The sequence below is a fragment of the Terribacillus saccharophilus genome (assembly GCF_046592595.1).
Classification (GTDB): Bacteria; Bacillota; Bacilli; order Bacillales; family Amphibacillaceae; genus Terribacillus; species Terribacillus saccharophilus_C.
In genome coordinates this window covers 1-54,530 of sequence record NZ_JAWVPF010000010.1, presented here as the reverse complement: position 1 = coordinate 54,530, position 54,530 = coordinate 1, and the positions used below count along the sequence as shown (strand labels likewise).

Annotated in this window: 74 protein-coding genes, 1 pseudogene and 1 other annotated feature (1 of these 76 running past the window's edge); of the genes and pseudogenes, 62 read left to right on the top strand and 13 right to left on the bottom strand. The window is 44.9% G+C overall.

From position 1 onward, the window contains the following. The 58 genes and pseudogenes from rlmB to SFC25_RS16475 all read left to right on the top strand — a co-directional run. Positions 1-316 carry the 3' portion of a 23S rRNA (guanosine(2251)-2'-O)-methyltransferase RlmB gene (rlmB, locus tag SFC25_RS16760; RefSeq protein WP_411216361.1) on the top strand. Its footprint begins 428 nt before the window's first position, so the window shows 316 of its 744 coding nt (coding positions 429-744); the start codon falls outside the window, past its left edge; it ends in the stop codon at positions 314-316. A 2-nt stretch (positions 317-318) separates the two neighbouring features. Then, positions 319-828, top strand: coding sequence for an NYN domain-containing protein (locus SFC25_RS16755; protein WP_411216360.1), 510 nt, complete (start codon positions 319-321; stop codon positions 826-828). A gap of 92 nt (positions 829-920) precedes the next feature. Beyond that, the gene (gene sigH, locus SFC25_RS16750) at positions 921-1,565 is read left to right on the top strand and encodes an RNA polymerase sporulation sigma factor SigH (protein ID WP_411216377.1); all 645 of its coding nucleotides are present in this window, start codon (positions 921-923) and stop codon (positions 1,563-1,565) included. Positions 1,566-1,636: 71 nt separating this feature from the next. Then, positions 1,637-1,783 (top strand): 50S ribosomal protein L33, encoded by a 147-nt coding sequence (rpmG, locus tag SFC25_RS16745; protein ID WP_093728594.1) that lies wholly within the window; start codon positions 1,637-1,639, stop codon positions 1,781-1,783. Positions 1,784-1,821: 38 nt separating this feature from the next. Next, positions 1,822-1,998, top strand: a complete 177-nt coding sequence (gene secE / locus SFC25_RS16740) for a preprotein translocase subunit SecE (RefSeq protein ID WP_038565135.1) — start codon at positions 1,822-1,824, stop codon at positions 1,996-1,998. Between the two features lie 150 nt (positions 1,999-2,148). Then, complete coding sequence (gene nusG, locus SFC25_RS16735; protein WP_411216359.1) at positions 2,149-2,682, top strand: transcription termination/antitermination protein NusG; 534 nt, start codon at positions 2,149-2,151, stop codon at positions 2,680-2,682. A gap of 164 nt (positions 2,683-2,846) precedes the next feature. Further along, entirely contained in the window at positions 2,847-3,272 is a 426-nt protein-coding gene (rplK, locus tag SFC25_RS16730; RefSeq protein ID WP_141234182.1) for a 50S ribosomal protein L11, read from the top strand. A 163-nt stretch (positions 3,273-3,435) separates the two neighbouring features. Continuing rightward, positions 3,436-4,128, top strand: a complete 693-nt coding sequence (rplA, locus tag SFC25_RS16725; protein WP_411216358.1) for a 50S ribosomal protein L1 — start codon at positions 3,436-3,438, stop codon at positions 4,126-4,128. Between the two features lie 49 nt (positions 4,129-4,177). Then, positions 4,178-4,322: a sequence feature (ribosomal protein L10 leader region), on the top strand. 39 nt (positions 4,323-4,361) lie between these two features. Beyond that, entirely contained in the window at positions 4,362-4,862 is a 501-nt protein-coding gene (rplJ, locus tag SFC25_RS16720) for a 50S ribosomal protein L10 (RefSeq protein WP_038565146.1), read from the top strand. Positions 4,863-4,914: 52 nt separating this feature from the next. Next, positions 4,915-5,277: a 50S ribosomal protein L7/L12 gene (gene rplL / locus SFC25_RS16715; RefSeq protein ID WP_095224634.1), complete on the top strand. Its 363-nt coding sequence runs from the start codon at positions 4,915-4,917 to the stop codon at positions 5,275-5,277. Between the two features lie 92 nt (positions 5,278-5,369). Next, positions 5,370-5,972, top strand: a complete 603-nt coding sequence (locus SFC25_RS16710; protein ID WP_411216357.1) for a class I SAM-dependent methyltransferase — start codon at positions 5,370-5,372, stop codon at positions 5,970-5,972. Between the two features lie 430 nt (positions 5,973-6,402). Further along, positions 6,403-6,564 (top strand): hypothetical protein, encoded by a 162-nt coding sequence (locus SFC25_RS16705; RefSeq protein ID WP_411216356.1) that lies wholly within the window; start codon positions 6,403-6,405, stop codon positions 6,562-6,564. 36 nt (positions 6,565-6,600) lie between these two features. Further along, positions 6,601-10,140, top strand: a complete 3,540-nt coding sequence (gene rpoB, locus SFC25_RS16700; RefSeq protein WP_411216355.1) for a DNA-directed RNA polymerase subunit beta — start codon at positions 6,601-6,603, stop codon at positions 10,138-10,140. A gap of 57 nt (positions 10,141-10,197) precedes the next feature. After that, entirely contained in the window at positions 10,198-13,809 is a 3,612-nt protein-coding gene (rpoC, locus tag SFC25_RS16695) for a DNA-directed RNA polymerase subunit beta' (protein WP_411216354.1), read from the top strand. A gap of 143 nt (positions 13,810-13,952) precedes the next feature. Further along, the gene (locus SFC25_RS16690; protein WP_411216353.1) at positions 13,953-14,204 is read left to right on the top strand and encodes a 50S ribosomal protein L7ae-like protein; all 252 of its coding nucleotides are present in this window, start codon (positions 13,953-13,955) and stop codon (positions 14,202-14,204) included. 108 nt (positions 14,205-14,312) lie between these two features. Continuing rightward, positions 14,313-14,726: a 30S ribosomal protein S12 gene (rpsL, locus tag SFC25_RS16685; RefSeq protein WP_038565163.1), complete on the top strand. Its 414-nt coding sequence runs from the start codon at positions 14,313-14,315 to the stop codon at positions 14,724-14,726. A gap of 41 nt (positions 14,727-14,767) precedes the next feature. After that, positions 14,768-15,238: a 30S ribosomal protein S7 gene (rpsG, locus tag SFC25_RS16680; protein WP_093728583.1), complete on the top strand. Its 471-nt coding sequence runs from the start codon at positions 14,768-14,770 to the stop codon at positions 15,236-15,238. Between the two features lie 39 nt (positions 15,239-15,277). After that, positions 15,278-17,356, top strand: coding sequence for an elongation factor G (gene fusA, locus SFC25_RS16675; protein WP_411216352.1), 2,079 nt, complete (start codon positions 15,278-15,280; stop codon positions 17,354-17,356). 124 nt (positions 17,357-17,480) lie between these two features. Further along, positions 17,481-18,671 carry an elongation factor Tu gene (tuf, locus tag SFC25_RS16670; protein WP_095224641.1) on the top strand — a complete coding sequence of 397 codons (1,191 nt, stop codon included), beginning with the start codon at positions 17,481-17,483 and terminating at the stop codon, positions 18,669-18,671. 363 nt (positions 18,672-19,034) lie between these two features. After that, a complete protein-coding gene (gene rpsJ, locus SFC25_RS16665) occupies positions 19,035-19,343 on the top strand; it encodes a 30S ribosomal protein S10 (RefSeq protein WP_038565171.1) in 309 nt (102 codons plus the stop codon). A gap of 27 nt (positions 19,344-19,370) precedes the next feature. Then, complete coding sequence (gene rplC, locus SFC25_RS16660; RefSeq protein WP_411216351.1) at positions 19,371-20,000, top strand: 50S ribosomal protein L3; 630 nt, start codon at positions 19,371-19,373, stop codon at positions 19,998-20,000. A 26-nt stretch (positions 20,001-20,026) separates the two neighbouring features. After that, positions 20,027-20,650, top strand: a complete 624-nt coding sequence (rplD, locus tag SFC25_RS16655) for a 50S ribosomal protein L4 (protein ID WP_411216350.1) — start codon at positions 20,027-20,029, stop codon at positions 20,648-20,650. Beyond that, positions 20,650-20,940 (top strand): 50S ribosomal protein L23, encoded by a 291-nt coding sequence (gene rplW, locus SFC25_RS16650; RefSeq protein ID WP_038565180.1) that lies wholly within the window; start codon positions 20,650-20,652, stop codon positions 20,938-20,940. The genes rplD and rplW overlap by 1 nt, the downstream gene beginning before the upstream one ends. Before the next feature lie 28 nt (positions 20,941-20,968). Next, entirely contained in the window at positions 20,969-21,799 is an 831-nt protein-coding gene (gene rplB / locus SFC25_RS16645) for a 50S ribosomal protein L2 (RefSeq protein ID WP_411216349.1), read from the top strand. A gap of 57 nt (positions 21,800-21,856) precedes the next feature. Then, positions 21,857-22,135 carry a 30S ribosomal protein S19 gene (rpsS, locus tag SFC25_RS16640; RefSeq protein WP_038565186.1) on the top strand — a complete coding sequence of 93 codons (279 nt, stop codon included), beginning with the start codon at positions 21,857-21,859 and terminating at the stop codon, positions 22,133-22,135. A gap of 18 nt (positions 22,136-22,153) precedes the next feature. Continuing rightward, entirely contained in the window at positions 22,154-22,495 is a 342-nt protein-coding gene (gene rplV / locus SFC25_RS16635; protein WP_411216348.1) for a 50S ribosomal protein L22, read from the top strand. A gap of 3 nt (positions 22,496-22,498) precedes the next feature. Next, positions 22,499-23,165: pseudogene (gene rpsC / locus SFC25_RS16630) on the top strand (30S ribosomal protein S3). Next, positions 23,159-23,593, top strand: coding sequence for a 50S ribosomal protein L16 (rplP, locus tag SFC25_RS16625; RefSeq protein WP_093728574.1), 435 nt, complete (start codon positions 23,159-23,161; stop codon positions 23,591-23,593). The pseudogene rpsC and the gene rplP overlap by 7 nt, the downstream one beginning before the upstream one ends. Continuing rightward, positions 23,583-23,783, top strand: coding sequence for a 50S ribosomal protein L29 (gene rpmC, locus SFC25_RS16620; RefSeq protein ID WP_038565198.1), 201 nt, complete (start codon positions 23,583-23,585; stop codon positions 23,781-23,783). Before rplP ends, rpmC begins: the two co-directional genes overlap by 11 nt. Positions 23,784-23,805: 22 nt before the next feature. After that, positions 23,806-24,069 (top strand): 30S ribosomal protein S17, encoded by a 264-nt coding sequence (gene rpsQ, locus SFC25_RS16615; RefSeq protein ID WP_411216347.1) that lies wholly within the window; start codon positions 23,806-23,808, stop codon positions 24,067-24,069. 43 nt (positions 24,070-24,112) lie between these two features. After that, a complete protein-coding gene (gene rplN, locus SFC25_RS16610; RefSeq protein WP_093728572.1) occupies positions 24,113-24,481 on the top strand; it encodes a 50S ribosomal protein L14 in 369 nt (122 codons plus the stop codon). Positions 24,482-24,516: 35 nt separating this feature from the next. Beyond that, positions 24,517-24,828, top strand: coding sequence for a 50S ribosomal protein L24 (rplX, locus tag SFC25_RS16605; RefSeq protein WP_093728571.1), 312 nt, complete (start codon positions 24,517-24,519; stop codon positions 24,826-24,828). A 25-nt stretch (positions 24,829-24,853) separates the two neighbouring features. After that, positions 24,854-25,393, top strand: coding sequence for a 50S ribosomal protein L5 (gene rplE / locus SFC25_RS16600; protein ID WP_095224645.1), 540 nt, complete (start codon positions 24,854-24,856; stop codon positions 25,391-25,393). 21 nt (positions 25,394-25,414) lie between these two features. Next, positions 25,415-25,600: a type Z 30S ribosomal protein S14 gene (locus SFC25_RS16595; protein ID WP_038565213.1), complete on the top strand. Its 186-nt coding sequence runs from the start codon at positions 25,415-25,417 to the stop codon at positions 25,598-25,600. Between the two features lie 31 nt (positions 25,601-25,631). Continuing rightward, a complete protein-coding gene (gene rpsH / locus SFC25_RS16590; protein ID WP_038565217.1) occupies positions 25,632-26,030 on the top strand; it encodes a 30S ribosomal protein S8 in 399 nt (132 codons plus the stop codon). A gap of 29 nt (positions 26,031-26,059) precedes the next feature. Next, on the top strand, positions 26,060-26,596 hold the full coding sequence (gene rplF, locus SFC25_RS16585) for a 50S ribosomal protein L6 (RefSeq protein ID WP_411216346.1): 537 nt from the start codon (positions 26,060-26,062) through the stop codon (positions 26,594-26,596). Positions 26,597-26,628: 32 nt separating this feature from the next. Further along, the gene (rplR, locus tag SFC25_RS16580; protein ID WP_038565223.1) at positions 26,629-26,991 is read left to right on the top strand and encodes a 50S ribosomal protein L18; all 363 of its coding nucleotides are present in this window, start codon (positions 26,629-26,631) and stop codon (positions 26,989-26,991) included. A gap of 21 nt (positions 26,992-27,012) precedes the next feature. After that, positions 27,013-27,516, top strand: coding sequence for a 30S ribosomal protein S5 (rpsE, locus tag SFC25_RS16575; protein ID WP_095224647.1), 504 nt, complete (start codon positions 27,013-27,015; stop codon positions 27,514-27,516). 13 nt (positions 27,517-27,529) lie between these two features. After that, positions 27,530-27,712, top strand: coding sequence for a 50S ribosomal protein L30 (gene rpmD / locus SFC25_RS16570; protein WP_038565229.1), 183 nt, complete (start codon positions 27,530-27,532; stop codon positions 27,710-27,712). Between the two features lie 30 nt (positions 27,713-27,742). Further along, positions 27,743-28,183: a 50S ribosomal protein L15 gene (rplO, locus tag SFC25_RS16565; RefSeq protein WP_038565232.1), complete on the top strand. Its 441-nt coding sequence runs from the start codon at positions 27,743-27,745 to the stop codon at positions 28,181-28,183. After that, positions 28,183-29,472, top strand: a complete 1,290-nt coding sequence (gene secY, locus SFC25_RS16560; protein ID WP_095224648.1) for a preprotein translocase subunit SecY — start codon at positions 28,183-28,185, stop codon at positions 29,470-29,472. Before rplO ends, secY begins: the two co-directional genes overlap by 1 nt. Before the next feature lie 39 nt (positions 29,473-29,511). After that, entirely contained in the window at positions 29,512-30,162 is a 651-nt protein-coding gene (locus tag SFC25_RS16555) for an adenylate kinase (RefSeq protein ID WP_411216345.1), read from the top strand. A 381-nt stretch (positions 30,163-30,543) separates the two neighbouring features. After that, positions 30,544-30,852, top strand: coding sequence for an RNA-binding protein (locus tag SFC25_RS16550; RefSeq protein ID WP_411216344.1), 309 nt, complete (start codon positions 30,544-30,546; stop codon positions 30,850-30,852). Between the two features lie 4 nt (positions 30,853-30,856). After that, positions 30,857-31,075, top strand: a complete 219-nt coding sequence (infA, locus tag SFC25_RS16545) for a translation initiation factor IF-1 (protein ID WP_038565240.1) — start codon at positions 30,857-30,859, stop codon at positions 31,073-31,075. Positions 31,076-31,110: 35 nt separating this feature from the next. Then, positions 31,111-31,224: a 50S ribosomal protein L36 gene (gene rpmJ / locus SFC25_RS16540; protein WP_003156543.1), complete on the top strand. Its 114-nt coding sequence runs from the start codon at positions 31,111-31,113 to the stop codon at positions 31,222-31,224. A 22-nt stretch (positions 31,225-31,246) separates the two neighbouring features. After that, the gene (gene rpsM, locus SFC25_RS16535; protein ID WP_095224651.1) at positions 31,247-31,612 is read left to right on the top strand and encodes a 30S ribosomal protein S13; all 366 of its coding nucleotides are present in this window, start codon (positions 31,247-31,249) and stop codon (positions 31,610-31,612) included. A gap of 18 nt (positions 31,613-31,630) precedes the next feature. Beyond that, positions 31,631-32,020 (top strand): 30S ribosomal protein S11, encoded by a 390-nt coding sequence (gene rpsK / locus SFC25_RS16530; protein WP_095224652.1) that lies wholly within the window; start codon positions 31,631-31,633, stop codon positions 32,018-32,020. A 185-nt stretch (positions 32,021-32,205) separates the two neighbouring features. Continuing rightward, a complete protein-coding gene (locus SFC25_RS16525; protein ID WP_038565251.1) occupies positions 32,206-33,150 on the top strand; it encodes a DNA-directed RNA polymerase subunit alpha in 945 nt (314 codons plus the stop codon). 46 nt (positions 33,151-33,196) lie between these two features. Further along, positions 33,197-33,550, top strand: a complete 354-nt coding sequence (gene rplQ, locus SFC25_RS16520; protein WP_411216343.1) for a 50S ribosomal protein L17 — start codon at positions 33,197-33,199, stop codon at positions 33,548-33,550. Between the two features lie 204 nt (positions 33,551-33,754). Then, a complete protein-coding gene (locus tag SFC25_RS16515; protein WP_411216342.1) occupies positions 33,755-34,588 on the top strand; it encodes an energy-coupling factor ABC transporter ATP-binding protein in 834 nt (277 codons plus the stop codon). After that, positions 34,564-35,430 carry an energy-coupling factor ABC transporter ATP-binding protein gene (locus SFC25_RS16510; protein ID WP_411216341.1) on the top strand — a complete coding sequence of 289 codons (867 nt, stop codon included), beginning with the start codon at positions 34,564-34,566 and terminating at the stop codon, positions 35,428-35,430. The genes SFC25_RS16515 and SFC25_RS16510 overlap by 25 nt, the downstream gene beginning before the upstream one ends. After that, entirely contained in the window at positions 35,423-36,226 is an 804-nt protein-coding gene (locus tag SFC25_RS16505; protein WP_411216340.1) for an energy-coupling factor transporter transmembrane component T family protein, read from the top strand. Before SFC25_RS16510 ends, SFC25_RS16505 begins: the two co-directional genes overlap by 8 nt. 11 nt (positions 36,227-36,237) lie before the next feature. Then, positions 36,238-36,981: a tRNA pseudouridine(38-40) synthase TruA gene (truA, locus tag SFC25_RS16500; protein ID WP_411216339.1), complete on the top strand. Its 744-nt coding sequence runs from the start codon at positions 36,238-36,240 to the stop codon at positions 36,979-36,981. A gap of 170 nt (positions 36,982-37,151) precedes the next feature. Then, positions 37,152-37,589: a 50S ribosomal protein L13 gene (rplM, locus tag SFC25_RS16495; RefSeq protein WP_095220661.1), complete on the top strand. Its 438-nt coding sequence runs from the start codon at positions 37,152-37,154 to the stop codon at positions 37,587-37,589. A 21-nt stretch (positions 37,590-37,610) separates the two neighbouring features. After that, positions 37,611-38,003: a 30S ribosomal protein S9 gene (rpsI, locus tag SFC25_RS16490; protein ID WP_038565267.1), complete on the top strand. Its 393-nt coding sequence runs from the start codon at positions 37,611-37,613 to the stop codon at positions 38,001-38,003. Positions 38,004-38,173: 170 nt separating this feature from the next. Continuing rightward, entirely contained in the window at positions 38,174-39,145 is a 972-nt protein-coding gene (locus tag SFC25_RS16485; RefSeq protein WP_411216338.1) for an NAD(P)-dependent alcohol dehydrogenase, read from the top strand. A 231-nt stretch (positions 39,146-39,376) separates the two neighbouring features. After that, positions 39,377-40,183, top strand: coding sequence for a glycerophosphodiester phosphodiesterase family protein (locus tag SFC25_RS16480; protein WP_411216337.1), 807 nt, complete (start codon positions 39,377-39,379; stop codon positions 40,181-40,183). 108 nt (positions 40,184-40,291) lie between these two features. Then, on the top strand, positions 40,292-40,594 hold the full coding sequence (locus SFC25_RS16475; RefSeq protein WP_411216336.1) for a hypothetical protein: 303 nt from the start codon (positions 40,292-40,294) through the stop codon (positions 40,592-40,594). 44 nt (positions 40,595-40,638) lie between these two features. Here SFC25_RS16475 and SFC25_RS16470 read toward each other — a convergent pair whose 3' ends face one another. The 4 genes from SFC25_RS16470 to SFC25_RS16455 form a co-directional block, all read right to left on the bottom strand. Then, the gene (locus SFC25_RS16470; RefSeq protein ID WP_411216335.1) at positions 40,639-41,139 is read right to left on the bottom strand and encodes a pyrophosphohydrolase domain-containing protein; all 501 of its coding nucleotides are present in this window, start codon (positions 41,137-41,139) and stop codon (positions 40,639-40,641) included. Positions 41,140-41,324: 185 nt separating this feature from the next. Next, positions 41,325-41,639 (bottom strand): hypothetical protein, encoded by a 315-nt coding sequence (locus SFC25_RS16465; protein WP_411216334.1) that lies wholly within the window; start codon positions 41,637-41,639, stop codon positions 41,325-41,327. An 82-nt stretch (positions 41,640-41,721) separates the two neighbouring features. Then, on the bottom strand, positions 41,722-41,883 hold the full coding sequence (locus tag SFC25_RS16460) for a hypothetical protein (protein ID WP_411216333.1): 162 nt from the start codon (positions 41,881-41,883) through the stop codon (positions 41,722-41,724). 86 nt (positions 41,884-41,969) lie between these two features. Beyond that, positions 41,970-42,167, bottom strand: a complete 198-nt coding sequence (locus SFC25_RS16455; RefSeq protein WP_411216332.1) for a hypothetical protein — start codon at positions 42,165-42,167, stop codon at positions 41,970-41,972. Between the two features lie 231 nt (positions 42,168-42,398). On the opposite strand from SFC25_RS16455, the gene SFC25_RS16450 reads away from it, so the two are divergent. Continuing rightward, the gene (locus SFC25_RS16450; protein WP_411216331.1) at positions 42,399-43,268 is read left to right on the top strand and encodes a cation diffusion facilitator family transporter; all 870 of its coding nucleotides are present in this window, start codon (positions 42,399-42,401) and stop codon (positions 43,266-43,268) included. 34 nt (positions 43,269-43,302) lie between these two features. Here SFC25_RS16450 and SFC25_RS16445 read toward each other — a convergent pair whose 3' ends face one another. From SFC25_RS16445 to SFC25_RS16430, 4 genes are read right to left on the bottom strand one after another with little or no spacing between them, the layout of a single operon-like run. Next, positions 43,303-43,737, bottom strand: coding sequence for a VOC family protein (locus SFC25_RS16445; RefSeq protein ID WP_411216330.1), 435 nt, complete (start codon positions 43,735-43,737; stop codon positions 43,303-43,305). Between the two features lie 13 nt (positions 43,738-43,750). Next, positions 43,751-43,933 carry a hypothetical protein gene (locus SFC25_RS16440; protein ID WP_411216329.1) on the bottom strand — a complete coding sequence of 61 codons (183 nt, stop codon included), beginning with the start codon at positions 43,931-43,933 and terminating at the stop codon, positions 43,751-43,753. 12 nt (positions 43,934-43,945) lie between these two features. After that, on the bottom strand, positions 43,946-44,377 hold the full coding sequence (locus tag SFC25_RS16435) for an NUDIX hydrolase (RefSeq protein ID WP_411216376.1): 432 nt from the start codon (positions 44,375-44,377) through the stop codon (positions 43,946-43,948). A 20-nt stretch (positions 44,378-44,397) separates the two neighbouring features. Continuing rightward, a complete protein-coding gene (locus tag SFC25_RS16430; RefSeq protein ID WP_095224666.1) occupies positions 44,398-44,610 on the bottom strand; it encodes a hypothetical protein in 213 nt (70 codons plus the stop codon). Positions 44,611-44,765: 155 nt separating this feature from the next. On the opposite strand from SFC25_RS16430, the gene cwlD reads away from it, so the two are divergent. Together cwlD and SFC25_RS16420 are read left to right on the top strand one after the other, a co-directional pair. Continuing rightward, on the top strand, positions 44,766-45,488 hold the full coding sequence (gene cwlD, locus SFC25_RS16425; protein WP_411216328.1) for an N-acetylmuramoyl-L-alanine amidase CwlD: 723 nt from the start codon (positions 44,766-44,768) through the stop codon (positions 45,486-45,488). A 100-nt stretch (positions 45,489-45,588) separates the two neighbouring features. After that, positions 45,589-46,653 carry an Mrp/NBP35 family ATP-binding protein gene (locus tag SFC25_RS16420; protein WP_411216327.1) on the top strand — a complete coding sequence of 355 codons (1,065 nt, stop codon included), beginning with the start codon at positions 45,589-45,591 and terminating at the stop codon, positions 46,651-46,653. Positions 46,654-46,689: 36 nt separating this feature from the next. On the opposite strand, the gene SFC25_RS16415 is transcribed toward SFC25_RS16420, so the two are convergent. The 5 genes from SFC25_RS16415 to pdaB all read right to left on the bottom strand — a co-directional run bounded on the left by SFC25_RS16415 (position 46,690) and on the right by pdaB (position 51,361). Beyond that, positions 46,690-47,580 (bottom strand): carbohydrate ABC transporter permease, encoded by an 891-nt coding sequence (locus tag SFC25_RS16415; protein ID WP_411216375.1) that lies wholly within the window; start codon positions 47,578-47,580, stop codon positions 46,690-46,692. Next, entirely contained in the window at positions 47,580-48,494 is a 915-nt protein-coding gene (locus tag SFC25_RS16410; protein ID WP_411216326.1) for a carbohydrate ABC transporter permease, read from the bottom strand. Before SFC25_RS16410 ends, SFC25_RS16415 begins: the two co-directional genes overlap by 1 nt. Positions 48,495-48,516: 22 nt before the next feature. Further along, complete coding sequence (locus SFC25_RS16405) at positions 48,517-49,839, bottom strand: ABC transporter substrate-binding protein (RefSeq protein WP_411216325.1); 1,323 nt, start codon at positions 49,837-49,839, stop codon at positions 48,517-48,519. A 128-nt stretch (positions 49,840-49,967) separates the two neighbouring features. Continuing rightward, the gene (gene gerD / locus SFC25_RS16400; RefSeq protein ID WP_411216324.1) at positions 49,968-50,534 is read right to left on the bottom strand and encodes a spore germination lipoprotein GerD; all 567 of its coding nucleotides are present in this window, start codon (positions 50,532-50,534) and stop codon (positions 49,968-49,970) included. 65 nt (positions 50,535-50,599) lie between these two features. After that, positions 50,600-51,361 carry a polysaccharide deacetylase family sporulation protein PdaB gene (gene pdaB, locus SFC25_RS16395; RefSeq protein ID WP_411216323.1) on the bottom strand — a complete coding sequence of 254 codons (762 nt, stop codon included), beginning with the start codon at positions 51,359-51,361 and terminating at the stop codon, positions 50,600-50,602. 179 nt (positions 51,362-51,540) lie between these two features. Between pdaB and SFC25_RS16390 the strand changes: the two genes are divergently transcribed. After that, positions 51,541-54,174 (top strand): cation-translocating P-type ATPase, encoded by a 2,634-nt coding sequence (locus SFC25_RS16390; RefSeq protein ID WP_411216322.1) that lies wholly within the window; start codon positions 51,541-51,543, stop codon positions 54,172-54,174. Positions 54,175-54,530: the final 356 nt, after the last annotated feature.

Genomic DNA, 54,530 nt, shown 5'->3' with positions numbered 1-54,530 from the left:
GGGAGCTATCGAGTATATTCCTGTCGCACGTGTGACAAACCTGGCACAGACGATTGATCACTTGAAGGAACGGAATGTGTGGGTTGCTGGTACGGCAGCAGAAGGCGCGATTGATTACCGCCGTCTGGATGCAGTCGGAGCGATTGCGCTTGTAATCGGAAATGAAGGAAAAGGTATCAGCAGGCTTGTCCGGGAGAAATGTGATTGGACAGTTTCGCTTCCTATGCAGGGGAAAGTTACTTCCCTTAACGCAAGTGTAGCGGCAAGTCTTCTTATGTATGAAGTAAACCGCCAGCGTCATCCTCTAGGGGAATAAAGATGGTCATATTAGTGGTCGATGGCTATAACGTCATCGGGGCATGGGAAGAACTGCATGCACTCCGCGATACAGATTTTGAACAGTCCCGCCAGCTGCTGATAGAGAAGCTGGCCGAGTATCAGGCTTACACAGGTCATCGGGTAATTGTCGTATTCGATGCCTATCATGTGAGGGGATTGGAGAAAAAATACGAAAATTATAAAGTAGAAGTTCTCTATACAAAAGAAAAAGAGACAGCCGATGACCGTATCGAAAAACTGATAAAAACGTTGAAAAATGTCAAGACGCAAGTTTACGTCGCAACTTCTGATTATGCAGAACAGAGTACTATATTTGGGCAAGGGGCACTTCGTAAATCATCCAGGGAACTATATCTGGAGATAAAGCAAATCGAACGTGAAATCGACCAGGAAATCAGAGAGTACAATACTCGACAATTTCCACCAAAAATCCCCTTAAAACCCGAAGTGAGGGAAACACTCGAAGCATGGCGCAGAAGGAAGAAATAGCCAAAGTAGTATATTGACGGTTATTTAGACCGCCTGTATAATGACCCTATAAATTCGCGGTATACATGGTCAGGGGGAATCCTTAAGTGGCAATTGTCAAGCAGCGGACGGTAGACCAGGATTACGCAGTGATGGAAGATAGTGTTCTTGTAGATTTAGTCAAAGCAGGTCATGTTGATGCCCTAGATTTTCTGATTAACAAGTATCGAAATTTTGTCAGAGCGAAAGCTCGTACGTATTTTCTGATTGGAGCCGACCGGGAAGACATTGTCCAGGAAGGGATGATTGGCCTTTATAAGGCCATCCGTGATTTTAATGGGGAGAAGCTCGCTTCATTCAAGGCGTTCGCCGAACTCTGTGTAACCAGGCAGATCATCACAGCAATCAAAACAGCGACAAGACAAAAGCATATTCCGCTTAATTCTTATGTATCGCTGGACAAGCCAATCTATGATGAGGAATCCGACAGGACTCTCCTTGATATTATAGTCAGCTCCAAAGCGGGGGATCCGCAAGACGTCTTGATCAATCAAGAACGGTTCCTCGATATGGAGGAGAAGATGGCGCAGCTGCTCAGTGAATTGGAGAGACAGGTATTGGCTCTCTATCTGGACGGCAGATCCTATCAAGAAATTTCCGAGGAACTGAAGCGGCATGTCAAATCAATCGATAATGCCCTGCAGCGGGTAAAACGAAAGCTGGAGCGGTATCTTGAAATCAGCGAAGTGACATTATAAGCTTCGTTGACAAGCCATTTCATGCGTGCTACAGTAAAATTGTGTCAAAATACCCGAGAGGGTGGAGATTTTTGCGTAAAACAGTTACATTAGCGTGCTCGGAATGTTTGAGCCGCAATTATTCCACCGCAAAGAGTGGAAATCAATCACAGCGCTTAGAGACTAGGAAATTCTGCAAACGATGCGACAAGCATACAGTCCATCGGGAGACAAAATAGACAACAATGCCTGTCGGCGAGAGTTTGGGGGTAGTACCATGAATCCTGTTACGTTTTTGAAGAATGTTTCTAAAGAGATGAAGAAGGTCAGCTGGCCAACCGGTAAAGAGTTATATCGCTATACGATCGTCACAGTTTTAACAGTCGTGTTCGCTGCTATATTCTTCGGTTTAGTTGATTTAGGGATCTCTGAGATTTTAAATTTATTCTTTTGAATAATGCCCGCTGATATATGCTATAATGGTATTAAATATTGCTCGTAGAAAAAAACCCGTTCCGTACGGGTTTTTTAAATTGGTCTTTTTGCCCAGCATCGGCAATAACTAAACCAAAGGGAGGGAAGGACAAGCGTTTGTCCTGACAGCATGGAAAAAAGATGGTATGTCGTACACACCTATTCTGGATATGAAAACAAAGTAAAGGCCAACCTGGAGAAAAGACTCGATTCCATGGGAATGGAAGATAAAATCTTCCGCGTCGTCGTTCCTGAGGATGAAGAGACAGAGATCAAGAACGGTAAACGTAAAACAGCTATGAAGAAAGTCTTCCCTGGTTACGTATTGACAGAAATGATCATGACGGATGATTCCTGGTATGTCGTTCGAAATACGCCGGGAGTAACTGGTTTCGTCGGATCTACTGGTTCAGGTTCCAAGCCGACACCGCTTTTGGAGGAAGAAGTAGAAACAATCCTCAAACGGATGGGTATGGAAGAGACATTGACGGAATTCGATTTCGAAGAAAAAGAAAGTGTCCGTGTTACGGATGGTCCGTTCAACGACTTTACTGGAACGATCGAAAATATCGACATGGATAAACAAAAAGTAAAAGTCCATGTAAATATGTTCGGACGGGAAACGCCAGTGGAGCTTGATTTCTCCCAGATCGAGAAATTATAATCCAGCATTCGGAATTTATTTGGAAGCCCCTTGCATTGTTTATAGATAAATGCTAGAATCTTAATGTTAATGACTATAGTCTATAATATATAGCTATACAGACATGTTGAGTGGGAGGGTGAGAAACCCTATTACCACATCACGGACTTAAGGAGGTGTGTCTCGTGGCTAAAAAAGTAATCAAAGTTGTAAAATTGCAGATCCCTGCAGCTAAAGCGAATCCAGCTCCACCAGTTGGACCGGCACTAGGTCAAGCAGGTGTGAACATCATGGGATTCTGTAAGGAATTTAACGCCCGCACGCAAGAGCAAGCTGGCTTGATCATTCCAGTTGAAATCACGGTATTCGAAGACCGTTCATTTACATTCATCACTAAAACTCCGCCTGCTGCAGTCTTGCTTAAGAAAGCAGCTGGTATCGAATCAGGTTCAGGCGAACCGAACCGTAACAAAGTCGCTACAGTTAAACGCGATAAAGTAAGAGAGATTGCGGAATCTAAAATGCCTGACTTGAATGCTGCAAACGTTGAATCAGCAATGCGTATGGTTGAAGGTACTGCTCGCAGTATGGGAATTGTCATCGAAGACTAATTCTGATTCAATCATAGAAACTGACGAGGTTGCGTGAATGGAGTATACCATTTCGCAGCCTTTTTAAAAGCCGGCATTTCCGGCAATAGCGGACACTCGTCCGCTCCGCTTTAACAAGTGGGAGGTCCTACCGTTAAAACCACAATCCGAGGAGGAAAAGGAAATGGCTGTAAAAAGCAAAAAGAAACAAGAAGCACTTAAGCTTGTTGACCGTACAGCATTGTACGAAGTAAAAGAAGCTGTTGAGCTTGTCAAAAAGACAGCTACTGCTAAATTTGACGAAACAATCGAAGCTGCTTTCCGTTTGGGAGTAGACCCTAAGAAAGCTGACCAGCAAATCCGTGGCGCAATGGTATTGCCGCACGGTACTGGTAAATCTCAACGCGTATTGGTATTCGCTAAAGGCGATAAAGCAAAAGAAGCAGAAGCTGCTGGCGCTGACTTCGTAGGCGAACAAGATCTAATCGCGAAAATCAACGGAGGCTGGTTCGAGTTCGACGTTATCGTTGCAACTCCGGACATGATGGCTGAAGTTGGTAAATTGGGCCGTGTACTAGGACCAAAAGGTCTAATGCCTAACCCTAAAACTGGAACTGTTACATTCGACGTAGAAAAAGCTATCCAGGAAATCAAAGCTGGTAAAGTTGAATACCGCGTTGACAAACAGTCCAACATCCATGTACCAATCGGTAAAGCTTCCTTCTCTGAAGAGAAATTGGAAGAAAACCTTGTTGCATTGATCGAACAACTTATTAAAGTGAAACCACAAGCTTCCAAAGGCCTTTACATGAAGAACGTAGCAATCGCTTCTACTATGGGTCCTGGAATCAAAGTTGACGTAGCACCATTCCGTTAATTGTCTGTTGACATCTAATTGGAAACACTATATAATCAACTGTGGTTAAAACCTAATAAACGTTATACCTAAGACAGCAGGTGCCCTAGGGCTTAATCTCCTGCCGAGGTGTGTGAGATATAAAGGCAGTCTGTTCCGACTGTTCCTTGTGATCATGCCTCCATGTCGAATGGAGGCATTTTTCATGTTAACTCCAGGTATAATTGTGAACAAGCTAACAGGAGGTGGAACATATGTCCAAGATCATCGAACAAAAGCAACAGGTTGTAACTGAAATCGCTGAGAAGTTCCAAGCGAGCCAATCTACAATCGTAGTAGACTACCGTGGTCTTACTGTTTCTGAGGTGACTGAACTTCGCAAACAGCTTCGTGAAGCTGGTGTGGATTTCAAAGTCTACAAAAACACATTGACTCGCCGTGCTACGGAAGTTGCTGGTTTGACAGAACTAGACGAGAACTTGACAGGCCCAACTGCTATTGCCTTCAGTAATGAAGATGTAATTGCTCCTGCTAAGATCTTGAACGACTTCGCGAAAAAGAACGAAGCACTAGAAATCAAAGCTGGTGTCATCCAAGGCAACGTGGCTTCTGTAGAACAAGTTAAAGAACTTGCAGATCTACCGAACTACGAAGGTTTGCTTTCTATGTTGCTTAGCGTGCTACAAGCACCAGTTCGCAACTTCGCTTACGCTGCGAAAGCAATCGCAGAACAAAAAGAAGAGCAAGGCGCTTAAGGCGGCCTGAGGCTTCCATACAAAATAAAACATTCCCCAAGGAGGAAATATCATGTCTAAAGAGACAATCATTGAAGAGATTAAAGGTATGTCCGTTCTAGAATTGAACGATCTTGTTAAAGCTATCGAAGAAGAATTCGGCGTTACTGCTGCAGCTCCTGTAGCTGTAGCTGGTGGCGGAGCTGCTGAAGCTGCTGAAGAGCAAACTGAATTTGACGTTGTTCTTACAAGCGCTGGCGCTTCTAAAATCAAAGTTGTTAAAGCTGTACGCGAAGCAACTGGCCTAGGTCTTAAAGACGCTAAAGATCTTGTAGATAACGCTCCTGGAAACATCAAAGAAGGCGTTTCTAAAGCTGATGCTGAAGAACTTAAAGCTAAACTTGAAGAAGCTGGAGCTTCTGTAGAAGTTAAGTAATAACAAGAAAGCTCGCCCTCGGGCGAGCTTTCCTTTTATCTATTTCTCCATGGCAATCGTGAATGGATCCTGAATAAAGAAGGTGACCAATTATGTCGGATCATTATTATACCAATCAGCCTCAATCTAAAAGTGCTCCTGCTACATGGCGATTCACTTTAAAAGGCAATGAACTTGTATTCACTTCGGATAGCGGAGTATTTTCCAAAAAAGAAGTGGATTTCGGTTCCAGGGTTTTGATTGATGTCTTCAAGGAGCCTGAAATAGAAGGGGATATACTGGATCTGGGCTGTGGATATGGACCGATCGGCATTTCATTTGCGAAGGCATTCGCAAATCGCACGGTTGTGATGAGTGACGTGAATGAACGCGCGGTATCACTTGCGAAACAGAATGCTGAGGCGAATGGAGCGGTAAATACACATTTTTATGTGAGTGATCGCTTAACCGCTTTTTCGGACCGGAAGTTCGCGGCAATTGCTACCAACCCTCCAATCCGGGCAGGCAAGAAGGTTGTACATCAGATATTTGAAGAAAGCTACCAGGCACTGCTTCCTCAGGGAGAGCTCTGGGTTGTCATTCAAAAGAAACAAGGTGCCCCATCTGCTCAGGAAAAATTGAATCAGCTGTTCGGTTCATGTGAAATCGTTAAGAAGGAAAAGGGCTATTATATTCTATTAGCCAAAAAAGATTGACTCGCATAAAAGCTTGTGGTAGTATTGTAAAATGCCAATAGATAACGATACTCGGAGAGGATTATAATTTTCTTAGGGAATCGTGTTTAAACTGTCGGCTGATTGGCAAGACTGCTATCATTATTATGTTTTTGCCTTCGTCGATTTTATCTTAATATGTATGATCAGGGTTATGTCGCCATTCGGAGGAGCTAGCAAGCTGAATTTTTAACGGTTTTTATGTAAAAACCTTTTTCGCTTTTAGCTTGATGGCGGTGCAGGAAGGACAGTAGGAGTGTTTCGCTGTTGGAACTATACCACTTTCTGATTTTTGTTAAACAGGAAGGGAAGCCCGTTTCATTACAACATTCACATCACATTCGTATTTATGCGAATGCTTTTCTATGTAAACAGAAGATGTGAACAATGCAAATATTGTGGCGATTCATTTATGTTAGCTACAATATATAATTTATTGCTTGGAAAGTCAATCGGCATTCCGGCAATTCAGACAGACCTTTATCCGAAAAGTGTCGGTCAAGTGAAAGACGAAACTGCAGGAGATTCCTGCCGCAGGATGTTGATTTACTGCAGTCTAAGGATTGCAGCTTGAATACATTACTAATGTTTGATTTGAGGGGTGAAGCTGTTGACAGGTCAAGTAGTTCAGTATGGACGACACCGCCAGCGCAGAAGCTATGCACGTATTAGTGAAGTGCTAGAGTTACCGAATCTTATCGAGATTCAAACCGCTTCTTATGAATGGTTCTTAGAAGAAGGATTACGAGAGATGTTCCAGGATATTTCCCCGATCGAGGATTTCGCGGGTAATTTATCGCTGGAATTTGTCGACTATAGCCTTGGCGAACCGAAATATCCAGTAGATGAAGCGAAAGAAAGAGACGTTACCTATAACGCTCCGCTTCGTGTGAAAGTCCGCTTGCTTAATAACGAGACAGGCGAAGTGAAAGAACAGGAAGTATTCATGGGTGACTTCCCATTGATGACAGATACAGGAACGTTCATCATCAACGGTGCTGAACGCGTTATCGTATCACAGCTTGTTCGCTCCCCTAGTGTTTATTTCAGTGAGAAATTCGACAAGAACGGAAAACGCGGCCATACGGCAACTGTTATTCCGAACCGTGGTGCATGGCTTGAGTTCGAGACGGATGCAAAGGATGTAGTCCATGTCCGTATCGACCGTACCCGTAAGCTTCCTATCACTGTCTTGCTTCGTGCGCTTGGATTCGGAAGTGATCAGGAAATCATCGATTTGATCGGTGAGAACGAGTACTTGCGAAACACATTGGAGAAAGATAACACGGAAACTACTGAAAAAGCTTTGCTTGAAATCTACGAGCGTCTTCGTCCAGGAGAGCCGCCTACTGTAGAAAACGCGAAAAGCTTGCTTGTTTCCCGTTTCTTCGATCCAAAACGCTACGACCTAGCACATGTAGGCCGCTACAAAATGAACAAAAAGCTTCATATTAAAAACCGTCTGTTCAACCAAACATTGGCGCAGCCGATCGTAGATGAAGAGACTGGTGAAGTGCTTGCACAAAAAGGCGACAAACTAGATCGTCGTCTGCTTGATAAGATTCTTCCATACCTTGATGGTTCTAACGGCAAGTTCGGTGAGAACATCTTAGAGCCGCATGATGGTGTGGTAGAAGATCAGATCGTCGTGCAGACAATCAAAATTGTGGATCCAACTGATCCAGAAGGCGAACGTACACTAAGTGTCACTGGTAATGCTACAGTTGATGACAGTGTGAAGAATCTGGACCCTGCCGATATCGTGGCAGCGATCAGCTACTTCTTTAACCTATTGTATGAAGTTGGCGACACAGATGACATCGATCACCTTGGTAACAGAAGATTGCGTTCAGTAGGTGAATTGCTGCAAAACCAATTCCGTATCGGTCTATCCCGTATGGAGCGTGTGGTACGTGAGCGTATGTCCATTCAGGATACGTCAGCTATCACGCCGCAGCAGCTGATCAATATCCGCCCAGTGATTGCATCTATCAAAGAGTTCTTCGGAAGCTCCCAGCTTTCCCAGTTCATGGACCAGACAAACCCACTGGGTGAATTGACGCACAAACGTCGTCTTTCCGCTTTGGGACCTGGTGGTTTGACTCGGGAACGTGCTGGCTTTGAAGTGCGTGACGTACACTATTCCCACTACGGAAGAATGTGTCCGATCGAAACGCCAGAGGGTCCGAACATTGGTTTGATCAACTCCCTTTCCACTTATGCGAAAGTGAACAAATTCGGTTTCATCGAGACACCTTACCGTCGTGTTGATCCGGAGACAAACCTTGTAACAGAACATATTGATTACCTTACTGCCGATGAGCAGGATAACTACGTTATCGCACAGGCAAACTCTCCACTGACAGAAGATGGCGGCTTCGCAAACGAAGAAGTCGTTGCTCGTTTCCGTGAGGAGAATACAATCGTAGCTCGTGAACGTATCGATTACATGGACGTATCACCGAAACAGGTTGTATCTGCTGCGACAGCATGTATCCCGTTCTTGGAAAACGATGACTCCAACCGTGCACTGATGGGTGCGAACATGCAGCGACAAGCAGTACCATTGATGCAGCCAGAAGCACCAATCGTAGGTACTGGTATGGAATATGTATCCGGTAAAGACTCCGGTGCAGCTGTTATCTGTCGTGCTGAAGGTATTGTAGAGCGCGTTGAAGCGAAAGAAATCATTGTACGCCGTGTAACAGAAGTCGGCGGCAGCGAAGTAAAAGGCGATACAGATCGTTATCGTCTGCAGAAATTCAATCGTTCCAACCAAGGAACTTGCTATAACCAACGTCCGATCGTCAGCGTAGGCGACCGTGTGACAAAAGGTGAAATCCTTGCTGATGGACCTTCCATGCAAGATGGAGAGCTTGCTCTTGGCCGTAACGTACTTGTTGCCTTCATGACATGGGAAGGTTACAACTACGAGGATGCTATCATCATGAGCGAACGCCTTGTGAAAGATGATGTGTACACATCCATCCATATCGAGGAATATGAGTCTGAGGCACGTGATACGAAGCTGGGACCAGAAGAAATCACGCGCGATATCCCGAACGTAGGGGAAGATGCACTGAAGAACCTTGACGAGCGCGGAATCATCCGTGTTGGTGCTGAAGTTTCCGATGGTGATTTGCTTGTTGGTAAAGTAACGCCTAAAGGTGTAACTGAGCTATCTGCAGAAGAACGTCTATTGCATGCGATCTTCGGTGAGAAGGCTCGTGAAGTCCGTGATACTTCTCTTCGTGTACCTCACGGTGCCGGCGGTATCGTATTGGATGTTAAGATCTTCAATCGTGAAGATGGCGATGAATTACCACCAGGTGTAAACCAGCTTGTACGTGCTTATATCGTTCAGAAGCGTAAGATTTCTGAAGGGGATAAGATGGCTGGACGTCACGGTAACAAAGGGGTTATCTCCAAGATCCTTCCAGAAGAGGATATGCCATTCATGCCGGATGGCACACCAGTCGATATCATGCTTAACCCACTAGGGGTACCATCTCGTATGAATATCGGACAGGTGTTTGAGCTTCACTTAGGTATGGCAGCTCGTGCACTGGGCATCCACGTTGCAACACCAGTATTTGATGGTGCGCGTGAGGAAGATGTTTGGGAAACGCTTGAAGAAGCTGGTATGCCGCGTGACGCGAAAACAGTCCTTTATGACGGAAGAACTGGTGAACCATTCGATAACCGTGTTTCCGTTGGTGTATCGTACATGATCAAGCTTGCGCACATGGTTGATGACAAGCTGCATGCACGTTCTACAGGTCCATACTCACTAGTAACGCAGCAGCCGCTCGGTGGTAAAGCACAGTTCGGTGGACAGCGTTTCGGTGAGATGGAGGTTTGGGCACTTGAAGCATATGGTGCGGCTTATACCTTGCAAGAGATTCTTACTGTCAAGTCCGATGACGTAGTCGGCCGTGTGAAGACGTATGAGTCCATCGTTAAAGGTGATAATGTACCAGAACCAGGTGTACCAGAATCATTCAAAGTATTGATTAAAGAGCTTCAGAGTCTTGGTATGGATGTTAAAATCCTCAATGCTGATGAAGAAGAAGTAGAGATGCGAGAACTTGAAGATGAAGACGAGACGCAAGTACCTGACCGCATCAATCTTGATGTACAGGAAGGGTAAGGCGGCGACACATCGACTGCATAGCAGTAACGGGATACTAAAAGGGAGGTAGGCCCCTTGATAGATGTAAATAATTTTGAGTTTATGAAAATAGGTTTGGCTTCACCTGATAAGATTCGTTCATGGTCTTACGGAGAAGTGAAAAAGCCGGAAACGATCAACTACCGTACGTTAAAGCCTGAAAAAGATGGTTTGTTCTGTGAACGCATCTTCGGTCCCCAAAAGGACTGGGAATGTCATTGCGGTAAATACAAACGCGTCCGTTATAAAGGCGTAGTATGTGATCGCTGCGGCGTAGAAGTTACCAAAGCAAAAGTACGCCGTGAGCGTATGGGACACATCGAGCTAGCAGCTCCTGTGTCTCACATTTGGTACTTCAAAGGTATTCCGAGCCGTATGGGTCTTGTGCTGGATATGTCTCCTCGTGCGTTGGAAGAAGTTATTTACTTCGCAGCGTACATCGTGACAGATGCCGGTGATACAGCACTTGAGAAGAAGCAGCTTCTTTCTGAGAAAGAATACCGCCTCTATCGTGAGAAATACGGTAACACGTTCCAAGCTCAAATGGGCGCGGAAGCAATCCGTAAGCTTCTTCAAGACATCGACTTGGAGAAAGAAGTGGAAGCACTTCGTGAAGAATTGAAAACAGCACAAGGTCAGCGCAGAACGCGTGCGATCAAGCGCTTGGAAGTAATGGAAGCATTCCGTCACTCTGGAAACGAACCTTCTTGGATGGTATTGGATGTACTTCCGATCATTCCTCCAGAGCTTCGTCCAATGGTACAGCTTGACGGCGGACGTTTCGCTACATCTGACTTGAACGATCTTTATCGTCGAGTTATCAACCGTAACAACCGTCTGAAACGCTTGCTCGACCTTGGTGCACCTAGCATCATCGTACAAAACGAAAAACGTATGCTTCAGGAAGCTGTTGATGCGTTGATCGATAACGGCCGTCGCGGTCGTCCTGTTACAGGTCCTGGTAACCGTCCATTGAAATCTCTTTCTCATATGCTGAAAGGTAAACAAGGACGTTTCCGCCAGAACTTGCTTGGTAAACGTGTAGACTATTCCGGACGTTCCGTAATCGTCGTAGGTCCGCATCTGAAGATGTATCAGTGTGGTCTTCCGAAAGAAATGGCGCTTGAACTATTCAAACCATTCATCATGAAAGAATTGGTGGAAAAAGGCCTTGCGCATAACATCAAATCTGCAAAACGGAAAATCGAACGTCTGCATCCGGAAATCTGGGATGTACTCGAAGAAGTAATCCGTGAGCATCCAGTATTGCTTAACCGTGCACCTACGCTTCACCGCCTAGGTATCCAGGCATTCGAACCGACATTGGTAGAAGGTCGCGCAATCCGTCTTCACCCGCTAGTATGTACAGCTTATAATGCTGACTTCGATGGTGACCAGATGGCTGTCCACGTTCCTCTATCAGCTGAAGCACAGGCTGAGGCTCGTATCCTTATGCTTGCTGCACAGAACATCTTGAACCCGAAAGACGGTAAGCCAGTCGTAACACCATCTCAGGATATGGTACTAGGTAACTACTATCTAACTCTTGAGCGTGAAGATGCTATCGGCGAAGGTAAAGTCTTCAAAGATGTTAACGAAGCAATGCTTGCTTATCAGAACGGTTATGTACACCTGCACACTCGTGTAGCAGTAGATGCTGGTTCATTGAACAACGAAACGTTCACTGAAGAGCAAAACAACCAAATCCTGCTTACAACAGTAGGTAAACTTATCTTCAATACAATCTTGCCGAGCTCGTTCCCGTACATGAACGAACCAACTCGTGAGAATTTGGAAGAAAAAACACCTGCTCACTACTTCGTTGAGAAGGGTGCGAATATCAAAGAGGAGATCGCGAAACGCGACATCATCTCCCCATTCAAGAAAGGCTTCCTTGGCGATATCATCGCGGAAGTGTTCAAACGTTTCAAAATCAGTGAAACGTCCAAAATGCTTGACCGCATGAAGGACCTTGGATTCAGTTATTCCACTAAAGCAGGTATTACGGTTGGTATCTCTGATATCGTCGTATTGAAAGAGAAAACGGAAATCCTTGATGAAGCACAATCCCGCGTGGATAAAGTGCTGAAACAGTTCCGTCGTGGTTTGATAACAGAAGAAGAGCGATATGATCGTGTAATCTCTATCTGGTCCAAAGCGAAGGATGATATCCAGGAACGTCTGATGAAATCCTTGAGCAACCGCAACCCTATCTTCATGATGAGTGATTCCGGTGCCCGTGGTAACGCATCTAACTTCACGCAGCTTGCTGGTATGCGTGGTTTGATGGCCAACCCGGCAGGACGAATCATTGAGTTGCCGATCAAGTCCAGTTTCCGTGAGGGTCTGACAGTACTCGAGTACTTCATCTCTACACACGGTGCGCGTAAAGGTCTTGCCGATACTGCACTGAAAACTGCCGATTCCGGTTACTTGACTCGTCGTCTTGTTGACGTAGCACAGGATGTTATCATCCGTGAAGAAGATTGTGGTACTGACCGCAGCTTGAGAGTCCGTGCTTTGACTGAAGGAACTGAAATGATCGAGCCTTTGTATGACCGTCTTGTAGGGCGTACAGCGTTCGAGAATGTCAAACATCCTGAAACAGGCAATGTGATTGTCGCTAAGAACGAATTGATCGACGAAGATACAGCAAGACAAATTGTGGATGCAGGTATTGAAGAAGTAGCGATCCGTACTGTCTTCACATGTAACACGAAACATGGTGCATGTAAGAAATGTTACGGCCGCAACCTTGCAACTGGCAGCGACGTTGAAGTCGGCGAAGCAGTCGGTATCATCGCTGCACAATCCATCGGTGAGCCAGGAACACAGCTTACAATGCGTACGTTCCACACAGGTGGGGTAGCCGGTGACGATATCACACAAGGTTTGCCGCGTATCCAGGAATTGTTCGAGGCGCGTAACCCTAAAGGTCAAGCTGTCATCTCCGAGATCAAAGGTACAGTTATTGAGATCAATGATGTAAAAGAGAAGCAAGAGGTTACAATCCAAGGTACTGTTGAAACGAAAACTTACACAGCTCCTTATGGTGCACGCCTGCGTGTGGCTGAAGGTGACGCAATCGAAGCTGGTCAGGAACTCACTGAGGGTTCTGTAGATCCGAAAGAACTTCTTCGAGTGCGCGGTGTAGCTGGCGTTCAGCAATATCTATTAAAAGAAGTACAAAAAGTATACCGTATGCAAGGGGTAGAAATCGGCGATAAACACGTTGAAGTAATGGTTCGCCAAATGCTTCGCAAAGTACGTGTCATCGACTCTGGTCAAACAGATGTATTGCCAGGCTCACTTCTTGAGATCCATCAATTCCGGGAAGCAAACCGTGAAGTCCTTAGAGAAGGCTTCCAGCCAGCAAGCGGTAAACCAGTATTGCTTGGTATCACGAAAGCTTCTCTAGAAACGGATTCCTTCTTGTCTGCCGCTTCCTTCCAGGAAACAACTCGTGTTCTTACGGATGCAGCTATCAAAGGTAAGCGCGATGAACTTCTCGGCTTGAAAGAGAATGTTATCATCGGTAAGCTTGTTCCAGCTGGAACTGGTATGCCGCAGTACCGCAAGATCAAAGCAAAACTTGAGACTCCAGAAGAAGTAACAGAAGGTCAGGAAATCGAATCTGTAACACCATAACGGTGGCCCTAATACACAAGGAAACAAAATAATTTTCGGAAGCACTGTAAATCTCTCGTTAAGGTGATTGACATCAGCTTACTAGAGTGATACTATAATCAAGGTGCTTCCGATTCTCCTTGTTTACTTTGGAGGATATGCATATGTCTTATGAAAAAGTAGCGCAAGCTAATACGGGAATCGTTATCGGAACCAAACAAACACTTAAGGCCATGAAGCAAGGCCGAGTGAACTCAGTTGTCATTGCAAATGACGCTGCCGAGCAAATTACCAGCCAGGTAAGAAAGCTGGCAGAAGAATTAGGCATACCAGTGATCCAAGTCGATTCTATGAAGCGATTAGGTGAAGCTTGTGGCATAGATGTAGGGACAGCTACTGTGGCAATCAAAAGATAGTTTTGGCGAAGCTGATGCTAGCTCAGCTCGTGAAAGCTTTGTTTTTTGCCTAAAAATGAACCACCTGGATGTGTGGTATTACAAAAAGCTTTGAAAGGAGGAAAAAACATGCCTACTATTAACCAATTAGTACGCAAAGGTCGCGTAAGCAAAACAAAGAAATCTGACTCTCCAGCATTGAACAGAGGGTACAACAGTTTCAAGAAGTCTTTGACTAACCAGTCTTCTCCACAAAAACGTGGTGTATGTACTCGTGTTGGTACAATGACTCCAAAGAAACCAAACTCCGCGTTGCGTAAATATGCACGTGTACGTTTGACAAACGGAATCGAGGTTACTGCCTACATTCCTGGTATCGGACACAACTTGCAAGAGCACAGTGTTGTTTTGATCCGCGGCGGACGTGTAAAAGACTTACCGGGTGTACGTTACCATATCGTACGTGGTGCGCTTGATACTTCAGGTGTTGACGGCCGCGCACAAGGTCGTTCCAAATATGGTACAAAACGCCCTAAAAAATAAAACTAAAATAATATAACCATCATCGGAAAGGAGGAGAACATATGCCAAGAAAAGGTCCTGTAGCGAAACGTGACGTATTACCAGATCCGTTGTATAACTCTAAATTGGTAACTCGTTTGATCAACCAGATCATGGTTGACGGACAGCGCGGTAAAGCTCAAAAGATTCTTTATGCAGCATTTGAACTAGTTAAAGAACGTAGTGGAAACGATCCAATGGAGGTTTTCGAACAGTCCATGAAGAACGTTATGCCTGTACTTGAAGTACGTGCACGCCGTGTCGGCGGATCCAACTACCAAGTACCAGTTGAAGTACGCCCAGAGCGTCGTCAAGCACTAGGTCTTCGTTACATTGTTAACTATTCCCGTCTACGCGGCGAAAAAACAATGGAAGAGCGTCTTGCTAACGAAATTCTTGATGCGTCTAACAACACAGGTGCTTCTGTTAAGAAACGTGAAGATATGCATAAGATGGCGGAAGCAAACAAAGCGTTTGCTCACTACCGCTGGTAAGATATATCTTAAATTCACTCTAGGAAGGAGAAAGACCACATGGCTAGAGAGTTCTCCTTAGAAAATACGCGTAATATCGGTATCATGGCTCACATCGATGCCGGTAAAACAACTGCAACAGAGCGTATTCTATTCTATACAGGACGTATCCACAAAATCGGAGAAACTCATGAAGGTGCTTCTCAGATGGACTGGATGGAGCAGGAGCAGGAGCGTGGTATCACTATCACATCTGCTGCAACAACTGCTCAATGGAAAGGCCACCGTATCAACATCATCGATACTCCAGGACACGTAGACTTCACAGTTGAAGTAGAACGTTCCCTGCGCGTACTTGATGGAGCGGTAGCTGTGCTTGATGCACAGTCCGGAGTTGAGCCTCAAACAGAAACTGTTTGGCGTCAGGCTACTACTTACGGTGTACCACGTATCGTGTTCGTTAACAAAATGGATAAAACAGGTGCAGACTTCCTTTATTCCGTTAAAACGATGCACGAGCGTCTGGGCGCTAATGCGCACCCAGTACAACTTCCAATTGGTGCGGAAGATGATTTCGAAGGAATCATTGACCTAATCACAATGGAAGCTCATTTCTACCTTGACGATCTTGGACAAAACTCCGAGATTCGTGAAATCCCTGAAGACATGAAGGATCTTGTGGAAGAATACCGCACGAACCTGATTGAAGCTGTAGCTGAACAAGATGAAGATCTTATGGAACGCTACCTTGAAGGGGAAGAGATCTCTAACGAAGAGCTTAAACAAGCTGTCCGTAAAGCGACTCTAACTGTTGAATTCTACCCAGTATTCTGTGGTTCAGCATTCAAAAACAAAGGTGTTCAGCTTCTAATCGACGGTGTTGTTGATTACTTGCCTGCACCAACTGACGTACCAGCTATCGAAGGTATCGTTCCAGGTACTGAAGAGAAAATCGTACGTAAATCCAGCGACAGCGAGCCATTCAGTGCACTTGCTTTCAAAGTTGCAACTGACCCGTTCGTTGGTAAACTTACTTTCTTCCGTGTGTACTCCGGTACATTGGAAGCAGGTTCTTACGTGAAAAACTCCACGAAGGACAAGCGTGAGCGCGTAGGCCGTATCCTGCAAATGCACGCAAACACTCGTGAAGAGATTTCCAAAGTTTATGCTGGTGATATCGCAGGAGCAGTTGGTTTGAAAGATACTTCGACTGGAGATACTCTATGTGATGAGAAATCACTAGTTATCCTTGAGTCCATGGTATTCCCAGAGCCAGTTATCTCTGTTGCGATTGAGCCAAAAACAAAAGCGGACCAAGATAAAATGTCCGTTGCCCTTGGTAAACTAGCTGAGGAAGATCCTACATTCAGAACTGAAACAAACCCAGAAACTGGTCAGACTATCATCTCCGGTATGGGTGAGCTTCACTTGGATATCATCGTTGACCGTATGCGTCGCGAATTCAAAGTTGAAGCAAATGTAGGTGCTCCACAGGTAGCGTACCGCGAAACATTCCGTGCTGCTGCTGAAGTCGAAGGTAAATTCGTACGTCAGTCCGGTGGTCGCGGTCAGTTCGGACACGTTTGGATCAAATTTGAGCCAAACGAAGAAGGTGCTGGTTTCGAGTTTGAAAATAAAATCGTTGGTGGTGTAGTTCCACGTGAATACATCCCATCTGTTGAAGCTGGTATCAAAGAAGCAATGCAAAACGGTGTATTGGCTGGTTATCCACTAATCGACGTAAAAGCATCTCTATTTGATGGAAGCTACCACGATGTCGATTCCAACGAGATGGCATTTAAAGTTGCTGCTTCACTAGCGCTTAAAAACGCGAAGAACAAATGTAACCCAGTCATCTTGGAACCACTTGTAAAAGTGGAAGTTGTTATCCCAGAAGAATATATGGGAGACATCATGGGCGATATCACTTCCCGTCGCGGACGTGTTGAAGGTATGGATACACGCGGACCTGCTCAGGTAGTTAATGCATATGTGCCACTTGCTGAAATGTTCGGTTACGCAACAGCGTTGCGTTCCAACACACAAGGCCGTGGAACTTACACAATGACATTCGACCACTATGAAGAAGTGCCGAAAAGCGTTGGAGAAGAAATTATCAAGAAAAACGCTGGACAATAATTGATTTTTTGCCAGTAATCAAGTATAACTTGTATTGGAAGCGTGCGTGCACGCATGCTTCTGCAGTACAAGAAACATACTATCTAATACATGAGATATTTCCATATTTAAGGAGGAATTACTAATGGGTAAAGAAAAATTCGACCGCTCCAAATCCCACGTTAACGTTGGTACAATCGGACACGTTGACCATGGTAAAACAACACTAACTGCAGCTATCACAACTGTACTTCATAAGAAAACTGGTTCAGGTACAGCTATGGCTTACGACCAAATCGATGGTGCTCCAGAAGAAAGAGAACGTGGAATCACAATCTCTACTGCACACGTTGAGTATGAAACTGATTCTCGTCACTATGCACACGTTGACTGCCCAGGACACGCTGACTATGTTAAAAACATGATCACTGGTGCTGCGCAAATGGACGGAGCTATCCTAGTAGTATCTGCTGCTGATGGTCCAATGCCACAGACTCGTGAGCACATCCTTCTTTCTCGTAACGTAGGTGTTCCTGCGATCGTTGTATTCCTAAACAAATGTGACATGGTTGACGACGAAGAGCTTCTTGAACTTGTTGAAATGGAAGTTCGCGATCTACTAAGCGAATATGACTTCCCTGGTGATGATGTACCAGTTATCAAAGGTTCTGCTCTTAAAGCTCTAGAAGGCGACGCTGACTACGAAGCGAAAATCTTCGAACTTATGGACGCTGTTGATGAGTACATCCCAACTCCAGAGCGCGACAAAGAAAAACCATTCATGATGCCAGTTGAGGACGTATTCTCTATCACTGGTCGTGGTACTGTAGCAACAGGCCGTGTTGAGCGTGGTGAAGTAAGAGTCGGTGACGAAGTTGATATCATCGGTCTTAACGAAGCTCCTAAGAAAACAACTGTTACAGGTGTAGAAATGTTCCGTAAGCTTCTTGACTATGCTGAAGCTGGTGACAACATCGGTGCTCTACTTCGTGGTGTATCCCGTGATGACATCAACCGTGGACAAGTACTTGCTAAACCAGGTACAATCACTCCACACACAAAGTTCAAAGCTGAAGTTTATGTTCTTTCTAAAGAAGAAGGTGGACGTCACACTCCATTCTTCACTAACTACCGCCCACAGTTCTACTTCCGTACAACTGACGTAACTGGCGTAGTTCACCTACCAGAAGGTACTGAAATGGTAATGCCTGGCGATAACACTGAGATGTCCGTTGAGCTTATCTCTCCAATCGCTATCGAAGATGGTACTCGCTTCTCTATCCGTGAGGGTGGACGTACTGTTGGATCAGGCGTTGTATCTGTTATCGAAGCGTAAGCCGATATAACAATATAGAAGAAACAGACAGCAGACGTGCTGTCTGTTTTTTTTGTTTGCTTACAGTAAAAGATTGGCAGCGCCAGTTAATTGTAAAAAATACTGAAATGACTTGAAAACACTGTGTAGCCTATGTATAATACATAAAGTGTCATCTTATGAAGGATTGCAGACTTTTAAGCTGTAAAACTAGATAAGACTTGCATTGACCGCGTTTTTTCTATATAATTATAATGTTGGTCATTTAAAGGCGATGATGCGGGAGGTTGTTGGCACACCAGGCCCCTTTGCCATGGCAGGGTGGTCAAGTTAATTTCCGCTGAGAATGTCCTAAATAATAAGGGCGATAAAGGAGGGAAAATAATGGCAAAAGAGAAAATCAGAATCCGTTTGAAAGCATACGATCACAGAATCCTTGATCAGTCTGCAGAAAAAATCGTAGATACAGCGAAACGCTCTGGTGCTAACGTATCAGGTCCGATTCCGCTTCCTACAGAGAAATCTGTATACACAATTCTACGTGCGGTGCACAAATATAAAGACTCTCGTGAGCAGTTCGAAATGCGCACTCACAAACGTCTTATCGATATCGTTAGTCCTACACCGCAAACAGTTGATTCATTGATGAGACTTGACTTACCGTCCGGTGTGGACATCGAAATTAAACTATAATTTTACACAAAATAGGAGGTGTAACGGATGACGAAAGGAATCTTGGGACGCAAGATCGGCATGACACAGCTTTTCACTGAATCTGGTGAACTTCAAGCTGTTACAGTTATCCAAGCTGAACCAAACGTAATTCTTCAAAAGAAAACTGTTGAATCTGACGGTTACAACGCATTGCAACTAGGATTTGCTGATCAGAAAGCAAACAACGCTAACAAACCTGCAAAAGGCCATGCTGAGAAAGCAAACACAACACCTAAGCGCTACATTCGTGAAATCCGTGACGCTGCTCTTGACGAACACGAAGTTGGACAAGAGGTTAGCGTAGAGATTTTCGCAGCTGGAGACGTAGTAGATGTAACAGGTACTTCCAAAGGTAAAGGATTCCAAGGTGCAATCAAGCGCCACAACCAATCCCGCGGACCTATGTCACACGGTTCCCGTTACCACAGAAGACCAGGTTCCATGGGTGTAATTGACCCAATGCGCGTTTTCAAAGGTAAAGCACTACCAGGACAAATGGGCGGAGAGCAAATCACTGTTCAAAACCTTGAGATCGTTAAAGTTGACGCTGAGCGCAACCTTATCCTTGTTAAAGGTAACGTACCTGGTGCGAAAAAATCTTACGTGAAAGTATCAAGTGCCGTAAAAGGTAACTAATTCACAATACGAAGGGAGGATATATCATGCCTAAAGTAGCACTATTCAACCAGAGCGGGTCTCAAGTCGGTGAAATCGAATTGAACGATTCCGTTTTCGGTATCGAGCCACACACACATGTATTACACGAAGCAGTACTAATGCAGCGTGCTTCTATGCGTCAAGGTACGCACAAAGTAAAAGGACGTTCTGAAGTACGAGGCGGCGGAAGAAAACCATGGCGTCAAAAAGGTACTGGCCGCGCACGTCAAGGATCCATCCGTTCACCACAATGGGTTGGCGGTGGAACAGTTTTCGGACCGACTCCACGCAGCTACAGCTACAAACTACCTAAAAAAGTTCGTCGTCTAGCGCTTAAATCAGCACTATCTTCTAAAGTACAAGAAGACAACATCGTAGTTCTTGAGAGCCTTGCATTCGATGCTCCAAAAACAAAAGATGTCGTTGCTATGCTTAGCGCACTAAACGTAGATAAAAAGGTATTGATCGTTACTGCAGATAAAGACGAAACTGTTGTACGTTCTGCAAACAACCTTAAAAACGTTAAAGTGTTGACTCAAAGCGAAGTTAACGTTCTTGACTTGCTTACGCATGATAAGCTGATCTTAACGAAAGAGGCAGCTGAAAAAGCAGGGGAGGTGCTTGCATAATGAGAGAACCACGTGATATTATTAAGCGCCCTGTAATTACGGAACATTCTTCTGACCTTATGGTTGATAAGAAGTACACGTTTGAAGTTGACAAACGTGCTAACAAGATCGAAATCAAACAAGCGGTTGAAGTAATCTTTGGTGTAAAAGTGGAACAAGTGAACACTCAAAACCTTAAAGGTAAATTCAAACGTCAAGGTCGTTACGGCGGATACCGCCCAGATCGTAAAAAAGCAGTAGTAACACTATCAGAAGACAGTAAAGAAATCGACTTCTTCGAAGGTGTTTAAGAAATAATAGAGAAGGAGGGAAACAACGATGGCGATTAAAAAGTATAAACCGACCTCTAACGGACGTCGTAATATGTCCGTATCGGATTTTGCTGAAATTACAACTGACAAGCCTGAGAAATCATTGCTTGCACCGCTTCACAAACGTGGCGGACGTAACAACCAAGGTAAATTGACTGTACGTCACCAAGGTGGTGGACACAAACGTCAATACCGTATTATCGACTTCAAACGCGACAAAGATGGAATACCAGGACGCGTTGCTACAATCGAGTACGATCCAAACCGTACTGCAAACATCGCTCTAATTCACTATGTAGATGGTGAAAAACGCTACATCCTTGCTCCAAAAGGCTTGGAAGTAGGAACGGAGATCTTATCTGGTGAAGGTGCTGACTTCAAAGTGGGTAACGCTATGGAGCTTGCTACAATCCCAGTTGGTACGATCATCCACAACATCGAATTGAAACCAGGCCGCGGTGCTCAGCTAGCTCGTTCTGCTGGTGCACAAGCTCAAATCCTTGGCCGTGAAGGTAAATATGTTCTTGTAAGACTAACTTCTGGTGAAGTACGTCTAGTACTAGGTACTTGCCGTGCTACAATCGGTCAGGTTGGTAACTTGGAACACGAACTAATCACTGTTGGTAAAGCAGGACGCTCTCGCTGGTTAGGCAAACGCCCTACAGTCCGCGGATCTGTAATGAACCCTAATGATCACCCACACGGTGGTGGTGAAGGACGCGCTCCAATCGGACGTAAATCACCAATGTCTCCATGGGGTAAACCGACACTTGGTTACAAAACACGTAAACGTAATAAGCAGTCCGATAAATTTATCGTACGTAAGCGTAAAAAATAATGTGGTAGCAAGGCGGGCGTTCTCACCCGTCTCCATATCGCAAAGGGAGGTTTATGTATGGGTCGCAGCTTGAAAAAAGGACCTTTCGCAGATGACCATTTGCTAAAGAAAGTCGACAAATTGAACGAAGACGACAAGAAACAAGTAATCAGAACTTGGTCCCGTCGTTCTACTATTTTCCCAACATTCGTTGGACACACAATCGCTGTGTACGATGGCCGTAAACACGTACCTGTTTATGTTACTGAAGATATGGTAGGTCATAAACTTGGTGAATTCGCGCCAACTCGCACGTACAGAGGACACGCAGCGGACGACAAGAAAACAAAACGCTAAGAGGGGAGGCAATCCTAAATGCAATCAAAAGCTATGGCAAAATCAGTTCGCATTGCTCCTCGTAAGGTCCGCTTAGTCGTTGATTTAATTCGAGGAAAAAATGTTGGAGAAGCTATTGCTATCTTGCGTCACACTCAGCGTGGTGCATCATTGGCAGTAGAGAAAGTACTTCGTTCTGCAGTTGCTAACGCAGAACACAACTATGAAATGGATACGGATAACCTTGTTATCTCTGAAGCATTCGTTAACGAAGGTGCTACATTGAAACGTTTCCGTCCACGCGCTCAAGGCCGCGCAAGCCAAATCAACAAACGTACTAGCCACATCACAGTGGTTGTTACAGAAAAGAAGGAGGGTTAAGCAGTGGGTCAAAAAGTACATCCGATAGGTCTTCGCGTCGGCGTCATCCGTGACTGGGAATCCAAGTGGTACGGTGGCAAAGATTACGCTGATTTACTACATGAAGATATCAGAATTCGTGATTATCTAGAACAACGTTTAAAAGATGCTGCACTTTCCAAAGTGGAGATCGAACGTGCTGCTAACCGTGTAAATATTTCTATTCATACTGGTAAACCTGGTATGGTAATCGGTAAAGGCGGTTCGGAAGTAGAAGCACTTCGTAAAGCATTGAACAGCCTGACTGGCAAACGTGTTCACATCAACATCGTCGAAGTGAAACGTGTAGATCTTGATGCTAAATTGGTAGCAGACAACATCGCTCGTCAACTTGAAAACCGTATCTCATTCCGTCGTGCTCAGAAACAAACATTGCAGCGTGCAATGCGTGCTGGTGCTAAAGGTATCCGTACACAAGTTTCCGGTCGTCTAGGCGGAGCAGATATCGCTCGTGCAGAATCTTACAGCGAAGGAACAGTTCCACTTCATACTCTACGTGCTGACATCGACTACGGCACAGCTGAAGCTGATACAACTTATGGTAAGCTTGGCGTTAAAGTATGGATCTATCGTGGCGAAGTCCTTCCAACTAAAAACAACCGATAAGGAAGGGGGAAAAGCATTATGTTAATGCCTAAACGCGTAAAATATCGTAGACAACACCGTGGTAAATTGAATGGCCGTGCTAAAGGCGGTACAGAAGTCGCATTTGGTGAATGGGGTCTACAAGCTCTTGATCCAGCTTGGATCACTAGCCGTCAAATCGAATCTGCCCGTATCGCTATGACTCGTTACATGAAACGTGGCGGTAAAGTATGGATCAAAATCTTCCCAGATAAGCCATACACTAAAAAACCTCTAGAAGTCCGAATGGGTTCCGGTAAAGGTTCTCCTGAAGGCTGGGTAGCTGTAACGAAACCTGGTAAGATCATGTTCGAAATCGCTGGAGTATCTGAAGAGGTGGCTCGCGAAGCATTGCGTCTTGCTTCTCACAAACTACCAGTAAGAACTAAGATCGTAAAACGTGAAGAAATTGGTGGTGAAATCAATGAAGGCTAATGAAATCAAAGAACTGACCACTGCCGAAATTGAACAAAAAGTTAAGTCTCTTAAAGAAGAACTTTTCAACCTGCGCTTCCAATTAGCTACTGGACAACTTGAGAATACTGCTCGTATTCGCACTGTCCGCAAGACAATTGCTCGCATGAAGACAGTTGTTCGTGAAAGAGAATTAAGCGTAAATAACTAAATTCCGAGAGGAGGTTCGCGACATGAGTGAACGTAACAATCGTAAAGTCTACGTTGGACGTGTTGTATCCGATAAAATGGATAAAACAATCACTGTTCTTGTTGAAACCTACAAAACTCATAAGCTGTACGGCAAACGCGTTAAGTACTCTAAAAAGTTCAAAGCGCATGATGAAAACGGTGCAGCAAAAACTGGTGACTTGGTTCGTATCATGGAAACTCGTCCATTATCTGCAACGAAACGTTTCCGTTTGGTTGAAGTAGTAGAAGAAGCAGTAATTATCTAATTAAAGATCGCTCGGAAGGATTCCGAAGGGAGGTAACACTCGTATGATTCAACAAGAGACTCGTTTGAAAGTCGCTGATAACTCTGGTGCTCGTGAAGTCCTAACAATTAAAGTGCTAGGCGGATCTGGTCGTAAAACAGCTAACATTGGTGACGTAATCGTTTGTACGGTGAAACAAGCAACACCTGGTGGCGTTGTCAAAAAAGGTGAAGTTGTTAAAGCAGTAATCGTACGTACGAAAAGCGGTGTTCGTCGTAAAGATGGTTCTTACATCAAATTCGACGAGAATGCAGCTGTTATCATAAGAGATGACAAGAGCCCAAGAGGAACTCGTATCTTTGGACCAGTTGCACGTGAATTGCGTGACGCTAAGTTCATGAAGATCGTTTCCCTTGCTCCTGAAGTATTGTAAAACACTTAATGCCTTGTTAAGGAGGTGCAGTACACATGCATGTTAAAAAAGGTGACAAAGTTAAAGTAATCACTGGTAAAGATCGTGGTAAAGAAGGTACCATCCTTGAAGCTTATCCGAAGAAAGACCGTGTTCTTGTCGAAGGCGTAAACATCGTCAAAAAACACGCGAAACCTTCTCAGGATAACCCGCAGGGCGGAATCCTTGAAATCGAAGCAGCGATTCACGTTTCTAACGTAATGCTGATCGATCCTAAAACTGGAGAGCCAACTCGCGTAGGCTACGAAGTGAAAGACGGCAAAAAAGTCCGTATCGCTAAGAAATCCGGTCAAGCTATCGATAAATAATTTCTTCTGAAAGGAGGGCTACTCGATGAATGAATTGAAACAAAGATATCAAGGCGAGATTTCTCCATCTCTAATGGAAAAATTCAGCTACAAATCTGTAATGCAAGTACCAAAGATTGAAAAAATCGTTATTAACATGGGTGTCGGTGACGCAGTTCAAAACTCTAAAGCACTTGATTCTGCAGTAGAGGAATTGGCATTGCTTGCTGGTCAACAGCCAATCATCACGAAAGCTAAGAAATCTATCGCAGGTTTCCGTCTTCGTGAAGGTATGCCAATCGGAGCGAAAGTTACATTGCGCGGTGAGCGTATGTACGAATTCCTTCAAAAACTAGTCGCAGTTTCCCTTCCACGTGTACGTGACTTCCGTGGTATCTCAAACAAAGCGTTTGATGGTCGTGGTAACTATACACTAGGTGTTAAAGAACAGCTAATCTTCCCAGAAATTAATTACGATAAAGTAAGCAAAGTACGTGGAATGGACATCGTTATCGTAACTACAGCCAACACTGACGAAGAAGCTCGTGAGCTACTTACTCAGCTAGGCATGCCTTTCCAAAAATAAAGGTAAAAAGGAGGGAATATTGTGGCTAAAAAATCTATGATCGTGAAACAACAGCGCCCACAGAAATTTAAAGTACAAGAGTACACACGCTGCGAACGTTGCGGACGTCCACACTCTGTACTACGTAAATTCAAGCTATGCCGTATTTGTTTCCGCGAACTAGCCTATAAAGGTCAAATTCCTGGCGTTAAAAAAGCAAGCTGGTAATCCCCTAAATCAGGGAAGGAGGTAATGATTAATGGTTATGACAGATCCTATCGCAGATATGCTAACTCGTATTCGTAATGCAAATACTGTTCGTCATGAAAAACTGGAGCTTCCTGCTTCTAAGTTGAAAAAGGATGTTGCTGATATCCTTAAACGTGAAGGCTTTATTCGCGATTACGAATTCGTAGAAGATGACAAACAAGGTGTTCTACGCATCTTTTTGAAATATGGTAAAAACGACGAGCGTGTTATCACTGGTATCAAACGTATCAGTAAACCTGGTCTTCGTGTTTACGCGAAATCTACTGAAATTCCACGTGTCCTTAACGGACTTGGTATCGCAGTTGTTTCAACATCTAAAGGCGTATTGTCTGATAAAGAAGCACGTGAGCAAGCTGTCGGCGGCGAAGTGCTAGCATACGTTTGGTAATTCCCAACAATTAGTAAGGAGGTGCACATATGTCCCGCGTAGGTAAAAAGATTCTTGAAATCCCTGCAGGCGTTGAATTCAAAAATGAAAACAACACTGTGACTGTAAAAGGTCCTAAAGGTGAATTGACTCGTACATTCCACCAAGATATGGTGATCAAAGTTGAAGAGAACGTTCTTACTGTTGAACGCCCAACTGACAGCAAGGAACACCGTGCTCTTCACGGAACTACTCGTTCCATCCTTGGAAACATGGTACAAGGCGTACACGCTGGTTATGAGAAAGCTCTTGAAATCATTGGTGTAGGTTATCGTGCTACTAAACAAGGCAACAAAGTCGTGATCAACGCTGGTTATTCTCATCCAGTTGAAGTTGAAAACCGTGATGGTATTGAAATCGAAGTTCCTTCCAACACTCGTGTAGTTGTTAAAGGTATCGATAAGGAAGCTGTTGGCGCAGTAGCTGCTAACATCCGTGCAATCCGTCCTCCAGAGCCTTACAAAGGTAAAGGAATCCGTTACGAAGGCGAATTCGTACGTCGTAAAGAAGGTAAAACAGCGAAATAAGGTTTTCGTTAAACCAGAAAGGAGTGACCTGAATGATTACAAAAGTTGCAAAAAACGAATCGCGTAAGAGAAGACATAATCGTGTTCGTAAAAGCATTTCAGGAACATCTGAGCGCCCACGTTTGAACGTTTTCCGTTCTAACAAGCACATTTACGCACAGTTGATCGATGATACAACTGGTAAAACACTTGCAAGTGCTTCTACTAAGGATGCTAGCCTTAGCCTAGAATCTACAAGCAATGTTGAAGCAGCTCAAAAGGTCGGAGAAGCAGTTGCTAACCGTGCGAAAGAAGCTGGCGTAACAACTATCGTATTTGACCGTGGAGGCTACCTTTACCACGGACGTGTTAAAGCATTGGCTGAAGCAGCTCGTGAAGCTGGTCTTAAATTCTAATCTAAAAAGGAGGGACACAACTTGCGTACAACAATTGACCCGAACAAACTTGATCTTGAAGAACGCGTAGTAACGGTTAACCGTGTTGCTAAAGTAGTAAAAGGTGGTCGTCGTTTCCGTTTCGCTGCTCTTGTAGTAGTAGGCGACAAAAACGGCCATGTAGGTTTCGGTACTGGTAAAGCACAAGAAGTACCAGAAGCGATCCGTAAAGCTATCGAAGACGCGAAGAAAAATCTAATTACTATACCTATCGTTGGTACAACTATTCCACATGAAATCATCGGTGAATTCGGCGCCGGCAACATCTTGATGAAGCCAGCTGCAGAAGGTACTGGAGTTATCGCCGGTGGACCTGTACGTGCGGTACTTGAGCTTGGTGGTATCGGAGATATCCTTTCTAAATCACTTGGTTCTAACACTCCAATCAACATGGTTCGTGCTACACTTAACGGACTTGGCAGATTGAAACGTGCAGAAGAAGTTGCGAAACTTCGTGGAAAGTCTGTAGAAGAACTGTTAGGATAAGGAGGGAAAGCACATGGCTAACAAATTAGAAATCACCCTCACGCGCAGTACGATCGGAAGACTAGAAAAACAGCGCAAAACTGTTCAAGCTCTAGGTCTTAGAAAGATCCGTCAGTCAGTTGTTTTGGAAGACAATCCAACTGTTCGCGGTATGATTAACAGAGTTTCTCATCTAGTATCAGTTAAAGAAGTATAATGATTTAAATGTAAAAGAGGAGGTGCCATTATGAAACTTCATGAATTGAAGTCAGCAGAAGGAACACGTAAAACTCGCAATCGTGTAGGTCGTGGTATGTCTTCAGGTAACGGTAAAACATCCGGCCGTGGACATAAAGGACAAAACGCACGTTCTGGCGGCGGTGTACGTCTAGGTTTCGAAGGTGGCCAAATGCCACTATTCCAACGTCTTCCTAAACGTGGATTCACAAACATCCACCGTACTGAGTACTCAATTGTTAACCTTGAAACCCTTAACCGCTTTGAAGAGGGTACAGAGGTAACTCCAGAGCTTCTACTTGAAAGCGGAGTTGTCAGCAAATTGAGAGCCGGTATCAAAGTTCTAGGAAACGGAAACATCGAAAAGAAACTTACTGTTAAAGCTCACAAGTTCTCTGCTTCTGCTAAAGAAGCTATCGAGGCAGCGGGCGGTCAAACAGAGGTGATCTAATGTTTCGTACAATCTCCAATTTTATGCGTGTAAAAGATATACGAAATAAAATCATCTTTACATTGCTAATGTTGATCATCTTCAGAATCGGTACGTTCATTCCCGTTCCATTTACCGATCGTTCCGCGATCGATTTCATGAACCAGCAGAACGTATTCGGTTTCCTGAACACATTTGGCGGCGGTGCATTGCAGAACTTCTCCATCCTTGCGATGGGTATCATGCCGTACATCACTGCCTCGATCATCATGCAGCTTCTGCAAATGGATGTCGTACCGACATTCAGTGAGTGGAAAAAGCAAGGCGAGATGGGACGTCGTAAGTTGGCACAAGTGACTCGTTATGCCACTATCGTGCTAGCGTTAATACAGGCGGTTGGTATGTCCATCGGATTCAACCAGTTATCCGGCGGCATGCTCATTTCCGATCCAAGTTTTTATAAGTTCGCTGTCATTACAATCGTATTGACTGCAGGAACAGCATTCTTGATGTGGTTAGGAGAACAGATCACAGCACATGGTGTAGGTAATGGTATTTCCATTATTATCTTCGCCGGTATCGCTGCTGCAATTCCGAATGGCTTAAACCAGCTTTGGGAACAGTACTTCAGCAATCCTGGTGATGATTTATTCCTTAATGTCGTGATCGTTGCAATTATCGCTATCGTGATCATTGCCGTAATTGTTGGTGTGATTTACATCACACAAGCACTTCGTAAAATTCCAATCCAGTATTCAAAGCGTACTACTAGTCGATCCCAAGTAGGCGGCCAGTCCACCCACTTGCCGATTAAAGTAAACGCTGCTGGAGTAATCCCTGTAATTTTCGCAGTTTCCTTTATCTATGCTCCGCGTACAATCGCGAGTTTCTTTGAAGGAAATGTAGCAACTACGATCGAGAACGTATTCGATTATACGCAACCAATTGGGATGGTAATCTATGTAGTCCTGATTCTTGCATTTAGTTATTTCTATACATTTGTTCAGGTTAACCCGGAACAAATGGCAGAGAACTTAAACAAGCAAGGTGGCTACATCCCGGGTATTCGCCCAGGGAAAAGCACGGAAACGTACCTCACCAGTGTGATGTATCGTTTAACCTTCGTTGGGTCTCTCTTCTTGGCTGCTGTAGCTGTATTGCCTATAATCTTAGGTTCTATTGCCAACTTGCCGACTTCTGTCCAAATCGGAGGAACGAGCCTGCTGATCGTGGTAGGGGTAGCGTTACAGACGATGAAACAGCTAGAAAGCCAGTTAGTGAAGCGTCATTACCGAGGCTTCATGAAATAGAGAACAGTCTACAAACAGACGAGAGCGAGGGGAATTTCGTTGAACTTAATTCTTATGGGTCTGCCGGGTGCCGGTAAAGGTACGCAGGCAGAGAAGATTGTAGATAAATACAGCATCCCTCATATCTCAACAGGAGATATGTTCCGAGCTGCAATAAAAGAAGGAACGGAGCTTGGCCGTGAAGCGAAAGCTTACATGGACCAGGGGAAACTAGTTCCGGATGAAGTAACAATTGGTATAGTCCGTGACCGATTAGGCAAGGATGACACCAACAACGGATTTTTACTTGACGGTTTTCCTCGTACGCTTGCTCAGGCAGAGGCGCTTGACGCATTGCTGGACGATTTGAATGCTAATGTAGATTACGTCTTACATGTAGAGGTTCCGCAGGAGAATTTGGTGGAGCGTTTATCTGGCAGATGGGTTTGTCCGACATGCGGCACTACGTACCATACAGTCTATAACCCTCCTAAAGAAGAAGGGCTATGCGACAAGGATGGTACTGCGCTGATCCAGCGAGACGACGATAAGCCGGAAACGGTGAAAAAACGTTTGGAAGTCAATATCGAGCAGCAAAAACCGATATTGGACTTCTACAACGAAAAGGGCTATCTTGTAACAGTGAACGGTGACCAAGCAATCGATCAGGTCTTCCACGACATCGATCAGCGCTTGAAAAATCTTCGCTGATACAGGTGTGCAAACTATACTCTCTTAGTACGGATGGAATCGCTCTTTAGGCTCGTGATAGCGTAAGGATGCATTCTATCCCTTGATAGAGTATAATAGACCTCGTGGTAGAGTTGAAACGATTTGCGACTGCGATTCGTTCAAGCTTCCATCATCGGAACCGTGCCTTACTGATATCCTGACGCTAATTGACAAGGCTGAATATGAACAATCATGAAACAAATTGTGACTCAATTTGTGGACTTAATATAGATTCCCTAACATGCAGCTTTTCTAACCTGGACTTTCAGGCAGAAAAGTGGTAGAATATGCTCCTTGTTTGCAGCATATAATGCTAACTTACGCACAGCTTCGAATAAGCTATGATGAAGGTGATCATGTTTGAGCGAAACGGATGCAAGTCCACTGATCGGTCAGGTTGTTCGTATCGTACATGGGCGAGAAGCAGGGCAGCTTGCGATTGTCATTCGAATAGTTGACAGTCGTTTTGTGTTGCTTGCTGACGGAGAGAAACGAAAGTTTGATTCACCGAAGCGCAAAGCTTTGCGTCATGTGGATCCACTCCAGTATATATCACCGGAAGTCCGCCGCAGCCTTCTAGAAGCTGGTCGCGTAACCAATGGTAAACTGCGATTTGCGATATCTACTTATGTCAATCATACCGTGAAGAGATTTGAAGAAGGGAGATAGACCGATGGCGAAAGATGATGCAATTGAAGTAGAAGGAACTGTCACCGATACATTGCCCAATGCGCAATTTAAGGTGGAGTTAGAGAATGGCCACACCGTTTTAGCACATGTTTCCGGTAAAATTCGTATGCACTTCATTCGAATTCTTCCTGGAGATAAAGTAACGGTAGAGCTTTCCCCTTACGACTTAACTAAAGGACGTATTACGTACCGTTATAAATAATTTGACTAGCTCCGATACTAAAGGAGGAATAGATGATGAAGGTAAGACCATCTGTAAAGCCTATTTGCGAAAAATGTAAAGTCATTCGTCGTAAAGGCAAAGTAATGGTAATCTGTGAAAATCCTAAGCATAAGCAAAAACAAGGATAATACAAGGAGGTGCACGTAGCTAATGGCACGTATAGCAGGTATTGATATTCCACGTGACAAACGCGTTGTTATTTCCCTAACATACATTTATGGTATTGGAAAAACTACTGCGCAGAAGGTACTAAAAGAAGCTGGTGTTTCTGAAGATACACGTGTTCGTGATCTTACAGAAGACGAACTATCCAGAATCCGTCAGGCAATCGACAGCTACACTACTGAAGGGGATCTTCGCCGTGAAGTATCTCTTAACATCAAGCGTCTGATTGAAATCGGTTCTTATCGTGGTCTTCGCCACCGTCGCGGATTGCCGGTTCGTGGTCAGAAAACGAAGAACAACTCTCGTACTCGTAAAGGCCCACGCCGTACAATCGCTAACAAGAAAAAATAAGTAAGGAGGTAAACAAACATGGCTCGTAAACAACAAACTCGTAAACGTCGTGTGAAAAAGAATATCGAAACTGGTATTGCTCACATCCGTTCTACTTTCAACAACACTATCGTTACGATTACTGATGTTCAAGGTAACGTAATCAGCTGGAGCAGCTCAGGTTCCCTTGGTTTCAAAGGTTCCCGTAAATCTACTCCATTCGCTTCTCAGATGGCTGCTGAAGCTGCTGCTAAAGGTGCTGTAGAAAACGGCATGAAGACTTTGGAAGTAACAGTAAAAGGCCCAGGTGCTGGCCGTGAAGCTGCGATCCGTTCCCTTCAGACTGCAGGTCTTGAAGTAACTGCGATCCGTGACGTCACTCCAGTTCCACATAACGGCTGCCGTCCGCCTAAACGTCGTCGCGTATAAGTTTTTCCTGCTTGCTGTATAGAATTTGTATCCCTGTCTATAATGGGTTATGATAGCTTAAAAGCGATCAGGTCATACAGTAAGAAACGTATCGTCAAGATGCAGAAACGGGAACCGCAATATGGGGAATTTCGGTTAGGAGTAATTCTAACCGGGGTTTCGACGTTTTAAAGGAGGGCTTTATAATGATCGAAATTGAAAAACCAAAGATTGAAACGGTTGAGATCAGCGATGATGCTACATTTGGAAAGTTCGTTGTAGAACCGCTTGAGCGTGGATATGGTACTACACTAGGAAACTCCTTGCGTCGTATCCTATTATCCTCACTTCCTGGCGCTGCTGTAACTTCCATTCAAATTGATGGCGTGCTCCATGAATTCTCTACGATTGAAGGCGTAGTAGAAGACGTGACAACCATCATTTTGAACTTGAAAAAACTGGCTCTCAAAATCTACTCTGATGAAGAAAAAACATTAGAGATCGATGTACAAGGTGAAGGGAAAGTAACTGCTGCTGATATCACATTCGATAGCGATGTGGAAGTACTGAATCCGGATCTTCATATTGCGACATTGGGCAAGAATGCTCATTTGCACATGAAGCTTACGGCAGAACGCGGCCGCGGCTACCGTCCAGCTGATCAGAATAACCATGAAGATCAGCCGATTGGTGTCATTCCAATTGACTCCATCTTTACGCCAGTTTCAAAAGTGACGTATCAAGTGGAAAATACGCGTGTTGGCCAGTTGGCTAACTTCGACAAACTGACGTTGGATGTATTCACTGACGGCAGTATCCGACCTGAAGAGGCAGTTTCTCTTGGAGCTAAGATTTATACGGAGCATTTAAATATCTTCGTAGGTCTTACTGATGAAGCGCAAAATGCCGAAATCATGGTTGAAAAAGAAGAAGACCAAAAAGAGAAAGTTCTTGAGATGACAATCGAAGAATTGGACTTGTCTGTTCGTTCTTACAACTGTCTGAAACGTGCTGGTATCAACACAGTACAAGAACTTGCTAATAAATCTGAAGAAGACATGATGAAAGTGCGTAACCTAGGACGTAAATCATTAGAAGAAGTTAAAAAGAAACTAATCGATTTAGGACTTGGTCTTCGTAAAGAAGACTGATCCCGCCTAGCGGAGCATTTGACACCAGGAAAGGGAGGGATAACCTATGGCTAGAAAGTTAGGACGTACTACGGATGCTCGTATGGCGCTTTTGCGTAACCTTGCAACTGATCTTATCGTTCACGAAAGAATGGAAACAACGGAGGCGAAAGCTAAGGAGCTTCGTTCTGTAGTTGAAAAAATGATCACTCTTGGCAAACGTGGAGATCTTCACGCTCGTCGTCAAGCTGCTTCTTTCTTGTACGGTACAAAAGCGGACGAGAACCAAGATGCAGTACAAAAACTATTCAGCGATATCGCCGGACGTTATGAAGAACGTCAAGGAGGTTACACACGCGTGTTGAAACTTGGACAGCGTCGTGGTGACGGTGCCGCTATGGCAATCATTGAACTAGTATAAGGTAATAACAAGGGCAGGAAAATCTCTACCACGAGGTGTATTCCGGCCCTTTTTCTTTTGCACAGAAAGCAAGCGCCGCCATTAGCGCTTGCTTTTCTTTTTTGTCTGGATTATTTATACTAGCTATAGAAATGACAGGAACGGACAAACACGTTTAGTATTTCCCCGGAAATAGTCGGGTAATGACGAAGGAGCACGAAAAGCATGCATGCGATTGAATTCAAGAATGTCTCTTTCCGCTACGAAGAAGAGCAGCCCTATGTACTGCGTAATGTCAGTTTCCAAGTACAAGCTGGGGAGTGGCTGGCCATCATCGGTCATAATGGCTCAGGCAAGTCAACAATTGCCAAGCTGATGAACGGGCTGCTGTTTCCAACTGAGGGAGAAATCATTATTAACGGTATACCGTTGAACGAAGAGAATATATGGGAGATACGGCGCCAGGTAGGAATGGTTTTCCAAAACCCGGATAATCAATTCGTAGGTACGACTGTTCGTGATGATGTAGCTTTCGGCTTGGAGAACCGCGGAGTGCCTCGTTCTGAGATGATGGATCGGATCACTTCTTCATTGGAACAAGTACGTATGCAGGATTACTTGCTGCATGAACCATATCGTCTGTCAGGCGGACAGAAACAGCGTGTGGCTATAGCAGGAGTACTGGCTATATCTCCAAGCGTCATTATCCTGGATGAAGCAACGGCGATGCTGGACCCTTTAGGCAGGAAGGAAATCCTTGATACTGTTCATCGCGTTCAAGCTGAGCACCAGCTTGGTCTGATTACTATCACGCATGACTTGAATGAAGTGATGCAGGCACATCGTGTGTTGGTCATGAACGATGGAGAAATATGGACCACTACTGTACCAAGGGAATTAGTGAAAAAGCAGACTGAACTGCAGCAAATCGGTTTGGACGTGCCGTTTGTTACCCAGGTTGCCCATGCCTTGGAAAGACAAGGCGTTATTCTGGGTAAGCAGCCGATTGATCACGAGGAGTTGTTAGATGCATTATGGACATTACATTCAAACAAGTAGATTATACGTATCAGGCAAACTCCCCGTTTGAGCATAAAGCGCTAAAGGATTTGTCTTTCCATCTGCCAGGAGGAAGCTTTACAGCTATAGTTGGGCATACTGGGAGCGGTAAATCCACTCTTTTGCAGCATCTCAATGGATTAGTCAGACCAACAAGCGGAAGCGTACAGATTGGTGAGCATACGCTGGAGCCGAAAAGGAAGCCGAAGCAAGCGAAAGAGCTTCGAAAACAAGTGGGCATTGTGTTCCAGTATCCAGAGCATCAGTTGTTTGAAGAAACAGTAGAGAAGGATATCGCCTTCGGACCACGTAACTTCGGAGTAGCAGAGAAAGAGATTTCCAAGCGCGTAAGAGAAAGTGCAGAAGCGGTAGGATTGGATCTATCTTTGTTGAGCCGATCGCCATTTGAGTTAAGCGGCGGGCAAATGCGGCGTGTTGCAATTGCAGGTGTGCTTGCTGTGCGGCCTCGTGTGCTCGTTTTGGATGAACCGACAGCAGGACTGGACCCACGCGGTCAGCGGGAGATCATGGATATGTTTTACCGGCTGCATAATGAACAGCAGCTGACAACGATATTGGTAACACACAGCATGGAGGATGCGCTGACGTATGCCGATCATATGCTTGTACTCGACAAAGGGGAAAAGTATATGGAAGGGTCTCCTGTAGAAGTATTTCAGAACCGGCAAGCTCTCCAGCAGGTTCAGCTTGATGTGCCAGAGATATTCCAGTTTCTCCAGAAGGCATCCGAGCGCTTTGGCAAACCAATTGTATTTGAGGGAGAGAATGTTGACAGGCTCGCTGGGCAGCTAGCTGATTTGGCAGGTGATAAACATGAATAATCTGCTGATTGTCGGTCAGTATGTTCCGACCAATAGCATCGTTCACCGAATGGATCCAAGAATAAAGATGCTGATAATCTTCTTCTATGTGATTTTCATTTTCTTTGCCAATAATGTCATCAGCTATGCGCTGTTCACAGTATTCGCGGTCGGAGGAACACTTTTGACGAAGGTGCCATGGCGGTTTATTGCCAAGGGACTGACACCGGTATGGTTTTTGATTGTCTTTACGTTTATCCTGCACTTATTCGTCACGAAGGAAGGCACTGTATTGGTGAATGTATTCGGGTTGCCAATCTATAGCGGAGCGCTGGAACAAGGGGCTGTCATCTCGCTGCGTTTCTTTTTGCTTATCCTTTTGACATCATTGCTGACGTTGACGACAACACCGATAGAGATCACAGACGGAGTGGAGTCCTTGCTTGGTCCGCTGCGCCGATTCAAGTTCCCTGTGCACGAACTGGCACTGATGATGTCTATATCCCTGCGTTTTATCCCAACATTGCTCCAGGAAACCGAGAAGATTTCAAACGCCCAGGCTTCCAGAGGTGTGGATTTCCGCACAGGGCCATTCAGGGAGCGTGTACGGGCTGTAATTCCATTACTGGTGCCTTTGTTTGTCAGCGCCTTTAAGCGGGCAGAGGAGCTTGCTATGGCGATGGAAGCAAGAGGCTATCGCGGCGGAGAAGGACGTACGAAGCTCCGGGAGCTGCGTGTGATGAAGCGGGATGTTGCGGCACTCGTCATCTTTATTGTGGTGGTGGCTGCAGCCTTGATAACGAGAGATTATAGTTAGGAGTTACAAAGATGACGCAACGTATGAAGGCGACTGTCAGCTATGACGGCACGCATTTTTCCGGCTTCCAAGTGCAGGAGACAAACCGCACGGTCCAAGGGGAGCTGGAAAAGGCGCTTATGAAGATTCATAAGGGAAAACAAATCAGGATCCAAGCATCCGGCCGTACTGATGCAGGAGTGCATGCGAGAGGGCAGGTCATCCATTTCGATACCGAGCTTCGCATGGGTGACTATAACTGGCGCAAGGCACTCAATACCTTGCTGCCGGATGATGTAAGGATAACAGAAATAGCACAAGCAGAAGAAGGCTTCCATGCACGCTACAGTGTGAAGCGGAAGCAATATAAGTACTTTGTCCATAATGCACCGGAACAAGATGTGTTCAAGCGCCATTATGTCCATCATGTCCCTTATCAGCTCGAGCTGGACAGGATACAGCAAGCAATCGCAGCAATTGAGGGAACACATGACTTCAGTGCTTTTTGTTCTGCCCGGACAGGCGTCAAAGGAGATAAGATCCGTACCGTCTATGAAGCAGTTTGTGAAAAGCAGGATGATATGCTTGTGTTTACCTTCACGGGAAGCGGCTTTCTCTATAATATGGTGCGCATCCTCGCGGGTACATTGATCGATATTGGGAATGGACGCAAGGAGCCGGAAGACATGGCTGGAATACTAGAGTCGAAGGACCGTCAGCTGGCTAGTAAAACCGCTGCTGCGAGCGGACTTTGTCTCTGGAAAGTGGACTACTGAAAACTTTTTTGCAAAACAACGCATTCGGGTGTTACATGCCCTTGACATGAGGGTCTATGATGATATACTATGGTTTATGGCATTTTATTTCTATACCACGATTAGCCCCGGAAGACTAATTGTGTAGAATAATAAATGAACGATTCAATCGAAAAAATGGAGGAAATGACATGCGTACAACATTCATGGCGAACGAAAGCAATATCGAACGCAAATGGCTTGTTGTGGATGCAGAAGGCCAAACTCTTGGTCGTCTTGCAAGTGAAGTTGCTGCTATCCTACGCGGTAAGCACAAACCAACTTACACTCCACATGCCGACACTGGTGATAACGTAATCATCATCAACGCTGAGAAAATCGAACTTACTGGTAACAAACTTGCTGACAAGATCTATTACCGTCACTCTAACCACCCAGGTGGTTTGAAACAGCGTACAGCTGACGAAATGCGTACAAAATACCCTGAGCAAATGCTTGAGCTTGCTATCAAAGGCATGCTTCCTAAGGGACCACTTGCACGTAAAATGATCAAAAAGCTTCACGTATACCGTGGCGCTGAGCACAAACACCAAGCACAACAACCAGAAGCTTATACACTTCGCGGTTAATTAAAAAGGAGGTAAACGATAGTGGCACAAGTACAATACTACGGCACCGGTCGCCGTAAAAGCTCTACTGCCCGCGTACGTCTAGTACCAGGCACAGGTCAAGTAACAGTAAACAACCGTAGTGCGGAAGATTACTTCCCATACGAAACACTTCGTACAATCATCAACCAACCTCTAGTTGCAACAGAAACTGCTGGCAACTACGATGTTCTTGTAACTGTACAGGGTGGTGGATTCACAGGACAAGCAGGTGCTATCCGTCACGGTATCTCTCGTGCGCTTCTTGAAGCAGATCCTGAGTACCGCGGAACACTTAAAAAAGCTGGCTTCCTAACTCGTGACGCACGTATGAAAGAACGTAAAAAATACGGTCTTAAAGGTGCACGTCGCGCTCCACAGTTCTCAAAACGTTAATTTTTGGGTACTCAAAAGACTCTCAACCTATTGGTTGGGGGTCTTTTTTTGTGTTCAAATATAGCGTGTTAGAACGTGTTGTAAGAAAAATACTGAAATATTGAACCTGCTGTTCTATTTGTCCGTAGTACTCGTATCATATTACGAATATCACGAAGCAGAGGTGGATAATGAAAACAATTGTTTACACCAAGTACGGATCCGCGGATGTTCTACAACTAAAGGAAACAGCAAAACCTGTTCCGAAAGATAATGAGATATTAGTTAAAGTGAAAGCGGCAACTGTCACAGCTGCAGATATCCGAGCCCGAAGTTTTACCGTTCCGCCAGTCTTTTGGCTGCCAGCCCGTATCACGCTAGGTTTTAGACACCCTAAAAAAGAGGTGTTGGGAGTTGAGTTAGCTGGAGAGATTGTGTCAGTAGGAAAGGATGTGAAACGTTTTAAGAAAGGGGACCAAGTATTTGCAGCCTCTCTGGAGGAATTCGGTGCCTATGCCGAATATAAATGTTTGTCAGAAACAGGCCCTGTATCCATTAAACCCTCAAATATCTCGTATGAAGAAGCGGCTGCCATTCCAATAGGAGCACGAACAGCATTGTACTTTTTACGAAAAGCTGCTATTCAGAGCGGCCAGAAAATTCTGGTGTATGGGGCCTCGGGGAGTGTGGGCAGTTATGCAGTCCAAATTGCCAAGTATTTCGGAGCAAACGTGACAGCAGTTTGCAGTACATCGAATTTGGAATGGATAAAATCATTAGGTGCTGACAAGGTGGTAGATTATACGTGCGAAGACTTTTCTAAGCGTGATGAGTCGTATGATGTTATCTTTGAAGCAGTTAACAAAAGCTCCTTTACAGACTGTTTGAAAGTGCTAAAAAAGGATGGCACATATATAAATATCACAGAACCGCTGCCGAGTTTTCGGATGTTATGGACTAAACTGACAACCGGCAAAAAAATGATATTAAGTCGAAATGCACCTGAAACACCAGAGGCACTAAACTTCCTCGGGGAACTGGTACAGAAAGGGAAGTTAAAAGTAGTAATTGATAGGTGTTATGATTTTGAAGAGATAGTGGAAGCACACCGTTATGTCGAAAAGGGGCATAAAAAAGGGAATGTCATCATTAATTTAGAATAGCATAATAAGCCCCAGTAAATATGATTTGATAGAACAATAATTAATCTCTTAAAGACTCTTACTTGATTGGAGTCTTTTTATTTGGACCGGGTGTATGGGTACATATGAAAGTTTATCTCTAGTCATAAAATTTTATCAATATAAAGACAATGTAAATTGTAACTTGTGTGTATCCCCATTCTTAACACTGGCTGCATGGTAATCTGCTCGAAGCTCTTTTAAATTAGCAGTATGAGACAATCTATTACATTTTTATTGGCATGTGCGTTGTTACTGGCTGGCGGCTCATCAGTCCAAACGGAAGCGTCTGACTATAGTCCACTGATCATTGCCCATCGCGGGGCATCCGCAGTTGAGCCTGAGCATACGTTCTCTTCTTATGATCAGGCACTTGAGGATAAAGCCGATTATATTGAAATCGATTTGCGCAAAACAGCAGATGGCGAATTGGTGGCGATGCATGATGATACAGTCGAAAGAACAACGGACGGAAAGGGATTGGCTGAGAGACTCACCATGAGAGAAGTTAAGGCACTTGATGCAGGAGACGGTCAGACAGTACCGACGCTGGAAGAGATTCTGGCACGCTATGGCAGCGAAGTACAGTATTATATTGAAACACGTGAGAATGATATGGGAGAGCTTGTGATGGAGGAGCAATTACTGCAATTACTCGAGCAGTATGCAATTCCGAAGGATCAAGTCATCTTGCAATCGTTCAGTAAAGACAGCATTCGTGCACTGCATGAACTCAATCCGGAGATGACATTGGTTCAATTGCTGAAGAAGAAAGATGTGGAGAAGCTGGATGGAAAAGATCTCCAGGAGATGAAAGAGATAGCCAATGGTGTTGGTATTTATGCGGGCATTCTAAAGAAAACAACTGTAGATATGATTCAGCATCATGAGCTAGAAGTCCATGCTTATTATCGAGGAGACGAAAGAGAGTGGACGGAGGAGATGCTGCAATATGAAGTAGACGGCATTTTCTCGGATGATCCTGCCTTTTTGACGAATAAACTGGAGATGGAGGAATAGATCGCGATCTAGTGATATATTCCTTTTTTTGTGTGCAAATGTTTAGCTTCATGCTGGGGTGATATAGAGATAAAAGAATTATTGCAGCAATGAAGGGAGTTTTGTTCTATGAAAACAGTTGCGACAGTAGGAGGCATATTCGGTATCATTGCCTCACTTCTAGCTATGTTCTTTACCTTAATTGAAAATACGTACACAGTCGGCAATTTTGGCATGCTTGGAATTGCAGCGGGTATCCTTGGAATCATTGCAGCAGTCTTGCTCAATCGAAAACCGGTACTTGCTGGAGTTTTGCTTATCGCGGCAGCTGCAGTCGGTATCTACGGCGTGCTATTATACTTCTTTGTTCCAGGTGCACTCATGCTTATCGCGGCATTTGTGAAAATGAGCCGCAAAAGGGAAAGTTACTGAAAAGAAGGCATACCAATTGAGGTATGCCTTCTTTTCATGATTCGTTATGTATTCGCTTGACGCTCAATTTCAACTTTCAATCTTTTTTCAGGAGCAAAATCTCTTTCCCAGTTTTCTGGTTTAAGTATTTTCCCATCACCTTCGCGATACTTAGCAACACCATTGTGCAACTTGCCCATATTAGCTTGATGTACTATATCAAACAGTGGTTCCGGTTCAACTCCAAGAATAGCAAAGGAACCATTGTTAAAATAGGCCTCATCAATCAGTGCATCTGCTTGTGCAACAAGAATATCATCTACTGGCTTTTGCTCTTCACACATTTTGGATTTGGCTTTCTCTAATTCTGTTAGGAATTGTTCATATAGCTTTTCAAACTCAGTGAGATTTCCACCCACAGTGGCATATAGAAATTCCATTAATTCCTCACCTGACCATACTGCACGATGTAATGCGATCTCTTTGCTCATAGGAGTTGGTTTGTCACTTTGTAAATGATCGAATGCGTCATGGAATTCTCTAACTTGGTTGTATTGTTTCGTCATCTCGTCATTCTCCTTTTAACTTTTTAAGATCTTCCTTTCGATCTTCTGTACCTAATGTGCTGGATCATTACCATTATCATCTAGCATCAGAGCGAAAGGCAACTCCGGTTAACGTATCTATCTGACATCAGTAATTTATATACTTGAAAATAACAAAAAGAGGGACTGTCATCCCTCTTCGTATATTAATATCCGTAACCATAGTAAGGATAGTTATAGTACGGATAGTATGGATAAGGATAGTATGGGTATGGGTAAGGCCGAGGGCGGTTATAATAAGGCGGATAAAGCAAGCTGCTGCCGATCAATCCGCCGACCACGCCTCCAAGGAATGGTGCGCCGTAGCCGTAACCAGGGCGACCGTAGCCGAATCCAGGACGACCGAATCCACCGAAGCCATATCCTGGGCGGCGTCGGTATTCATCCGTATAAACCGGATAAGAGTATTGAACTTGCTCATCAGCTTGATAAGGTACAAGAGTTTGATTTTCTTCTTGCATGTAAAACACCTTCCTTTCTGTGCCAGTGTATGACGGGCAAGAGCGGAAGGCGCGGGACAGCAGCCCAAATAAGTTGGCTTTTTTAATTGAATGTATCGCGAAGGATGGCTGCTATCGGGATAAGCAATGCCAGTATCGGAACGAAAGCCCATATCCAGCTGTGCCTGGGGTGTTTGTTTTCCTCTTTCATTTTCTCCACTTCCAGCTCGAGCACACGGATGCGCTGTTCCAAATCTTCTTTCATCGTTCATCCTCCTTAGGCTTGTCTTGGAGATTCTTATAAAAAAGAGCCTCTGTTTACATTGTAGTAAACGAAAGGCTGCTTCATGCTTAGGCAATAACAGCAGCTGTTACAGCGCCATATCCGTCTCCGCTGCCGGCATTCTGTACAGACCTCTTATAGGAGGTATAGGAAATGTATAGGGCAATTGTTGCTCCGATCAGGGATAGGATCAGGCCTATATAAGATATCACCGTGGCGATGAACTCATATCTTTCCTCTTCGACAATGATAGTATCGTTATTCACTGATCATCGCTCCTTCCTCCTCTTAGCGTATGCACCTCTGGGCGGATGGTGCCTTAGCTTTTGATCAATCGTTTGATTAGCTTTCCTTTTGTGAATTATCTGCGCTTTTGCTCAGGGAAAAACTATTAGCTACCGGCTATTCATATGGCAGCTTGAAAAAACGTTGCTGTAGACCCACCCAATGCTGGACTGATATGATGATGGAACTGGAATGAAAGGGCTGACGAGGCGTTGGAGAATGAAAAATACAAGGAACTGAAGATGGGAGAGCGCGGAGTCTATATCAGTATCGGTGCTTATCTTGTCTTGTCCTCTTTAAAACTGATTGTTGGATTTATAAGCGGATCGGCTGCTTTGCGAGCAGACGGTTTGAATAATGCTACAGATATCGTAGCTTCCGTTGCGGTTCTGATTGGGCTGAAGCTGGCGAGGAAGCCACCTGATGCCGATCATCCATACGGACATTGGAAGGCGGAGACGGTCGCAAGTCTCATCGCTTCCTTTATCATGATGACAGTCGGTCTGCAAGTATTGTATACAGCTGTACTGAATGTGTTTGATGGCTCTAACGAAGCGCCAGATATGATGGCAGCCTGGACAGGCGTATTCGGAGCAATCGTTATGTTTATTGTCTATCGCTATAATATGCGGCTAGGTTCAAAAATAAACAGTCAATCTGTACAAGCGGCAGCAAAAGATAATCTATCGGATGCACTTGTCAGTGTAGGAACAGTAGTCGGTATCGTCGGATCTCAGCTTGGTTTGCCTTGGCTGGATCCGCTGGCGGCAATCATTGTCGGCTTGATTATCTGTAAGACGGCATGGGAGATCTTTACTTCTTCTTCTCACCAGCTGACCGATGGATTCGATGAAACACTTATGGTCTCCTATACGGAGACGATTATGAATATCTCAGGTGTAAAGGGTATAAAGACGATGAAGGCGAGAAGCTACGGCAATAATGCCATCGTCGATACAGAGATTTTGGTCAATTCCACGCTGGACATCCGGCAAGCACATGATGTGGCAACAACAGTGGAAAAGACGCTGAAGCGGGAGCATGGCGTCTACTGGGTGAATGTCCATGTTGAACCACAATAAAAAGCCAGAAGCGTTATGCTTCTGGCTTTTTGCTTTAATCAATGATCAGCATATTGTTATCATCAAATTTCCAATGCTCGCTGAACGCTACTTCCCAATAATAGCCGTCAGGATCAGTGAAATAACCGCTGTAGCCACCCCAATCGACTCGCTGCGGCTGTTTCACGATCGTGGCACCGGCTCGTGCCGCTTTCTCGATTACATAATCGACTTCCTGTGCCGTCTTCGCATTATAAGCGAGTGTGAAGCCAGGAAAACCAGTGCCTGTTTCAGGGGGATTATCCGCATTGATATCTTTGCGTAATGCTTCTAGCGGATACAATTCCAGCTTCGTTCCTCTATTGTTGAAGAAGACGATATTTGGTGAGTTTTCCTTTAAGCTTGTCTCGAAATCCAGGCCATCGCGATAGAAAGCAAGTGATGCTTGCATCTCCTTAACACCTAAGCAAATCAAATTGATCTGGTTCATTCGGCAAACACTCCTATTGTTTTTTTAGCCGCCGGTTTTTGAGCCCTGCACTGATGTTAGAAATGATCATGATCACTGCTGCAGCACTAAGCAGGATCATAAGCAGCAACGTTCCTATATTGGTGAAATTGTTGTACACTCCTATGGATAAGCCGGTTAGCATAATGAATAAGTACATCCAGGTTTTTCTTGTCATAATCGTGCCCCTTTATGGAATAAGTAGGCCAGAAAGCATCTTCTGGGTGATATGGTTGAGTTCGGGCAGGTCATCTAGAGGAAAATACCGCAAATCCAGGCTTTCCCCATCAAGCATTGCAAATTCGCCTGTTATATCAAAGGCTTCGTATACGGAAATGACATTGTAAACTTCATCTCCATTTGGATACTTCGCGTAAAATTCCGGGCCAGAGCACATGCGCTGGAAACTGAAACGCTCTGCATGCAGTCCTGTTTCCTCCAAAAGCTCCCTTCTGGCGGTGTCTTCCAGTGATTCTCTAAGCTCCATAGCGCCGCCAGGAAGCCCCCAGTCCTTCGTATCCGCTCTAAGCTGTAAGAGCAGCTTGCCATCTTCATTCCGAACGATGACACCGGCACCAGCCATGACGAGCGGCCGGCTGCCTACTGTTTCACGTAAATCCATGATATAGTTGGCCAATGATATTACTTCCTTTCATCCTTCGGGTAGAAGGTGTCTTTGCTGCGAGGAAAAAGAGTGTTGGAGATACCATAGCTGATCAAGTAGCTGACGAGTAAGCAGATACCAATAATGATTAGATTGTCATGGAGCAAATAAAGCAGTGCACTTATTCCGCCCAGCACGACATAGATACCAACATTCAAATATAAGCGTTTCGTCTGATTATCGAAATTCATTTTGTACGTCCTTTTCTGTCATACTTTGTATTTCTAGCTTCATCCATATTTCTAGTTTCATTATACCAGTGCCAGCATAAATTCCAAAGAAGAGCGTATATCCGGAGTGGTTGTCCCATATAGTGTACAAATGCGCGGTATGGGAGGAAGCACGAATGACTAGAAGATGGATTGCAGGAGCCGTAGCAGCTGCGCTGTTTATCATGCTGCTCGCGTACTACGTACCGAAAATCGTCACGACAGAGGAATCTTCCCATTCCTGGTCCTTGCCATTAGCTGGCAAGACGATTGTCATCGACCCGGGGCACGGCGGTGTCGATGGCGGGGCGGAAGGTGCAGATGGTACGCAGGAAGCTGGAATTACTTTAGCAGTTTCAAAACAGTTGCGGGACTATTTGCAGCAGGCAGGTGCGCTCGTCTATCTGACACGGGAAGATGATGTGGATTTAGCTGATAAAGATACAAAGGGGCTCTCCCGCCGGAAATCAGAGGATATACGGAACCGGGTAGCTTTCATCGAAGAAAAGGAAGCGGACTTTTATATCAGTATTCATACCAATGCCTTGCTGTCTTCCAAATGGTCCGGAGCCCAGACATTCTTCAATGAAGATAATCCAGGCAGTAAAGCATTGGCAACATTCATCCAGGATGAAATCAAACGAAATCTTGAAAACACGACACGGGTGCCGCTGGCATTGAATACGATGTACCTGCTGAAGCACACGGAGCCGACGGGAGCACTTGTAGAAATCGGATTCATGTCTAATCCGCGGGAGCTGGAGCTCTTGAAAGATTCGCCTTATCAGGAACAGATGGCCTTCAGTATTTATGAAGGTATCCTTCGTTATACGACCGAAAAGATGCCGGAAGATGAATGACCGAGCGCCGCTTGCCTAGCTGTCTTAAGAATGTGTTATACTAGCGGTAAAAGCAATCTGGAAAACGTTTTCCGGAACAAGCTAGGTAGGGGGCGTTCACATGGTAACAGAAGAAAAAGTACGGGAGCTTCTGAATGATATCGAAGATCCTTTTCTACATACGACGCTAGGAGAGACTGGCGCAATCGCTGATATCCGGATCAAGGAAGAGAAACGGCATGTCAGCGTGAAGATTTTGGTTGGTAAAACAAATACAGCAGAACAGATGCAGCTGCAGCAAGAAATTGTCAATGTCCTGAAAAGTGCAGGAGCTGCAACAGTAGGATTGCGCTTTGATCAGCTGCCGCAGGACATTGTGGACCGCTACAGCCAAACACAATCCTCAGGCAAGCAGCAGAAATCTCTGCTGGACAAGGATACAAAGACAAAATTCATCAACATCGCCAGCGGTAAAGGCGGTGTCGGTAAATCTACGGTTACAGTCAATTTGGCAGTAGCACTTGCGCGTATAGGGTTCAAAGTCGGTATCATCGATGCGGATATATATGGTTTCAGTGTCCCGGAAATGATGGGTATCGAGAAACGGCCGGAAGTGGTGGATGACAAAATCAAACCAGTAGAACGTTTTGGCGTGAAGATCATCTCGATGGGCTTCTTTGTGGAAGATAACGGACCAGTCATCTGGCGCGGACCAATGCTTGGAAAAATGCTGACAAGCTTCTTCAAAGAAGTACAGTGGGGCGATGATCTCGATTACTTGCTTGTCGACCTTCCGCCGGGAACAGGAGATGTAGCTTTGGATATTCATACGATGCTGCCATCTTCCAAGGAAATCATCGTTACAACACCGCATCCTAACGCTGCTTTCGTAGCTGCGCGTGCTGGTCAAATGGCGATACGCACCGAGCATGAGATACTTGGTGTTGTAGAAAACATGGCGTACTATGAAGTACAGGCTACTGGTGAAAAAGAGTATGTCTTTGGCCAAGGCGGCGGGGACAAGCTTGCAGATGCACTTGATACAGAAGTGATCGGCCGCTTGCCGCTGGCACAGCCATACAAGGAAGAGGGAGTCTTTGCACCAGCTGTATATCAAGAAAATCATCCGCTCGGAGATGCGTATGATGACTTGGCAAGAGCGATTTTAGAGAAATATATGCAATAAAATAAAGCTGAGAGCATTTTTGCTCTCAGCTTTATTTTATTTATCGAAGCTGCTCGATCCTGTGATATTCGCTCCTTTGATAAAGTACTTCTGGAAGACGAAGAACAGGATGATCACAGGCAGCAATACAAGCAAGGAACCTGCCATCAGGTAATTCCATTGCGTGCTCGCTTGCTCCTTGAAAACTTGCAGTCCAATTTGCAGTGTATAGAGACTTTCATCGTTCACATACAGCAACGGACCGAGGAAGTCATTCCACGCGCCGTTGAACGAGAATATCGCCACTGTTGCCAATGCCGGCTTGACAAGAGGCAGGGCAATCTTCCGCCAGATATAGAAATGATTTGCACCTTCCATTTTTGCGGCTTCAATCATTTCGTTCGGTATTGTCCGGAAGAACTGCCGGAGCAGGAAGATATTGAACGCACTGCCGAACAGGGCAGGCACCACAAGCGGATAATACGTATTCAGCCATTCCAGCTTAGCAAAGAGAACATATTGCGGAATGAGCGTTACAAAGCCAGGAATCATCATCGTTGATAGGACGACCGTGAATAGGATATTCTTCCCTGGGAATGGAATCTTGGCAAATCCGTATGCTATAAAAGCATTTACAAATACGTTGGCTACCACACAAATGAGTGTGATGGTAATTGTATTCACAGCATATGTCGTAAACGGAGCTGACTGCCACGTATGTACATAATTCTCCCAATGCCATTCCTGCGGTAATAGGGTAGGCGGAAATTGCATGATTTCCTCCATCGGTTTCAAAGAGGTGCTGATCATCCACCAGATTGGCGATAGCAGGAAGAGACTTCCGACAATGAGCAGGACCCAATTCAACGACCGCAGCAGATTATTGCTTATAACAGGCTTCCTTCGTTCTCGTTTCTTGGCAAGCTGCTTCCGTTCTGCAATATCCATCACTTATCATCCCCCTCGTAATGCACCCATTTTGGTGCAAGCTTCAGATTGATGATCGTGATTATCAGTACAACAACGAATAAGATCCACGACATTGCCATGGCATAGCCCATATCAAACGATTGGAATGCCTTGATCCACATATAAAGATTATAGAACAGCATGGAACTTGCCGGACCTCCAGAACCGTTCTGACTCATGACATATGCTTCTTGGAAGATTTGGAAGCTTCCGATCGTGCTTGTTATGATATCGAAGAATATGACCGGGGTAATCAATGGCAACGTGATATGAAGGAACTTCTTCCATGGTCCAGCCCCGTCGATATCAGCTGCCTCATACAAATTTTTGCTGATACCTTGCATGCTTGCAAGATAAAGCAGCATACTGCCGCCGACACTCCACAGTTTCATGAAGATAAGAGACGGTTTTGTCCAGTCTGGATCAAACAGCCAGTTCGGTCCATTGATACCAAACCAAGATAGAACGGTGTTAACAAGGCCAGTTCCTGGGTCCAGGAGCTGCATCCAAAGCAGGTAGACACCGACACCGGATAAAACAGCCGGAAGGTAGAAGATTGTCCGGAAGATCCGCATGCCTGGCAGGCTTTGATTCATCAGCATCGAGATGAAGATAGCCCCTATGGTTGTAAGTGGAACTGAGAAAATAACAAAGTATAACGTGTTGTAAAGGGATGTCCAAAATAGGTCATCCCCTGTAAATAGCTGATCATAATTCTGCAAACCCACAAAGTCCATGCGGGATGTGATGTTGTAATCGGTGAAGCTTGCGTACAAAGAGAACGCCAGCGGACCTAGTGTGAACGCGAGGAAACCGATGATCCAAGGGGCAATGAAAACATACCCTTGGAGACTTTCGCGTCTTCCCATCGTCCACCATTTTTTCTTTTTCATCGTATCCCCCCAAAAAGACTCCCTATTTAGCTGTTTTTTCTACTAGTTCTTCCACGTCCTGCTGTGCTTGATCCAATGCTTCCTGTGCTGGTTTATTTTCAATCAGGATAGCATCGAGCTGCGGATTGATGAGATTCACGTAATCCGGAGCATAAGCAGGCATTGGGGTAAGCAATGTATCGTTCAGATTCTGTGCTGCCATTTCATAGACCATCTGGTCTTTTTCTGATAATTCATCGGATGTTGCTGCACTTTCAGATGCTTCCATGTTGGCTACATTGTCGAAGTTCTTCACGGCCCAATATTCCTGTGCTTCCTTATCTGTAAGATACTTGATGAATTCCCATGCTTCATCCGGGTGAGAAGAGCCCTTTGGAATCTCTGCTACAAATCCGCCGCCCCAGCTTGTGTGACCGCTGCCAGATGTTTTCTCCGGTAATGGAGCTACACCAAAGTCAAGGTCTGGTGCATAGTCGCGAATTTGTGTGTAGAAGGTTGCTGCATTCGCCATCATACCGAGCGAACCGTCAAAGAAAGGATTGCTCTGCTGACTGTCGATTTGAGATTGGTAACGGTTGATGGTATCTTCGCCGTATTTATCTTTCCAGCTCTTGATCCATTCCATCGTATCAACGTTTGTCTCACTGTTGATGACCGGTTCATCATTCTCGTTGAAATAATTCGTTCCGGATCCGTTCAATAACCACACATCAGATCCAACGCCATATAGCGGGTAGAAGCCGATTCGTTCATACGTATCTCCTGATTTCTTGTCGAGCTTCTCAGCGTATTCTTCAAGCTCTTCCCACGTTTCAGGGGGCTTGTTCGGATCTAGCCCAGCTTCTTTGAAGGCATCTTTGTTATAGAACAACAGCCGTGTGTCTGTATTGAATGGAATACCGTAGGAATCACCTTCATATAAAGTAGCGTCCCAAAGATTCTCATAAAAACGTCCGGAAATATCGTCTTCTTCCAAGTATGGCGCCAGGTTCTCAGCTTGTCCTTCCTGTCCGCGAAGGGCTGTGGCGTTAATATCATTGATGACAACATCCGGTGGATTGTTTGCTGCGATTGCAGCCAATTCCTTCGTCCAGATATCGCCGAAAGGTATGTATGTATGTTCCACTACGATTTCGTCTTGCGAGTTATTAAAGTCTTCAATGATTTTGTCTATTACTGGTCGGCGAATCTCAGAGCCCCAGAATGTCCAAAAATCGATTTTCACTTTACCATCTTCCGTTTCTCCTTCTGATGCCGCAGTTCCCTCTGATCCGCCGGTAAAACCAGCACAACCCGTCAGGAAGAGCAGCAATGCCAGTGCCAACAGACTAAAACGTTTCAGCATATGTAGTTCCCTCCAATTAGTTTCATGAAAACGCTTTTCTTTACCCATCGTAAAATAGTTGGAAACGCTTTTAGGAGAAGATGATAAAAAAGACCCAGACAGAGGAGGGTCTGCCAAGGTCTTAGGATTTACTTTTCTTTTTGTTTGGATTGCGCTTCTTCCAATGCTTTTTGAACAGTCTGCATCAGCTTTTGCTCAAACATTGGCGTTTCCGATGATTCCTGGATCGTTTTCTCAAGCTCCTTGCGGAAATCCTGACTTTTCATGACGTTGAGCATCTGCTCTTGTACTTTTGGATCCTGTAAGAGCTGCAGCATCTGCTTTTGGAAATCTGAATCATTCATCAGGTCTTTTACGAGCTTTTTCTGCTCAGGACCGATGTTCTTCGCGAAGGCTGCGACGAATTCCGGATCCTCAAAACGCTCTTTCCAGAATTTCTGTCCTTCTTCTGAAGTCCATGATTTATTGATGGCATCTTCAACTTTGCTGGCATCCAATGAGACAAGATCCTGCATAGTCTCATCAGACATCACTTCCGATATTGCTTTTTTGCCTTCGTCTGTTTTCAATATATCGGCAACCATTTGCTTGGTCGTATCATAATCCGGCTGACTGCTTTCTGCAGCTTGCCCGCCCGTGCATGAAGTAAGCACGACAAGGGATAATAACAAGATTGGCACTAACCGTACAAACATAAAATTGTGCTCCTTCCACTGTAGTAAGTACGCTTACTTTGCGCAGAAAGAGCATTGTTTATGCACTAATTCACTTCTTTCAGTTCAGGGGTGCCGCCAGCAATCAGTTCGCTCACTGTCACATAATGATATCCCTTATTCTTCAGTGCTGGCAGGATGGTCTCCAAAGCTTTTTCGGTTTGTTTAACGGAATCGGAAGCGTGCAGCTGGATGATGTCACCATTGCTTGCTTCTTCCATGACCTCATCTACGATTAGCTGCGTTCCTGGATTGCGCCAGTCCTGCGGATTGACACTGTATTGAATGACTTTCAACCCAAGTGTTTCGGACAATTGGATGATTTCAGTGTTGAAATCCCCAGTGGGTGCCCGGAGCAGTTCGATATCCTCATGCCCGAGTTTACGGAATATCTCTTTTGCATAGGAAAGGTCTTTTCTTATCTGAGCAGGCTCCTGATCGATATAGCTTTTGTATCGATAGCCCATCATGCCCAATTCATGCTTATCCTCAACAATCCGATCGATGATTTGCGGATGACGCTCAGCCCACTCACCACTGACGAAGAAGGTGGCTTTTACATTTTGTTCCTTCAATTCATCCAGTATAGGGATAGCTTGCGTATCTCCCCAGCTTATATTGAAGGTGAGTGCAATATTAGGCGCTTCCTTGCTTCCTTGTGTCAAAGCTGCTGGTTTTTCCTTCGAGGAAAAGACGGAAAGCGTACTGCTCGTCTCCATCCAGATGATCAATGCCGTGAACATTGCTGCTGCTACGACAAATGCCCACCTTTTCCACTTGTTGAAACGGAATACATAAAAGTGCTGCATGCCTATCATTCCCTTCGGTGTCTCCGTAATGTAGTTCCATTCTATGCATGCCTGTCCGGGAAAATGATGCTTGTCTGCTGTCTGTTAATAGAAATGACAACATTTTTACAAAAAAGCTGATTCCATTTTGCTTCTTTTGGGGAAACCAATAGGAGAGAATCTGGAAAGGGGCGTATGGAGTGAAGGCTTATCGCATGGATGCAGAAGAGGTTTTACAGGAACTGGGGACCTCGCGGGAAGGTATATCGCAGGAAGAAGCGCAGCGGAGACTGGAAGCAGATGGATACAATGAATTGAAAAGCAAAGAGAAGGATCCGGTATGGAAGCTGTTCCTTGCCACTTTCAAGGACGCCATGGTTATTGTCCTCCTCGTTGCAGCTGCTGTTCAGCTGGCATTGGGCGAAGTAGTGGAATCCATCATCATTTTTTTGGTCATCCTGCTCAATAGTGTCATTAGTGTTGTACAAACAAAGAAAGCGGAGAGTTCATTAGAAGCTTTACAGGAGATGTCAGCTCCATCAGCAAAAGTGGTGCGGGACGGAGAAAGTAAGACTGTACCAGCAAAGGAACTGACAAAAGGAGATATCGTACAGCTCGATGCAGGGGATTATGTGCCGGCTGACGGGAGACTTATCAGCAGCGAGTCACTGAAGATCAACGAAGGGATGCTGACCGGGGAGTCAGAAGCGGCAAATAAAAAAACGGAGGTAATTGAAGAAGAAGCTTCTATTGGTGACCGTACGAATATGGTACATAGCGGCTCGCTGGTAGTGAACGGACGGGGGAGCTTCATCGTAACAGCCATTGCCCAGGATACTGAGATTGGGCAGATTGCCAATATGATCGAGACAGCAGAATCCAAGCAGACACCTTTGCAGAAAAAGCTGGATGCGTTCAGTAAAAGGCTGGGAATTGCTGTCTTGGTGCTGTGTATTTTAATCTTTGCAGCTCAAGCCGCTCGTCTTTGGTTTGGAGATGGCCAGGCGGATATGGCCCAAGGCTTCCTTAATGCCTTCACTTTTTCAGTCGCAGTAGCGGTAGCCGCAATTCCGGAAGCACTATCTTCTATTGTTACAATCGTCATGGCAGTAGGTACTACAAAGATGGCCAAACAGCAGGCAATCATTCGCAGACTGCCTGCGGTAGAAACACTTGGCTCCACTCGCGTAATTTGTACGGATAAGACGGGAACTCTTACGCAGAACAAGATGACCGTGACGGAGACCTTCATTCCTGGGAAAAGCGAAGGAATATCAGAAGATGAAGCAGCAAGGGGCAAATCGGAGCAGTTGCTTTTAAATATCGCTGTGCTGTGTAATGATTCGAGTGTCAGTGAAGATGGAGCAGAAATCGGAGATCCGACAGAGACAGCGCTGATTCACTTCGGAAAGAAGATGGGACTGGATCCGGCTCGGCTGCGAAAAGAGAAGGAGCGGGAAATGGAGCTGCCTTTCGACTCGGATCGGAAAATGATGTCCACTGTTTATCGCATCGATGGAGATAGACTGATGCTGACAAAGGGCGGACCGGATGTCATGTTCGAAAGATGCACGCATATCCTGATCGATGGAGAAGAACAAACTCTGGATGAGACTCGTCTTCAAGAAGTTATGGACCAGAATGAGAAATTCTCCGATAATGCCCTTCGTGTACTGGCATATGGTTATAAAAAGATATCCGAGGATAAGCGTTCGCTAGATGAGCAGGATGAAAAAGATCTTGTGCTAGTCGGTCTCACTGCTATGATTGATCCACCGCGCGAAGCCGTTCCAGCATCTATCGCGGAAGCAAGAAGTGCCGGTATTCGCAGTATCATGATTACCGGAGACCATAAAACCACAGCTCAGGCAATCGGGAAAGAAATTGGATTGATGGAAGAAGGAGACCTCGCCCTGACGGGTAAGGAACTGGATAAACTAACTGATGAAGAATTAGGTGAGAAGCTTGGCCGCATTTCTGTCTATGCCCGTGTATCACCGGAAAATAAAATCAGGATTGTCCGGGCATGGCAGAATAAAGGAGCCATTACCGCAATGACTGGAGATGGTGTGAATGACGCACCTGCACTGAAGCAAGCGGATATAGGGATTGCAATGGGAAGCGGAACGGACGTAGCCAAGGATTCATCTGCCATGGTACTCGCAGATGATAATTTTGTCTCCATCGTCAACGCTGTCGGAGTAGGACGCACGGTGTTTGATAATATCAAAAAGGCGATAGGATATTTGTTTGCCGGCAACCTTGGGGCGATTATCGCTATCCTCTTCGCGGTCTTTCTCAATATGCCGAATCCATTCACCGCACTGCAGCTTCTGTTCATCAATTTAATCAATGACTCCTTGCCGGCGCTGGCTCTTGGCATGGAGAAGGAAGAACCGGATGTGATGAAACGAAAACCCCGCGATATAAACGAGGGAATATTCTCTGGCGGCACGCTTCAAAGTGTAATTGTCCGCGGGGTGCTTATAGGAGCGGCGGTCGTTATCTCTTTCTATATTGGATTGCGGCATTCTACTGAAATGGGGATAGCAATGGCCTTTACGACACTTATCTTGGCCAGGACACTCCAAACGTTTTCTGCAAGATCCAATACCCAGACCATTTTCAAAGTGGGCTTCCTGACTAACAAGTATGTACTCGGTGCAGTGGCAATTTGCTTTCTGCTTTACGGGGTCACAGTATTGCCGGGAGTGCGCAGTATCTTTTCCATTCCGGATGCGTTTGGCTGGAGGAACTGGTCCATTGCAACAGGACTTGCTCTTGCAGCAGTCGTCTTGATGGAAATCATCAAAGCTATACGTAATAGAAGATAATAACTCGAAAAGCTCCGTTTTAAACGGGGCTTTTCTTTATGATAAATGGGACGGGGACTGTGTGAATGCGGCATGGAACTTGGCGCCTGAGAGTCCCGTAGAAGGGTCTCACAGCGGCTTTCGAATTTTAATAGAAAAAAGGTGTTGACGTATACTGGAATTGGTCGTATACTGTTAAACGGCGCTAAGATAAGACGAAAAAACACGCCAAACAGATTATCAAGTTTTTTAAAAAAGGTTGTTGACAGAAACGACCGAGACATGATAAGATGTTCTAGTCGCTGAAACAAGCGGCAACAACTTGATTCTTGAAAACTGAACAAAACAACCAATTACGAACTAAACGACATGATCGT

Bases quoted from the DNA above. Each gene is read 5' to 3' on its own strand.
- SFC25_RS16755 (WP_411216360.1), top strand. From the start codon at position 319: ATGGTCATATTAGTGGTCGATGGCTATAACGTCATCGGGGCATGGGAA.
- secE (WP_038565135.1), top strand. From the start codon at position 1,822: ATGAATCCTGTTACGTTTTTGAAGAATGTTTCTAAAGAGATGAAGAAG.
- nusG (WP_411216359.1), top strand. From the start codon at position 2,149: ATGGAAAAAAGATGGTATGTCGTACACACCTATTCTGGATATGAAAAC.
- rplA (WP_411216358.1), top strand. From the start codon at position 3,436: ATGGCTGTAAAAAGCAAAAAGAAACAAGAAGCACTTAAGCTTGTTGAC.
- rplJ (WP_038565146.1), top strand. From the start codon at position 4,362: ATGTCCAAGATCATCGAACAAAAGCAACAGGTTGTAACTGAAATCGCT.
- rplL (WP_095224634.1), top strand. From the start codon at position 4,915: ATGTCTAAAGAGACAATCATTGAAGAGATTAAAGGTATGTCCGTTCTA.
- SFC25_RS16710 (WP_411216357.1), top strand. From the start codon at position 5,370: ATGTCGGATCATTATTATACCAATCAGCCTCAATCTAAAAGTGCTCCT.
- SFC25_RS16705 (WP_411216356.1), top strand. From the start codon at position 6,403: ATGTTAGCTACAATATATAATTTATTGCTTGGAAAGTCAATCGGCATT.
- SFC25_RS16690 (WP_411216353.1), top strand. From the start codon at position 13,953: ATGTCTTATGAAAAAGTAGCGCAAGCTAATACGGGAATCGTTATCGGA.
- rpsL (WP_038565163.1), top strand. From the start codon at position 14,313: ATGCCTACTATTAACCAATTAGTACGCAAAGGTCGCGTAAGCAAAACA.
- rpsG (WP_093728583.1), top strand. From the start codon at position 14,768: ATGCCAAGAAAAGGTCCTGTAGCGAAACGTGACGTATTACCAGATCCG.
- fusA (WP_411216352.1), top strand. From the start codon at position 15,278: ATGGCTAGAGAGTTCTCCTTAGAAAATACGCGTAATATCGGTATCATG.
- tuf (WP_095224641.1), top strand. From the start codon at position 17,481: ATGGGTAAAGAAAAATTCGACCGCTCCAAATCCCACGTTAACGTTGGT.
- rpsJ (WP_038565171.1), top strand. From the start codon at position 19,035: ATGGCAAAAGAGAAAATCAGAATCCGTTTGAAAGCATACGATCACAGA.
- rplC (WP_411216351.1), top strand. From the start codon at position 19,371: ATGACGAAAGGAATCTTGGGACGCAAGATCGGCATGACACAGCTTTTC.
- rplD (WP_411216350.1), top strand. From the start codon at position 20,027: ATGCCTAAAGTAGCACTATTCAACCAGAGCGGGTCTCAAGTCGGTGAA.
- rplW (WP_038565180.1), top strand. From the start codon at position 20,650: ATGAGAGAACCACGTGATATTATTAAGCGCCCTGTAATTACGGAACAT.
- rplB (WP_411216349.1), top strand. From the start codon at position 20,969: ATGGCGATTAAAAAGTATAAACCGACCTCTAACGGACGTCGTAATATG.
- rpsS (WP_038565186.1), top strand. From the start codon at position 21,857: ATGGGTCGCAGCTTGAAAAAAGGACCTTTCGCAGATGACCATTTGCTA.
- rplV (WP_411216348.1), top strand. From the start codon at position 22,154: ATGCAATCAAAAGCTATGGCAAAATCAGTTCGCATTGCTCCTCGTAAG.
- rplP (WP_093728574.1), top strand. From the start codon at position 23,159: ATGTTAATGCCTAAACGCGTAAAATATCGTAGACAACACCGTGGTAAA.
- rpmC (WP_038565198.1), top strand. From the start codon at position 23,583: ATGAAGGCTAATGAAATCAAAGAACTGACCACTGCCGAAATTGAACAA.
- rpsQ (WP_411216347.1), top strand. From the start codon at position 23,806: ATGAGTGAACGTAACAATCGTAAAGTCTACGTTGGACGTGTTGTATCC.
- rplN (WP_093728572.1), top strand. From the start codon at position 24,113: ATGATTCAACAAGAGACTCGTTTGAAAGTCGCTGATAACTCTGGTGCT.
- rplX (WP_093728571.1), top strand. From the start codon at position 24,517: ATGCATGTTAAAAAAGGTGACAAAGTTAAAGTAATCACTGGTAAAGAT.
- rplE (WP_095224645.1), top strand. From the start codon at position 24,854: ATGAATGAATTGAAACAAAGATATCAAGGCGAGATTTCTCCATCTCTA.
- rpsH (WP_038565217.1), top strand. From the start codon at position 25,632: ATGGTTATGACAGATCCTATCGCAGATATGCTAACTCGTATTCGTAAT.
- rplF (WP_411216346.1), top strand. From the start codon at position 26,060: ATGTCCCGCGTAGGTAAAAAGATTCTTGAAATCCCTGCAGGCGTTGAA.
- rplR (WP_038565223.1), top strand. From the start codon at position 26,629: ATGATTACAAAAGTTGCAAAAAACGAATCGCGTAAGAGAAGACATAAT.
- rpmD (WP_038565229.1), top strand. From the start codon at position 27,530: ATGGCTAACAAATTAGAAATCACCCTCACGCGCAGTACGATCGGAAGA.
- rplO (WP_038565232.1), top strand. From the start codon at position 27,743: ATGAAACTTCATGAATTGAAGTCAGCAGAAGGAACACGTAAAACTCGC.
- secY (WP_095224648.1), top strand. From the start codon at position 28,183: ATGTTTCGTACAATCTCCAATTTTATGCGTGTAAAAGATATACGAAAT.
- infA (WP_038565240.1), top strand. From the start codon at position 30,857: ATGGCGAAAGATGATGCAATTGAAGTAGAAGGAACTGTCACCGATACA.
- rpmJ (WP_003156543.1), top strand. From the start codon at position 31,111: ATGAAGGTAAGACCATCTGTAAAGCCTATTTGCGAAAAATGTAAAGTC.
- rpsM (WP_095224651.1), top strand. From the start codon at position 31,247: ATGGCACGTATAGCAGGTATTGATATTCCACGTGACAAACGCGTTGTT.
- rpsK (WP_095224652.1), top strand. From the start codon at position 31,631: ATGGCTCGTAAACAACAAACTCGTAAACGTCGTGTGAAAAAGAATATC.
- SFC25_RS16525 (WP_038565251.1), top strand. From the start codon at position 32,206: ATGATCGAAATTGAAAAACCAAAGATTGAAACGGTTGAGATCAGCGAT.
- rplQ (WP_411216343.1), top strand. From the start codon at position 33,197: ATGGCTAGAAAGTTAGGACGTACTACGGATGCTCGTATGGCGCTTTTG.
- SFC25_RS16515 (WP_411216342.1), top strand. From the start codon at position 33,755: ATGCATGCGATTGAATTCAAGAATGTCTCTTTCCGCTACGAAGAAGAG.
- SFC25_RS16510 (WP_411216341.1), top strand. From the start codon at position 34,564: ATGGACATTACATTCAAACAAGTAGATTATACGTATCAGGCAAACTCC.
- SFC25_RS16505 (WP_411216340.1), top strand. From the start codon at position 35,423: ATGAATAATCTGCTGATTGTCGGTCAGTATGTTCCGACCAATAGCATC.
- truA (WP_411216339.1), top strand. From the start codon at position 36,238: ATGACGCAACGTATGAAGGCGACTGTCAGCTATGACGGCACGCATTTT.
- rplM (WP_095220661.1), top strand. From the start codon at position 37,152: ATGCGTACAACATTCATGGCGAACGAAAGCAATATCGAACGCAAATGG.
- SFC25_RS16485 (WP_411216338.1), top strand. From the start codon at position 38,174: ATGAAAACAATTGTTTACACCAAGTACGGATCCGCGGATGTTCTACAA.
- SFC25_RS16480 (WP_411216337.1), top strand. From the start codon at position 39,377: ATGAGACAATCTATTACATTTTTATTGGCATGTGCGTTGTTACTGGCT.
- SFC25_RS16475 (WP_411216336.1), top strand. From the start codon at position 40,292: ATGAAAACAGTTGCGACAGTAGGAGGCATATTCGGTATCATTGCCTCA.
- SFC25_RS16470 (WP_411216335.1), bottom strand. From the start codon at position 41,139: ATGACGAAACAATACAACCAAGTTAGAGAATTCCATGACGCATTCGAT.
- SFC25_RS16465 (WP_411216334.1), bottom strand. From the start codon at position 41,639: ATGCAAGAAGAAAATCAAACTCTTGTACCTTATCAAGCTGATGAGCAA.
- SFC25_RS16460 (WP_411216333.1), bottom strand. From the start codon at position 41,883: ATGAAAGAAGATTTGGAACAGCGCATCCGTGTGCTCGAGCTGGAAGTG.
- SFC25_RS16445 (WP_411216330.1), bottom strand. From the start codon at position 43,737: ATGAACCAGATCAATTTGATTTGCTTAGGTGTTAAGGAGATGCAAGCA.
- SFC25_RS16440 (WP_411216329.1), bottom strand. From the start codon at position 43,933: ATGACAAGAAAAACCTGGATGTACTTATTCATTATGCTAACCGGCTTA.
- SFC25_RS16435 (WP_411216376.1), bottom strand. From the start codon at position 44,377: ATGGATTTACGTGAAACAGTAGGCAGCCGGCCGCTCGTCATGGCTGGT.
- SFC25_RS16430 (WP_095224666.1), bottom strand. From the start codon at position 44,610: ATGAATTTCGATAATCAGACGAAACGCTTATATTTGAATGTTGGTATC.
- cwlD (WP_411216328.1), top strand. From the start codon at position 44,766: ATGACTAGAAGATGGATTGCAGGAGCCGTAGCAGCTGCGCTGTTTATC.
- SFC25_RS16420 (WP_411216327.1), top strand. From the start codon at position 45,589: ATGGTAACAGAAGAAAAAGTACGGGAGCTTCTGAATGATATCGAAGAT.
- SFC25_RS16415 (WP_411216375.1), bottom strand. From the start codon at position 47,580: ATGGATATTGCAGAACGGAAGCAGCTTGCCAAGAAACGAGAACGAAGG.
- SFC25_RS16410 (WP_411216326.1), bottom strand. From the start codon at position 48,494: ATGAAAAAGAAAAAATGGTGGACGATGGGAAGACGCGAAAGTCTCCAA.
- SFC25_RS16405 (WP_411216325.1), bottom strand. From the start codon at position 49,839: ATGCTGAAACGTTTTAGTCTGTTGGCACTGGCATTGCTGCTCTTCCTG.
- gerD (WP_411216324.1), bottom strand. From the start codon at position 50,534: ATGTTTGTACGGTTAGTGCCAATCTTGTTATTATCCCTTGTCGTGCTT.
- pdaB (WP_411216323.1), bottom strand. From the start codon at position 51,361: ATGCAGCACTTTTATGTATTCCGTTTCAACAAGTGGAAAAGGTGGGCA.